We start from the raw sequence: 56044 nt of genomic DNA, 5'->3' as shown, positions 1-56044 counted from the left end.
CATTTTGAGCATAAAGTTGAATTTCGCCGCCAGGCTGCCGTTTTTTTAGGGATAACCTTAAGGCAAAGGTGCCATTTATCTTCCAGACTTATCCTTTTAATTCATAAGGATGTCACGCGATGAAACATTTACTGATGACGCTCTTTTCCAGCCCGGAATCCTTGTTGCAGGTCATGAGTCACCAGGAAATTATCGAAGCCGTAGAGGATGGCGACCGCATCATCATCGATCAGGATGGAAACGCCTCGGTTAACTACAAAAGCCACGAGGTGCGGCAGGACTTTCTGCGCCATGTCAACGCGCTGAAGAGGGCCTGAAATGGGAACGGCAATATTCATGGTATTGATGGTATGCGGGTACTGGTACACCAGCCGCGACCTCTCAACACGGTTTAAAATCAAGCGCTCCTTTGGCTGGGACGTCTATTTTCTTGTGGCGCTGTATGGCTGTATTTTTGTTCTTCAGGGAGTGATCGCCACCGGCCTGTTGTGGCTGCTGTTGTTCGCCCTCTCCGCCGCCGATAACACGTTCCATTTCACGTCTGCAAAATATGCCGACTGGCAAATTGATTTTATGAACTGGAGCTTCCTGGGGATTCAGGCCCCGGTGGTGGTAATGCTGACCTTCGCGATCCTGTTCTGTCTCTACCGCTCGAACTGGGCCGGGAGCGCGCGGCTGGACGGCGAAGGCCGAAAAAAGCTCTACAAGCGGCTGGCGCAATCGAGCGGGATTGAACAGCTGCTCTATCAGTGCATGGAGGAAGGTGAACTGGCGCACGTCACGCTGAAATCGCGGCGGATCTATATTGGGATGATCCATACCGCCACGCTGGAGTATGAAAAAACGGCCAATATCGTGCTTATTCCGATGCTGAGCGGCTACCGTGACGGGAAAAACATGCAGCTCTGTATCGAACATAACTACAGCAAATGGTATGCCGAGCATGACATTACGCTCGATTCAGAGCCCAAAAGCGCCATGGATTTTCGCAAAGTGATCATGCTGGATCAGATCGAGAGTATTTCGCTGTTCGATCCGGCAAGCGCCAGCGCGCTGGCAATGCGTGAATAAAAAAATGGCGCCTTATCGCAACAAGGCGCCAGGATTAACCAGGACGAACGCTAAACTTATGGCGTCACAATATTGAACCAGAAGTCAAATGTGTCCATGTAGCTCAGCATCTCTTCCAGCTTCGCCCCGTTTCCGCTCACCTTCACGTCACCCTTATCCATCGCCTGCTTCAGCGTCTCTTTCTTAAGGATGATGTTGTTCAGCGTGCTACGGTCCAGCGTGATGGTTGCGTCAGCATCCTTCGCCTGCGCGTTGGCGGTATGGTTCAGCACGCCGTTTTCCAGCTCCAGCTTGTATTTGCCGCCATCCTTACCGAGATCAACATTGAAGACCGCCTTCGCGTTACCGGCCCGCACCCCGTTGATGTGCACACCCAGGTAGTCGAAGAACATTTCCGGGGTCATCGCCCGCACGGTATCCGGGCTGGCGGTGTTCGGCGTCGGCAGCTTCTTCACGCCATTACGCAGTTCCTGCGCGCCGGTCAGGTAGAAGTTACGCCAGGTGCCCGCTTCCGCCTGGTAACCTAACTGCTCCAGCGCGTCGGCTTCCAGATTACGGGCAGCCTGGTTGTTAGGATCGGCAAAGACCACTTTGCTGACCACCTGAGCAACCCAACGGTAATTACCCTGCTGATAATCCGCTTTGGCTTTCTGTATGATGGCATCAGCGCCGCCCATGTACTGCACGAACTTCTTCGCAGCCAGTTCAGGCGGCAGCTCGTCGAGGGTTGCCGGGTTGCCGTCGAACCAGCCGAGATAAAACACGTAGGTGGCTTTGACGTCGTGGCTAACGGAGCCGTAGTAACCGCGGCTTGCCCACTGTTTTTCCAGCGATTCCGGCAGTTTAAACTCGGCGGCGATCTCGTCGCGGGTCAGCCCCTTGTTTGCCATACGAAGGGTCTGGTCGTTGATGTAGCGGTACATATCGCGCTGACCTTTCATCAGCTTGACGATATTCTCGTTACCCCAGGTCGGCCAGTGGTGCTGCGCAATAATCACTTCCGCGTCCGCGCCCCAGCGCTCAATGGCGGCGTTAATGTACTTAGACCAGGCCAGCGGGTCGCGGATTTTCGCGCCGCGCAGGGAGTAGGTGTTGTGCAGAGTATGGGTCACGTCCTCTGCGGCCTCGATCATTTTCTTCTCTTTGACATACCACAGCATCTCCGACGGAGCTTCTGAACCCGGCGCCATCATAAAGTCGTAGGTCAAACCGTCGATCACTTCTTCCTGACCGGTATGGGTAATGTAGTCGGTCGGCGGGATGAGGGTGACAGTACCCGCAGAGGTGGTGGTGCCAAGGCCTGCACCCACCTGGCCTTTTGCATTCGGCTTCAGCAGGTTGCCGTACATATAGCTCGCACGGCGGCTCATCGCGTTTCCGGCCATAATGTTTTCGGAAACCGCCTCTTTCATAAAGCCATCCGGCGCGTAGATTTTCACTTTGCCAGACTTGACGTCAGCTTCGTCAACCACGCCGCGCAGGCCGCCATAGTGGTCAACGTGGCTGTGGGTGATCACCACAGCGACGACCGGTTTCTTGCCGCGGTTTGCATAGTAGAGATCCAGCGCTTCTTTCGCCGGTTCAGCGCTTAACAGCGGGTCGATAACGGTAATGCCCTTCTCGCCCTCAATGATGGTCATGTTGGAGAGATCGAGATTACGGATCTGATACACGCCGTCGGTGACCTTAAACAGCCCGCCAATGTTGATCAACTGTGACTGACGCCACAGGCTCGGGTTTACCGTATCCGGGGCTTTCTCACCCTCTTTCACGAAATCATATTTCGCCGGGTTCCAGATAACGTTCCCCTGCTCGCCTTTAATCATGTTTTGTGGCAGCGGGGCGATAAAACCTTTATGGGCGTTCTCAAAGTCGGTTTTATCGGCAAACGGTAATTTGTTATACAGGGCGTTATTTACCTGCCGGGTCGTGGCAGTGGCATCCTGCGGCTGCACTTCCGCAAACGCGGAAAGCGACAGCGACGTCAACACACCGGCAAGCGCCAGATGTTTAGCAATTAGGGTTAATTTCATTGAATGGCCTCATAGATTAATTGCGCCGCCTGGATATTTACTGTTGGCGGATAATTTTAATGCGAACTCATTGACGACCATTCTAAACAGAATACCTTTCCATCATAGTCCCATATGGGACTCGTTATTTATGGGTTCGTAATTCGGGGCCTATTGCTGCTATACTCGCTACCACGGCAAACGTTGCGGGGAGAGGCTTAGCGTGAATTTTCAGGATATCCATACCTATTATCAGCAACTCAATATTGGGCAATTTTTTCCGCACATGCTTTGTAAAGGCGAGGCCTTAACCGTTGCCGCAAATAAAAAACTCACCGTCGAGCCTGGCTATATCTATTTTTGCACTGAAGGGTCGCTGACGATATTAATGCCTGATGATGGCCTTAATATTGGCAATACTATCGAGTATATGCCGATAGGGTTAATGGAAAGGTATTGTCCACTGGCGAAGTATGAATATCGCAGCAGTGCGAAGGTGAAGCTGGTGAGAATATCCTGGGTCGACTTCGACCAGATATTTTTCCAGGGCGGGCCTGAGCGCATGCAGGCGCTGGCCACCATACTGACCTACATGTCCATATTTACCATCGACCTGCACAATGAACGCAGGCAGGTCACCAGCTACCAGACCATCAAACCAATGCTGTACCGCTATCTCTATCGGCAGGAGACCCACACGGGAGAGAATGAGGGCCTGGCGCTGTTTATCATCAAGCGCACTAACCTGTCACGAACGCATGTCTTTCGCGTGCTGGCAGATCTTAAAGCCGGGGGATATATCACCATGAAGCGCGGAAAGCTGGTGTCGATTGACCGGCCCCTGCCGGATGCGTATTGAGCTCATTTTCACGCCTTGATCAACGTGCGGGAGCGAACAGCCTTATTTATCCCGGCCAGCCGACTTAGGCCGTAAATTCTCATCGAAGACCAGCCGTTTGCGTCCTGGCTCTTCTTCACGCAGCGGCTCCACCTGGTGCAGCGTCTGCTTACAACGGTCCACCAGCACCTGATACTCCCGCGTGCCCTGCTTTTTCCACTCTATTTCCTGCGCACTTAGCTCACGAATCGCTTTCGCCGGACTGCCAAGAATTAAGTGATTCGCAGGCATTTCCGCTTTGGCCTTCACAAACGCCGCCGCCCCAACGATGCTGTTTTCGCCGATCGTCGCCCCGTCCATCACGACCGCATTCATCCCCACCAGCGCATTACGGCGGATAATGCAGCCGTGCAGGATCGCGCTGTGGCCGATATGCCCGTCCTCTTCCACCACCGTGTCCTGCTCCGGAAAACCGTGCATCACGCAGTTATCCTGGATGTTCGCGCCGTCTTTCACCACGATCCGGCCAAAATCGCCGCGCAGGCTGGCGTTGGGCCCCACGTAAACGCCTTTGCCGAGGATCACGTCGCCAATCAGCACCGCGGTCGGGTGAACATAGCTCTCTTCAGGCACGACCGGCGTCAGACCATCAATTTGATAAACAGGCATACCCTCTCCTTATGTGATATTCAGACCACCAAAACGCTGGTGATAAAGCGTGCCGGGAGCGGGCAGCTCGCCCACAGAGGTTTCCCCCTTCTCACTGACAAACGCCAGGGCTCCCGCCGCCACGCGCTGGTAGATATTAATGCACAGCTGTCGCGCGCTCTGTCCCGCCCAGTGCGCAGGAAGTAACTCCTCCGGCAACAGCGGATCTTTCAGCACCACGCGACGATAAAAATGAATGAGTAACAGCTGGATCTGGAAGCAGCGTTCCGGGGTCAAATCCTCAGGCGGCGTTTCTTTCAGCAGCGGCAACAGCGGACGGAACGAGTTGATAAACGTTTCGTACATCGCGTTTTGTTCGGTCAACTGCCAGCACTCTTCCACGCGGGCTCGTAACGCCGCACGTGATAAGGCCAGCGGTGAATGGGCCTCAAAGAAAATGACGTTTTCCGCCACGCCCGCGTCATGCAGCAGAGACTGCACGTCCGCCAGGTTCTGCGACGGCGAGGCCATCAGGCTCGGCGCCAGCGTGCCGAACCCTTGCCAGATGAGCTGTTTTTTCACGTCCGCGAGGGTGGTTTTATCCAGCCCCTCGGAGAGCAGCAGCAGCCATTTACCATCCCACGCCGGCAGTTCCGCACGGTAGATTTTATTTTCCGCGCGGCGGGTCAAACGCAGCCCCTTGTCGCTGAGACGGTAAAAGCTGCGGCGGCCAATGCGGGACACGTCCAGCCAGCCCTCTTTGTTGAGGCGAAACAGCGCGGTGCGCACAAAACGCTCGCCAAATCCCATCCCTTCCAGCAGGGCCGCCAGGCTGCCGAGCCAGATCTCTCCGCCGCGGTGCGAAAGCGCGTCGCCATACAGTGAGGAGATAAGCGACGTTCCGCTGACGGGAACAGAGCTGACTGCATGCTGGATAAAGGCTTCAAGTTTATTCATGTGATTCATTCTGTTGTTATTTTTTTCCTGGATGAATCATAGCATACGAATCTGGGGTGTACCCTCACCCTAACCCTCTCCCAAAGGGAGAGGGAACTTAATACACCCTCTCCCTTTGGGAGAGGGCTGGGGTGAGGAGAATTCAACCGTTGGCTGCCACTTTACGCAAATCAAACACCCGGCAAGCTTTACCCTCGGAGCGCGGTATGCTGCCACAGTTAACGATCATCACGTCGGTCGAGATCCCCACCATCGATTTAATCCGATGACGCAGCTGATGGCAGACCTGACAGCGCTGCTCATGGGTCAGCGTTAAGCTGCTCTGTTTCAGCTCGACCTTCACCGAAAGTGAATCAAGATGCCCGCGGCGGTTCACCTCCAGCTGATAGTGTGGCGAAAGATGTTCGAACTTAACGATCTCCTCTTCCAGCTGTGACGGGAAGACGTTCACGCCGCGAATGATGAGCATGTCGTCGCTGCGCCCGCTGATGCGATCCATCCGGCGCATGGTGCGTGCAGTGCCCGGCAGCAGGCGCGTCAGGTCGCGGGTGCGGTAGCGGATCACCGGCAGCGCCTCTTTGGTCAGGGTGGTGAACAGCAGTTCGCCCTGCTCGCCGTCGGCCAGCGGCGTGCCGTCATTCGGGTTGACGATCTCCGGGTAGAAGTGATCTTCCCAGATGGTCGGGCCGTCAGCGGTTTCAAGACACTCCATCGCCACGCCCGGCCCCATCACTTCGGAGAGACCATAGATATCCAGCGCGGTAATGCCCAGCCGTTTTTCAATTTCGCGGCGCATCGCCTGCGTCCACGGCTCGGCGCCAAACACGCCGACGCGCAGGGAACAGGCGCTGGCGTCACCGCCCATCTGACGCTCCAGCTCTTCAATTAAATTCAGGCAGTATGAGGGCGTCACCATGATCATATCCGGCTGAAAATCGCGGATCAGCTGCGCCTGCTTCTCCGTCTGGCCGCCGGACATCGGGATCACCGTTGCACCCAGACGCTCGGCACCGTAGTGCGCCCCCAGCCCGCCGGTGAATAGCCCGTAGCCGTAGGCCACGTGAATTTTATCCTTCGCGCTGCCCCCGGCGGCGCGCAGGGAACGGGCGACGATATTGGCCCAGTTGTCGATATCATTCTGGGTATATCCCACCACGGTCGGCTTTCCGGTGGTGCCCGACGAGGCGTGGATGCGCACCACCTGCTCCATCGGCACCGCAAAGGTATCGAACGGGTAGTTGTCGCGCAGATCCTGCTTGGTGGTGCACGGGAATTTTTGCAGGTCCGCCAGCTCGTTAAAATCGTCAGGGTGAACGCCCGCGGCGTCAAACTTGCGTTTGTACATCGGAACGTTGTTGTAGGCGTGGTTCAGCGTCCACTTCAGGCGCGCGGTCTGCAACGCCTGCAATTCATCAATGGACGCGGTTTCGATCGGATCAAGCTTTGTTGTATTTATCATCGCAGGGTACTCACATTATTGTTCGCTCAAACACGCTCAAGGATCATGGCAATGCCCTGACCCACACCGATGCACATCGTACACAGCGCGTAGCGCCCGCCGCGTCGGTGCAATTCATTGCTCGCGGCCAGCGCCAGTCTGGCACCGCTCATTCCCAGCGGATGACCTAACGCGATCGCCCCGCCATTAGGGTTCACATGCTCCGCGTCATCCGGCAAACCCAGCTGACGCAGCACGCCCAGCGCCTGTGCGGCGAAGGCTTCGTTAAGCTCAATGACGTCCATATCGGTGATACTGAGTCCGGCACGTTCCAGCACCTTACGGGTGGCGGGAACCGGGCCTAATCCCATCAGGCGCGGCTCGACGCCCGCGGTCGCCATGGCCACAATGCGTGTGCGCGGGGTTAACCCCTGGGCAAGCGCCATCGGCTCGCTGGCGATAATCAGCGCCGCCGCCCCGTCGTTCACGCCGGAGGCGTTCCCCGCCGTCACCACACCGTTCTTGCGGAACGGAGCTTTCAGCGCGGCAAGCTGTTCAAGGGTGGTTTCGGCGCGCGGATGCTCGTCCACGCTCACTTCCGTTACGGCACCTTTTTTCCCCGCCACCTGTACCGGGATAATCTCCTGCGCCAGAACGCCATTCTGCTGCGCCCGCGCGGTGCGCTGTTGGCTGCGCAGGGCAAATGCATCCTGATCGGCACGGCTTATATTTAACAATTCCGCTACATTCTCTGCCGTTTCCGGCATGCTGTCAGTTCCGTATTGCTGATGCATGAGCGGATTCACAAATCGCCAGCCGATGGTGGTGTCGAAGATCTCCGCCTGACGCTGAAACGCCGCGGTGGCTTTGCCCATCACGAACGGCGCACGGGACATGGATTCGACGCCACCGGCGATCAGCAGATCGCCATCCCCGGCCTTAATGGCGCGTGCCGCAAAGCCAAGGGCATCCAGACCGGAGCCGCACAGGCGGTTAATGGTGGTACCGGAAACGGTCTGCGGCAGCCCGGCCAGCAGCGACGACATGCGCGCTACGTTGCGGTTATCCTCTCCGGCCTGATTTGCGCAGCCGAAGATCACATCATCTATGCGCTCCAGATCGAGCTGCGGGTAACGCGCCAGCAGCGCACGCAGCGGCACGGCCCCTAAGTCATCGGCACGCACGCTGGATAATCCTCCACCGTAGCGACCGACCGGGGTACGCACACCCTCACAAATAAATGCGTCACGCATCAGGCTTCTCCTGTCACACTGCCGCCGGTGCGGTGCGATTTCCCGCGAAAAAGAGCGACGGTTTTCTGGTGTTGGTTCTGAATTTCAATGTCGTATACGCCGGTCAGTTTGCCCTGATGCTTCACCCGCGCGGTAGCGGTCAGCTTATCGCCGGCAAAGCCCGGACGCAGAAAATCGATGGCGCAGCCTGAGGCCACCGCCGCCAGCCCCTGACTGTTGCAGGCGTAGGCAAAGGCGGTATCGGCCAGCGAGAACAGCTGTCCGCCGTGGCAGGTTTTATGCCCGTTGAGCATCTGCGGGGTGATGGTCATGGTCACCACCGCGTAGCCCTCGCCCATGTCGAGAATGTCCATCCCCATCGCCTGCGCGCAGGCGTCCCGTTCGTACATCGCGCGGGCGTTATGCCAGGCGTTATGACTCATAGCTACTCTCCAGAAGCGCACGCTGGCGCAGCAGTGAACAGGGGCGATAGCGTTCCTCGCCGTAGTGACGTTGCAGGTTCTCCAGCAGCGTTAACAGACGCTGCCAGCCAAGGCGCTCGCCCCAGGCGATGGGCCCGCAGGGATAGTTGACCCCTAAGCGCATGGCGGTATCGATGTCTTGCTCGCTGGCGACCCCTTTTTGCAGGGCGTCCAGCGCTTCGTTGGCAATCATCGCTACCGTGCGCCAGACCAGCAGGCCGGGGTAATCGGCAATCTGGACCACCCGTTTCTGCTGGTGCTGCAACCAGTAAATGGCTTTCTGCGTGGCGGCGTGCGGGTTGCCGGGTGCGGCGGCTATCACGGCCACATCCCGCTCGATGCGGTCGACCACCACCACCGGGCAGCCGTGGCGCAGCGCCAGCGACTGCGCGGTTTCACCCTGCGTTTCGATCAGCAACAGATCGTCAATTTCCGTGACACCGTCACTTCTTCGCTGTACGCGCATGGGGTTGAAGCTGTCGCTGACCGGGGCGAGCCAGCTGACGGTGGGTTTGTCCTCCAGCCAGCGGTAAACGCCCTGCCCGCTTTTCTTACCCAGACGCCCCGCCAGCACCAGCTCCTGCTGCACCAGCGACGGCAGAAAACGACGCTCCTGCCAGAAGGCATTAAACACGGAGCAGGTCACGGCAAAGTTGACGTCCTGACCAATCATGTCCGTCAGCTCAAGCGGCCCCATCGGGAAGCCTCCGCCGTCTCGCAGGGCGGCGTCAATCACCTCGGGCGTTGCCACCTGCTCTTCCAGCGCGCGCCAGGCTTCCGAGTAGAACGGGCGCGCCACGCGGTTGACGATAAACCCCGGCGTGGACTGGCAGCGTACCGGCTGCTTTCCCCAGCTCAGCGCCAGCTCGCACAGCGCATCGGCCACTTCTGGTGAGGTCGCCAGCCCGCTGACCACCTCCACCAGCTTCATCACCGGGGCAGGATTGAAGAAGTGCAGCCCGGCGACGCGTTCAGGGTGGTTTATCTCCGCCGCAATAGCGGTAACGGAAATGGACGAGGTATTGCTGGCGAGCAGCGTCTGCGGCGGACAAACCTCTGCCAGCTGGGTAAACAGCGCCTTTTTCACTTCAAGCCGCTCGGAGGCCGCCTCGATCACCAGATCGGCTTTCGCCAGAGCACTGATATTCGTCACCGGCGTCAGGCGGGCGAGGATCTGCTCCCCGGCGTCGGCAGAGAGTTTTCCACGCGCAACGCGTGAGGACAGCCGCTGGCGAATGCCGTCGACGGCGCGGGAAATCGCCGCTGCGTCAATGTCGTACACCAGAACCGGATGACCGTGGCTGGCTGCCACTTCGGCAATCCCGGCGCCCATGGTGCCGCTGCCAATGACGGCGACCGTATGGATATTCACCATCTTATTTCCCCGTAAAGTTCGGCGCGCGTTTTGCCAGGAACGCGCTGACGCCTTCCCGGTAGTCGTCGCTGCGTCCGGCCAGGCGTTGATAGTCGCGCTCCAGATCAAGCTGGGCGTCGAGGGTGTTGGTTTCGGCGGCATTGATCGCCTGCTTGATCAAGCCCAGGCCAAAGGTCGGCTGCGAGGCAAAATGCAGCGCCATCTGCTGTGCGGTGGCGGAGAGCTGCTCGTCGTCCACCACCTGCCAGATCATTCCCCAGGCCTGTGCCTGCTCGGCGCTGAGCTTATCGCCCAGCAATGCCAGCCCCATGGCGCGGGCGCGTCCGGCCACGCGCGGCAGCAGCCAGGTGCCGCCGCAGTCCGGGACGAGGCCGAGCTTGCTGAAGGCCATCACAAAACTGGCGGAGCGCGCCGCAATCACCATGTCGCAGCCGAGGGCCAGCGTCGCCCCCGCGCCCGCCGCCACGCCGTTAACCGCGCAAATCACCGGCTTCGGCAGTTTTGCCAGGCGGCGCACCAGCGGGTTGTAAAAAGTCTCAACGGACATGCCCAGATCGGGCGCCGGGCCGTTCGGGTCGACGTTACGGTCGTTGAGATCCTGCCCGGCGCAGAAACCGCGTCCTGCCCCGGTGATCAGCAGGCAGCGGATGGCGTCATCGCGCTCGGCCTGCTTCAGGCATTCGGAAAGCTGCTGGTGCATGACGTCGTTAAAGCTGTTCAGGCGCTCCGGGCGGTTCAGCGTAATGGTCATTACGCCCTGCTCAACATGGCTCAGAATAGATTCCACAATTAGCGTCCTTTAAAGTCTGGGGTGCGTTTTTGTAAAAAGGCGTTGATCCCTTCCCGGCGATCGTCGGTGGCCGCGAGCAGCGCAAACAGCTGACGCTCCTGCGCCAGCCCGGCCTGAAGCGGAACTTCCTGCGACTGGCGAAGCGCCTGCTTCGCCGCCTGTAGCGCCAGCGGCGAATGGCGCGCCATCAGCGCCGCCTGCTTCAGGGCGTACTCCAGCGTCAGCGAGGCCGGGTAGACGTCGCTGACCAGCCCGGCGCTGTGCGCCTGCACCGCCGTGATGCTTTCGCCCGTCAGCACCATTTTGCTGGCCAGCGATTTGCCTACGCTGCGGATCAGCCGCTGGGTGCCGCCTGCGCCCGGCATGATCCCGAGGGTGATTTCCGGCAGGCCAAAACGGGCGTTATCGCCAGCAATCACGACATCGCAGAGCAGCGCCAGCTCACAGCCTGCCCCCAGCGCGAAGCCGTTTACGGCGGCAATCAGCGGTTTGGTGAAGGCATTGATCCGCGCCCACAGCTGCGGACGGATATCGTTCAGGGTGGCGGGCAGGTCTTTCTCCGCCATTTCGTTGAGATCGGCCCCGGCGGCAAAGCAGCGTTCGTTGCCGTACATCACGCAGACGGCGATCTCAGCATCCGCGGCGGCGGCCTCAAGCTGCTCCGCGATTTGCAGGAGCAGCGCATTGTTGAGCGCGTTGCGCGCCGCCGGACGGTTAAGCGTTAGCTGCAACACGCGGCCATGACGGGTAACAATCAGTTCGCTCATGCCATCCCCTTCGCATCAAAATCGACGATAACGTCGGCGGTTAACGGCAGCGCCTGACAGCTCAGCACATAGCCTGCGGCCAGCTCGTCCGGCTCCAGGCTGTAGTTGGTCGCCATATCGACTTTCCCACGCAGCACTTTGCATTTGCAGGTGGCGCATACGCCGCCCTTGCAGGCGTAAGGCAGATCCGCCCCCTGACGCAGGGCCGCGTCAAGAATGCTTTCGTCGTCCGCCGTCAGGGTGATCTCCCTGTCGCGCCCGTCCTGACGGACGGTGACCTTCTGGCCATCGGCCTGCACGCTGGCTGTCCGTTTAACGGCGGTACCCGGCGTGTTAAAGCGCTCAAGATGGATCGCTTTTTCCGGCATACCCAGCGCTTGCAGCGCCGCTTCGGCCTCATCCATCATCGCCGACGGGCCGCAGATGAAGGCTTCATCGTACTGACGGAAATTCACCAGCGTTTTTGCCAGCGCCTGGAGCTTTTCCCCGTCAATGCGGCCATGGAGCAGATCGCTGTCGAGCGTCTCCTGGCTGAAGATGGCGATCAGCTGCAAACGCTGCGGGTATTTATCTTTCAGGTCTGCCAGCGCCCGGCGGAACATCATGCTCTGGCTGCTGCGGTTGCCGTAAATCAGGGTGAAGTGGCTGTGGGCTTCAGTGGCCAGCGTAGCGGACATAATCGCCAGCATCGGGGTGATCCCGGACCCGGCGGCAATCGCCAGATAATGGCCTTCGCGTTCGGCCTGCGGCTGGTAGCCAAAATGCCCCTGGGGCACCATCACCTCCAGCGCCATGCCCGGTTTGATCTCGTCCCGGGCATAGCGGGAAAAACGTCCGCCCTCGATGGCTTTGACCGCCACGCTGATCTCACCGCACGCGGTGCTCCGGCAGATGGAGTAGCAGCGGCGCAGTTCATCCCCGCCAGGGCTGGCTTTCAGGGTCAGATGCTGACCGGGACGGAAGCGGTACGCCTCCTGTAACGCCTGCGGCACCGCGAAGGTAATGGTCACCGCGTCGCGGGTTTCGGGTTCCACTTTTGCCACTGTTAATGAATGAAACGTTGTCATGGCAGCCTCAAATACATTTGAAATAGTCGAAGGGCTCACGGCAGGTATTGCAGCGGTAGAGCGCTTTGCAGGCCGTGGATCCAAATTCACTGATAAGCGAGGTATCGGTGCTCGCACAGCGCGGGCAGCTCACCTCCGCGGGAACGTGGGCATGGCAGCTATGGCCAACAGGCGGGCTGATGCCATATTCACGCAGGCGCCTGCGGGCATCGTCGGTCATCCAGTCGGTGGTCCAGGCGGGCTCCAGTTGCAGCACAATATGTACCGGGCTAAAGCCGTTTCCGGTCAGGGTTTCGCGGATCGCCCCCAGCAGATGCTCCGTTGCCGGACAGCCCGAATAGGTTGGCGTGAAGCCGATGACCCAGCCTTCCCCCTGTGCCTTCACGCTGCGCACCATGCCCAGGTCGGTGATGGTCAGCACCGGCACTTCCGGGTCGGGGATCTGGCTTAACAGCGCCCAAATCTGCGGGATTTGTGCAGGCGCGATGTCGACGAGGCGTTGCATGGCGTCCTCCTTTACCACTGCTGGCCGGGGTAAACGCGCTGGAGATACTGCATCTCTGCCAGCATCGGCCCGAGGTGTTCGGTATGTAGCCCCTTCTTACCGCCCGTGCGATACGCCACCTCTTCGGGCACGCGGAGGGTGGCTTCCGCCAGGCCAGCAAACACTTCGCGCTCCCACGGGTCCCGCAGGTCGCGCGGATCAACCGCCACGCCGTCATCAATTAGCGCCAGCTCGACCTCGTCAGCGTCGAACAGTTCAGCCGTAAAGCGCCACAGGCTATCCACCGCCTGCTGCATTTTTTGTGCGGAGGTTTCTGTTCCGTCCCCCAGCCGCACCAGCCAGCCGCGGCTAAAGCGCAGGTGATAGCGCGCCTCCTTAATGGCTTTTGCCGCGATGGCGGCAAGCTGACTGTCGCTGCTGTGGATCAGCCGCTCGTAGAGCGCCACGTTCCACGCATCCATCAGATACTGACGGGCAATGGTGTCGGCGAAGCTGCCGTTTGGCTGTTCCACCAGCAGCAAATTGCGGAACTGACGCTCATCGCGGCCATAGGCCAGGGTATCTTCATCACCCTTACCTTCCCGTTCAGCGGCGTAGGTCAGGAAATTGCGCGCCTGCCCGAGCAGATCAAGGCCGATATTGGCGAGCGCCAGGTCAATTTCCAGCTCCGGCGCGTGGCCGCACCAGGCGCCCAGACGCTGTGAGAGCACCAGACCGTTGTCGCCCAGACGCAGGGCATAAGCAGATACGTTGTTCATCCCCAACCTCACATATGCTCGATACCATCAGGGATGGTGTAAAACGTCGGATGGCGGTAGACCTTGCTTTCCGCCGGATCGAAAAACTCCCCGCTCTCTTCCGGCTGGGAAGCGACGATTTCACTCGCCTTCACCACCCAGATAGAACAGCCTTCGCTGCGGCGGGTATAGGCATCGCGCGCGTTTTCCAGCGCCATGCGGTCGTCGGCAGCGTGAAGGCTGCCTACATGCCGGTGCGACAGCCCCTGCTTCGAACGGACAAAAACTTCGTATAACGGCCAGTAAACGTTGCTCATGGTTGATTCCTCTTATGCGGCCTGGCGGGCGCGTTGTTTTTCCGCGTGGGCCAGAGCGGCTTCACGCACCCATGCGCCGTCGTCCCAGGCTTTACGTTTTGCGGCCAGACGTTCGTGGTTGCAGATCCCGCGCCCGTTGATCACCTCGTCAAATTCCTGCCAGTCGATTTCGCCGAAGCGGTAGTGACCGCTCTCTTCATCGAAACGCAGGTCGGGATCCGGCACGGTCATGCCGAGCATCTCCACCTGAGGCACCGTGTTGTCCACGAAGCGCTGGCGAAGCTCATCGTTGCCAAAGCGTTTGATCTTCCAGGCCAGACTGCGGGCGCTGTTTGGGGAGTTGTCGTCGTTGGGTCCGAACATCATCAGCGCGGGCCACCAGAAGCGGTTGATGGCGTCCTGCAACATCTGCCGCTGGGCTTCGCTACCCTGCGCCAGCGCCATGCAGGCCTCAAAACCCTGACGCTGGTGAAAGCTCTCTTCTTTACAAATCTTCACCATCGCCCGGGCATACGGGCCGTAAGATGTACGGCACAGCGCCACCTGGTTCACAATGGCCGCCCCGTCCACCAGCCAGCCAATGACCCCGATATCGGCCCAGCTCAGGGTTGGATAGTTGAAGATGGAGGAGTATTTCATCTTGCCGTCGAGCATCTTTTGATAGATGTCCTCCCGGGCGCAGCCCAGCGTTTCCGCCGCGCTGTAAAGGTACAGGCCATGTCCGGCTTCATCCTGCACCTTCGCCAGCAGAATGGCTTTCCGGCGCAGCGTCGGTGCGCGGGTGATCCAGTTCCCTTCCGGCAGCATGCCGACAATCTCAGAGTGGGCGTGCTGTCCAATCTGGCGGATCAGCGTCTTGCGGTAGGCATCCGGCATCCAGTCCTGCGGCTCGATGGCCGTCTCCTGTGCGATGCGTTGCTCAAAGCGTTGTTCTTGCGTCACATAACCACCTTTGTGATTCGTTAAATCACCACAAATAGCAAAATGGTGAATCATTTGGTTTCTTAAAAGTTACACAAAGGTTAAATATAACCCCAAGAAGCGTTTGTTTATTTTGTGACGACGCTCGCAAGCCTTTTCATGAAAGGCCGATGGCGCAAGGCTTTCTGTTGGTCAGGCCAAGCAATACAGATCACAACGTTAACAATTCATTAAAACTCAGCTTGATTTTTATGATTCGAGATCAAACTATTTATAGTGAAATCACGAAACATCTGGAGAGAAGAAATGCAGCAGTTAGCCAGCTTCTTGTCCGGCATCTGGCAATCAGGCCGGGGCCGCGAGCGCACCATCACCCACGCCATCAGCGGGGAAACGCTATATCAAGTCACCAGCGAAGGGCTGGATATGGCGGCCGCGCGCCGTTACGCCATTGAACACGGCGGAGAAGCGCTCCGCGCAATGAGCTTTATCGAGCGCGCCGCCATGCTGAAGGCGGTGGCCAAACATCTGCTGAGCCAGAAGGATCGGTTTTATGCCCTGTCAGCCCAGACCGGCGCGACGAAGGCTGACAGCTGGGTGGATATTGAAGGCGGTATCGGCACCCTCTTCACCTACGCAAGCCTCGGCAGCCGTGAGCTGCCGGACGATACCCTGTGGCCGGAGGATGAGCTGATCCCACTGTCGAAGGAAGGCGGCTTTGCGGCACGTCACGTGTTAACGTCGAAATCCGGCGTGGCGGTGCATATCAACGCGTTCAACTTCCCGTGCTGGGGGATGCTGGAAAAGCTCGCGCCCACCTGGCTTGCCGGGATGCCCGCCATCATCAAGCCCGCCACCGCCTCCGCGCAGGTGACTCAGGCGATGGTGAAAGCGATCGTGGAGAGCGGACTGGTGCCGGACGGCGCCATCAGCCTGATCTGCGGTGGCGCGGGCGATCTGCTGAACCACCTCGACAGCCAGGACGTGGTGACGTTTACCGGGTCGGCCAGCACCGGGCAGAGCCTGCGCGTCCACCCGAATATCGTCGCACATTCCATTCCGTTTACCATGGAAGCAGATTCTCTTAACTGCTGCGTGCTGGGTGAGGACGTGACGCCGGAACAGCCGGAGTTTACGCTGTTTATCCGCGAAGTGGTGCGCGAGATGACCGTCAAAGCCGGGCAAAAATGTACCGCCATCCGCCGCATCATCGTGCCTGAAGCGCAGGTTGAAGCCGTCAGCCAGGCGCTGATTGCGCGGCTGGTGAACGTGGTCGTCGGCGATCCGGCCCAGGAAGGGGTGAAGATGGGGGCTCTCGTCAACAGTGAGCAACGTGCTGACGTGCAGGAAAAAGTCGATCATCTGCTGGCCTCGGGCTGCCAGATCCGTCTGGGTGGTAAAGCTGATTTGCAGGCGCCTGGCGCATTCTTCCCACCCACCCTGCTGTTCTGCCCGCAGCCGGACGAAACCCCGGCCGTTCACGCCACCGAAGCCTTTGGCCCCGTCGCAACCCTGATGCCCTGCCGTAACACCGAGCACGCCATGCAGCTGGCGCGGGCGGGCGGCGGCAGCCTGGCGGGAACGCTGGTTACGGCAGATACCCGCGTGGCGCGGCAGTTTATTGCTGGTGCCGCGCGCGCCCACGGACGCATTCAGATCCTCAACCAGGAATCCTCGAAAGAATCTACCGGCCACGGTTCACCGTTGCCGCAGCTGGTGCACGGTGGTCCGGGACGTGCGGGCGGCGGCGAAGAGCTGGGCGGCCTGCGCGCTGTGAAGCACTATCTTCAGCGCACAGCCATTCAGGGCAGCCCGTCCATGCTCGCCGCGATCGGTAAACAGTGGGTCCGTGGCGCGGAGGTGCAGGAAGATCGCGTTCATCCGTTCCGTAAATACTTCGAGGAGTTACAGCCGGGCGACAGCCTGCTGACCCCGCGTCGTACCCTGACGGAAGCGGATATCGTGAATTTTGCCTGCCTGAGCGGGGATCATTTCTACGCCCATATGGACAAAATTGGCGCGGCGGAGTCGATTTTTGGTGAGCGCGTGGTACACGGTTATTTCCTGATTTCCGCCGCGGCGGGGCTGTTTGTCGATGCCGGGGTTGGGCCGGTTATTGCCAACTATGGCATGGAAAACCTGCGCTTTATCGAGCCGGTCAAGCCGGGTGATACCATTCAGGTGCGCCTGACCTGTAAACGTAAAACGCTGAAGAAACAGCGCACTGCCGAGGAAAAACCCACCGGCGTGGTGGAATGGGCTGTGGAGATCTTCAACCAGCACCAGCAGGCCGTGGCGCTCTACTCCATCCTGACGCTGGTGGCGCGCCAGCAGGGTGACTTCTGACACACCTCTTTCTTGCCGGGTGTCGCTCCGCTTACCCGGCCTACAACTACCTGACCGGGGGTGTGATGCACCCCCGCTCTTTTTTAACCTGGCAAGACTGACAAACAACCTGGCAGATGCAGGCAAACGCTTTTCGTGCGCGCCTGTCAGGATAACGCTGACACTACACAATAAACACAACAAGATGAGGTCTGCGATGGGAAGCAATTCTTCTTTTTCTGCCCGTAGAACGGCACTGGCCATGGCCGTTGCGCTCTGTTGCGCCTGGCAATCCCCTGTTTACGCTCACGGCAGCGAGGCGCATATGGTCCCGATGGACAAAACGCTTCAGGCGTTTGGCGCGGACGTGCAGTGGGATGATTACGCCCAGATGTTCACCATCGTCAAAGACGGTGCCTTTGTGAAGGTCAAACCCGGCGCAAATACCGCCATCGTTAACGGCAAACCGCTGACGCTCCAGGTGCCCGTGGTGATGAAGAACAATAAGGCGTATATCCCGGAGACCTTTATCAACGATGTCTTTCAGTCCGGTCTTGATCAGACATTCCAGGTTGGAAAAAGCCCCCACCCGTTAAACGCGCTGACGGCTGATGAAATCAACCAGGCCGTAGCAATCGTGAAAGCCTCAGCGGATTTTAAACCCAATACCCGCTTTACCCAGATTGCGCTGGCGGAGCCAGAAAAGGCCAAAGTCTGGGACTTTGTGCTTAACGGCACGGCGGTGGATGCGCCCCGTCAGGCCAATATCATCATGCTTGATGGTAAACACATCATCGAAAGCCGGGTGGATCTGAAGGAGAAAAAGATCCTCCGCTGGGAGCCGATAAAAGACGCGCACGGCATGGTGCTGCTGGATGACTTCAATACCGTGCAGCAGATCATCAATGAAAGCCCGGAATTTGCCGCCGTGCTGAAAAAGCGCGGCATTACCGACCCGAAGAAAGTGATCACCACCCCGCTTACCGTCGGCTTTTTTGACGGCAAGGATGGGCTGAAACAGGAAGACCGCCTGCTGAAAGTGATCAGCTATCTCGACGTGGGCGACGGTAACTACTGGGCGCACCCGATCGAAAACCTGGTTGCGGTGGTGGATCTCGAGCAGAAGAAAATCCAGAAGATTGAGGAAGGCCCGGTCGTGCCGGTGCCGCTCACGCCGCGCCCTTATGATGGCCGTGACCGCGTTGAAACGGTGAAAAAACCGCTGGAGATTATCGAGCCGGAAGGCAAGAACTACACCATCACTGGGGATAGGGTGCACTGGCAGAACTGGGATTTTCATCTGAGCCTGGACTCACGCGTCGGCCCGATAATCTCCACCGTGACCTATAACGACAACGGCAAAAAGCGACAGGTGATGTATCAGGGGTCGCTCGGCGGCATGATTGTGCCGTACGGCGACCCGGATATCGGCTGGTACTTTAAAGCCTACCTGGACTCCGGCGATTACGGCATGGGTACCCTGACCTCCCCGCTGGTGCGCGGCAAGGATGTTCCGTCTAACGCCGTGATGCTCAACGAAACCATCCCGGATTACACCGGCGCGCCAATGGAGATCCCCCGGGCGATCGCCATTTTCGAGCGTTACGCCGGGCCGGAATATAAGCATCAGGAATTAGGAAAACCCAACGTCAGCACCGAACGCCGCGAGCTGGTGGTGCGCTGGGTCAGCACCGTGGGTAACTATGATTACATCTTCGACTGGGTATTCCACGAAAACGGCACTATCGGCATTGATGCAGGGGCCACGGGCATTGAAGCGGTGAAAGGCGTGCAGACGAAAACCATGCATGATGCCACCGCGAAGGATGACACCCGATACGGAACGCTGATCGACCATAATATTGTCGGTACCACCCACCAGCACATCTACAACTTCCGTCTGGATATGGACGTGGACGGCATCAACAACAAGCTGGTGGCCATGGATCCCGACGTCAAACCGAACACCGCTGGCGGACCGCGCACCAGCACCATGCAGGTTAATCAGTATGATATTGATACCGAACAGCAGGCGGCGCAGAAGTTTGACCCGGGCACCATCCGCCTGCTGAGCAATACCAGCAAAGAGAACCGCATGGGCAACCCGGTCTCATATCAGATCATCCCTTACGCGGGCGGTACACACCCGGTAGCGTCCGGCGCGAAGTTTGCCCCGGACGAGTGGATTTATCACCGCCTGAGCTTTATGGATAAACAACTGTGGGTAACGCGTTACCATCCCGACGAGATGTACCCGGAGGGAAAATACCCGAACCGTTCCACGCACGATACCGGCCTCGGCCAGTACAGCAAAGATAACGAGTCGCTGAACGACCAGGATAACGTCATCTGGATGACCACCGGCACCACCCATGTCGCCCGTGCCGAGGAGTGGCCGATAATGCCGACGGAATGGGTGCACACGTTGCTCAAGCCGTGGAATTTCTTTGACGAGACGCCAACGCTCGGCAAGAAGAAAGCCGAGCAAAAATAAGCAAACGCCGGGCGCAATGCCCGGTTTTTTTGTGCAAACATTTGAGGAATAATCGAGCCTGCTTATAGTTAACACTACCTGGCTTTAGCGAGCTATCCACCGGACGGGAAGAAAACCATAATGGAAAAAAGACACAACGCAACGCCAGAACCCGCGACATGGCCTACCCGTAAATCAATGGTTGTTCACGGGCTGGCCGTGAACCTGCCGTGGCTCGCCTTTGTGAATGCCAGCTTTGCCCTTATGGTCCTGCTGCGCAATTCGCTGTTCGGCCATATCGATGCTCTCCTGCACATCAGCCCCCCTCTGCGGCAGATGATAGACGCCTCCATGCTTGGCGTGGTGATCCTTTCCGTGGCGCTGGTGATCATGGCCTGGCGCCACATCCGCGGCGTCAGCGCCGTTTTGTTTATGTGCAGTCTGCTGTGGTCGATAAGTTGTTACTGGTTTATCAACGTGTTACATCTTCCGCATCCCTGGCCTATATTCGTTACCCTGCTGATGGCCGGTATGACCGCGCTCTATTTTCACCCGGTGGCACTGCTCTGCTTCACCGTTCCGCTATGGATAAGCCTGCCCGTTGCCAGCATGCTGCTGAATCAGGAAATTAATTATCGCTTCGCCGGGCTGTGGGTGGTGTTCACCTTCATTCTCGTGTGCGGGCGCTATATCCTGTTGAGCTGGTTTGAAGAGGCGTGGCGTCGCAACCAGCAGAATCAGCGTTTAATTTCGCGGCTGGATGCGCTGGCCCATCAGGATCCGCTGACGAAAACGGCCAACCGGCGGGCGATGGAGCTGGTGCTGGAAAACGCCGTGGAGCAAGGCAAACGCTTCGCGGTGCTGATGCTGGATGTCGATTACTTCAAACTGTATAACGACACCTATGGTCACCAGGCGGGAGACGCGTGTCTCGCGCGGGTGGCAGAGGTGCTGAACACCTCGGTGCGCACGCCAGAGGATGTGGTTTCGCGCTACGGTGGTGAGGAGTTCGTCGTGATCCTCTTTGACTGTGAAGAAAGCGTTGCTGAGAAAGTCGCCGCGCGGATCCAGGCTGGCCTGCGCACCGCAGCCATTGCGCACAGCGCGTCGAAGGTGAGTGAATGTGTGACGGTGAGTATGGGCATTGCCGGCTATACCCCAGGACTGGCCGGCCCGGAAATCATCGCCCGCGCCGATGCGGCGCTGTACAGGGCGAAGGAGGCCGGGCGGGATCGGTGGTCGCTGTAAGTTACGCCGGTTGGCGGCTACGCCTTACCCGGCGTTTTATTAATACCGCACACACACCGACTTAGTTTCACACCAGCCATCCAGCCAGTCGGGGCCGAAATCGCGCCCGGTGCCAGACTGCTTCATGCCGCCGAACGGCAGGTTGGCGTCTATCAGCGTGTGGCTGTTCACCCACACGGTTCCGGCCTGTAACCTGTCGGTGTACGCCAGCGCTTTACTGATGTTCTGCGTCCAGACGCTGGCCGTTAAGCCATATTCAGTGTCGTTCGCCAGCTGAAGCGCCTCTTCCCCGTCGGCCACACGGACCAGGTTCACCACCGGCCCGAAGACCTCTTCACGCGTCAGTCGCAGATGATTATCCGGGTTGACCACCAGCGTTGGCGAAACGTAATAGCCTTTGCCGTCTGGCCCCCGGTTCCCGGCGATCAGCTCCGCATTGTGCGCCTTCGCCTCATCCAGGAACGCCTGAACCTTATCGCAATGGGCGCGCGACACCAGCGGGTTGATAAACGCATCCGGCGACATGCCCGGCCCGACGCTCAGAGATTTCACGGCCTGTTCAAAGCCGCTGACCAGCGTGTCGAACAGCGGAGCCTCAATATAAATACGCGAGCTGGCCGCGCAGACCTGCCCCTGATTCAGGAAGCTGCCGGTCATCAGCCCTTCAATTACCCACGCCGGATCGGCGTCTTTCAGCACGATGGCCGGGTTTTTGCCGCCCAGCTCCAGCGTCACGCCCGTTAGCGTATCCGCAGCCACGCGGGCAATCTGCTTGCCCGTCGCCGTCGAACCGGTAAAGCTTACTTTGGCAATGCGCGGGTGCGAGGTCAGCGCCGCGCCACAGACGGCGCCACTACCGGTCACCACGTTGAACACGCCATCCGGGATCCCCGCCTCGCTCGCCAGTTCCGCCACCCGTAACAGGGTGAGCGGCGTGGTTTCCGAGGGTTTGATCACGATGGAGCAACCTGCCGCCAGCGCGGGCATCACTTTCCACATGCCAATCATCAGCGGGAAGTTCCACGGCACAATCCCCGCCACGACTCCCACCGGCTCTTTACGCGTCCACGCCTGATAACGCGCGCCCTGCGGCAGTGGAATCGAGAGATCGAGGGTTTTACCGGCAATTTTGGTGGTCAGCCCTGCCGTGTAGCGCATCCAGTTCAGGGTGCATCCCACCTCGAAGGCGCGGGAGATGTTAATGGATTTCCCCTGCTCCAGGGTTTCGAGCTGTGCCAGCTCTTCGCCATGCTGTTCCACCAAATCGGCAAACCGCAGCAGGATGCGTTCCCGCTCTGCCGGCAGACGCCCTGCCCAGCTTCGGGCGACAAAGGCGCGCCAGCCAGACATCACCGCACGATCGACATCATCGACGCTGGCATCGGCGGTGGATGCAATAACCTCTCCGGTCGCCGGGTTGTAGACGTTCAGACGCTTTTCGCTGTCGGATGCCGCCTGACGCCCTTCGATCCACAGGCCGTGCTGGCGATCTAAAAACTGCTGCACGCCTGGCAGGATGGCGACGTGTGATTCGGACATAGGATACTCCTTCGTTATGCTTCGCAGGGTGTGTATGCAGTCTAAGAGGGGAATCGCATTCCTGCTTTTGTCTGTGTGACATTCGCTTTGTCAGCTGTGACAGGCTCCGCAAATCGTGATAATTCCCACTTATATCGCTGTAACCGTTGAGTGTTCTTTCCTATAGTCAGCCTCGTAGCCCTGACAAAATGCAACATAAATGCAACAATGCGAAAACAGTGACGGTGCAGCGAGAACATCAATGGCGTGTGCAAGCGAACAGGACAATTTTCAGCAGTGGCTGGCGCAAATTAACCAGGTTTGTGGGCGCTTTGCGGCACGTCCGTTAGAGGGGGCGTTTCTCGGCGAACTGGAAACCAGCTATACCCAAAGTCTGAAGCTGAGCACGGTGACCGCCGCAGGCGTTAAGCTTTTTCGCACCCGTCAGGAGATCAAAAACGGCAACGACGCCTGGTTCTACACCGTGTTTCAGCTGGAAGGCAGCGCCGGAATCGAACAGGACAACCAGCGCGCGATGCTGAAAGCCGGGGATATCACGCTGATTGACGCCTCCCGCCCGTGCTCCATTTACTGGCAGGAGCGTTCCCGCCAGATTTCGCTGCTGCTCCCGCGACAAATCATTGAGCAACACGCGCGTTTTCAGGAAGTGAGGTGCGCGCTGCCCCTCTCCCGCAGTCTGCCTACCGTACAGCTGAGCTACCGGCTGCTACAGGAGAGCATGGGCAATGCCGATCTCAGCGCCAGCGAAAGCGAAGCGGCGCTGGAGGCGATGGTGTGTCTGCTGCGTCCGGCCTTCCAGCAGCAACACGAGGTGCTGCCGCGCAAGGAGCGTCAGTTCCGCCACGTTCTGTCCCTGATTGATGATCATATTCAGTCGGAGGCGTTAAGACCGGAGTGGATAGCCTCAGAGAGCGGCATGTCCGTGCGGAGCTTGTACCGCATGTTTGCCGGGAAAGGGCTGGTGGTGGCGCAGTATATTAAGAACCGTCGCCTCGATTTATGCGCTCAGGCGCTGCGTTCCATCAGCGATGACGAAAAGCTCGCGGGCATTGGCTACAGCTGGGGCTTTACCGACCATAGCCATTTTTCCACCGCCTTTAAGCAGCGTTTCGGGGTTTCGCCGGGCGAATACCGTAAGCGTTACCGCTAGTTACTTTTTTAGCCACTTGCCGTTAATCCCCTTCACGTATTCACCCGGCTGGGCGCGCGCCACCAGCTTTTGTCCCGCCATTTTCGCCACCTCGTCGACGGGCAAATTATTGCTGTCAGCTAACTGCTGGTAACTTTCCGTGCGTGCGGCGTTGATACGGCTCACCAGCGCCAGGGTTTCAGCGTCGTGCTGAACGGGCGCAAGATAGCCGCTCAGGGTTTCCCCTACGCGCCCCTGGGCACGTGCATCGTTGAGCGTAAGCGTGGCGGCGTGAACGTTCATCCCCAGCGCCAGTAACATCAGAGCTAATCGTTTCATGGCATCCTCAGAACAGATCGCTGCGGGATTTCAGCAGGGCTTCAACGTCTTTATCCACCTTGATATGGATTTCATGCTCAATTTTCACGTTCATGTTGATAGTGATCGGCTCTTTGGGCGCCGCCACTTCAATGCGCGGCGTGCAGCCTGACAGCAGCGCGACGACGGCCACGGTGAGTACACCAGCCCTCTTTTTCATTGTTGTTCCTCACTTTCCTTGCCTGTCGAACCGCGGAGAAGGGGTATCGCCGCATGTTGCTCAAACCATGTTTGCAGATTGTCCCCAAAGCGCAGGCTGCGCCAGAGGGTAAAAATGTTCTCTTCATGGGTGTAATTCAGGTTTACGAAACTGCTTTTGCCCTCGACGCGGCTGGTGCCTTTAATGGCCGCCTGCATGGTTAACACACCCAGATTATCCACATTGAGTTTTGTCCACGACTGCGAAATTTCCATATAGCGGAGCCAGTTGATCGCCGCCCCGGCAACCACGTTGTCTTTCACAATGGCATCCGCCGTGTCCTGGTCGATGCGCAGCGTCATCGGCCCCGGGTTGGTCAGCCAGCCATCTTTAATGATCCATTTTTCATTGTCCAGCCAGAACGGCAGCGCGCCGCTCACCGGGCCGGACATGGCAAACTGCTTCGGATTCACCGCGCTTATCAGTTCGCTGGAGGAAATATTATCCACGCGTAGTAAAGCCGGATCGTGCTGCGGCATTCTCAACTGCTGCATGGTGATTTTCCCGCCGAGCGCTTCCACCTTCACGTTGGTGAGCAGGAGCGGGTTCGCTTCGGTCCAGGGATAATCGCCCTGGAGATCCGCGGTGATATTTCGGGCTGTGACCAGGTTTTTTACCTCGTCGATTCGTAACGTTACCGGCCCGCGCGTGCCCAGCGACCAGGTACCCTGGCTTAAGCGGAACGGCAGAACAAAATCAACGCCGTTGATTTCGTTATCCGGCATCCACGCGCTGCCCGCTTTCAGCACCCCGTGCCCCCCGGCCTCAAACCCCTGATCGGAGGCCGCTGAGAAAGCCACCTGTGCGTACATTTCGCCGCCGCGCAGGGTCAGTTTCCAGTCTGGCGGGATCAGCGGCTGGAACACCGTAAGAGACTGTTTTGGCCACCAGGCCTGACCGCGAAGGCGTTCGCCATCCCAGCGTCCATTCACCTGGACCGGGCCGATGTCGTCCGCATGCAGGTTCCCTTTAAACTGGAACACCGTCGGGTCTGTCCCGTCAACGCTGAAGGTCAAAACGGACGGCGGCAGCACGCTTCCGCCCGAGAAGCTTGTTTGCCCGGCATTGAGCGCGAGCGCGCCGCTAAAGGTGGGGTTATCCGGGTCCCGCGACCAGCGCACCGGGTGATCCAGCACCAGGCGCGGCTTGCTGACCAGCATCGTACCGTACTGCAATTTGTCGAACCCCGTGGAAAGATCGGTCAGTTCGATAACGTTGTCGCGCCACTCCCCGGTTCCCCGGACATCCCAGCGCGCATTCATCGGCGTGAAATTCCCTTTACCCCAGTAGCGCCACTGCCACAAACCGTTGTCCGGTAAAAAGTCGTTAGCCTGGCCGTCCAGATGCAGCTCAAAATCGCCCATCTCGTTTTCATGCGCCCGCAGAATGGCTTGCAGGCGGCCGTCCACGCCCTTCTGCGTGAGCTTCACGCCTGCCAGCGGCCAGCGGATCTCATCGATATCCAGCGAGTCGATGATGCGCCCGCGCGAGCGCAATAATGCGCCGGGTTCAAACGTAAGCTGCGGATCGTAAAGGCTGCCGGTCAGCTTCGCCGGGAGTCTGGCATACAGGATCAGATCGTTTTGCTTGGCTTCCCCGCTCAGGTGCAGCGGCATAGCGCTGTTTTCCATACTGAGCGAGCCGGGACCGATATTCAGCACCGCGTTGCCCTTCCCCGCATCCCCCTGGGTCAGCACATTGAGCCGCCCTGTGAAGGTGGCTTTCTCCAGCCCCTGCTGCCAGTTATCCACTTTCAGCCCGACGCGACCGCTCATCGGCATACCGGAGGCTGACCAGTTCCAGCGTCCGTCGCTGACGGTTAACTGCTGAGCGGTGATCTGCCACGGTAAATCGAGCAGTGGATCGGGGTTGTCCCGCGCCATGACCACCAGCTGGCCCTGATTGTCCTCCCAGTCCAGATCGGCATCGACCAGCGAGGATAACTGTGGCACGTTAAAGGTCGCGACCGTATGCCCTTTCACCGGCACGCCGTCCGGTACCAACGGCAGGGTAAATTCACCGATCAGCTTCACGGGCTGCGGCTGATCCGGCAGTTGCACATCGAACTGGCTGATGGAGAGCGTCTGGCCGTGCAACTGCCCCTTAATGCTCACCTGCTCGCCGTTATAAGTGATGTCCTGGCGGGCTGGCGTGAGTGAAGCATGCAGCTCACCCTCCCACTGCTGCCAGGGAGAAAGGGTAAAGCGGTGGATGGTCAGCCAGGTGTTGGGCAGGATGGCCTGCCACTGCGCCAGCGTTTTCGGCGCCACCGTTGAGGACGCTGACTGCGGTAATTTGCTCAGGCAGACAGAATTAAGTTCAAGTGCGCCAATATCCAGATCCCAACGGCTGGGGTGTGACAGGGTCACGTTTTCCACACGGGCAATTTCGCACTCTTCTACCAGATAGCGGAGATCGGGGATGATCAGGGCGTGGCGCGTGAGCCGTGGGCTTTCTTCAAACGCGATGCGCGTTCCAACAGGGAGCCAGATCCCGGCGAGCGTGGGTACCCACTGGGCGAGCGTCATCAGCAGCGTCAGCGGCACGAGTAATAGCAGCAGTAATAGCGCGATTGCGGCTTTGTATTTACCCTTCATGGGCAGTTAATATCCTGATTTTGCGAAAAAAATAAGCCGTTCTTGCCGCTCATTGTCGCATGTTTAGCCAGTCAGTTGAAGGTAATGCCATTTTTAAGAATAGATGCTCTACAATAATTCATAGAACTTATTGATTTCAATGAATTTTGAAAAATTGTAAGATGATTTTAAACATGCTAACGTGGTTCCAAAATCACTGGAGAAAGTCTTATGAAACTCGCGGTATATAGCACAAAGCAGTACGACAAAAAGTATCTGCAACATGTTAACGAGACGTACGGTTTCGATCTTGAATTTTTCGACTTTCTGCTGACTGAAAAGACGGCTAAAACCGCTCACGGCTGCGAAGGCGTGTGTATCTTCGTTAACGACGACGGTAGCCGACCGGTGCTGGAAGAGTTGAAAAAACAGGGCGTGAAATACATTGCCCTGCGCTGCGCGGGCTTTAACAACGTCGATCTCGATGCCGCCAAAGAGCTGGGTCTGAAGGTCGTTCGCGTCCCAGCCTATTCTCCGGAAGCCGTGGCTGAACATGCCGTCGGGATGATGATGTCGCTCAACCGTCGTATTCACCGTGCCTATCAGCGTACCCGTGATGCTAACTTCTCTCTGGAAGGGCTGACCGGCTTTACCATGTATGGTAAAACCGCAGGCGTGATCGGTACCGGCAAAATTGGTGTGGCCGCCCTACGCATCCTGAAAGGATTTGGCATGCGCCTGCTGGCGTTTGATCCGTACCCAAGCGCCGCTGCGCTGGAGCTGGGCGTGGAGTATGTCGATCTGAAAACGCTCTTCTCGCAGTCTGATGTTATCTCCCTGCACTGCCCGCTGACTCCTGAAAACTATCACCTGCTTAACCAGTCGGCGTTCGACCAGATGAAAGACGGCGTGATGATCATCAATACCAGCCGCGGCGGACTGATCGACTCTCAGGCGGCTATCGAAGCGCTGAAAACGCAAAAAATTGGCGCGTTGGGTATGGACGTGTATGAGAACGAACGCGACCTGTTCTTTGAGGATAAATCTAACGACGTGATTCAGGACGACGTGTTCCGTCGCCTGTCGGCCTGCCACAACGTGTTGTTCACCGGCCACCAGGCGTTTCTGACCGCCGAAGCGCTGATCAGTATATCGGAAACCACGCTGGGGAATTTACAGCAGCTTGATAAGGGCGAAGCGTGCCCTAACGCGATCGTTTAAGACCGTCAGGCCGGGCGGCTGTAACCTCTGCCCGGCCAATAACAAGCCCATCAGAAAAATAAGCACAGGTTAACTATTAAGATGGGTAACGTTCATCGTAAATATAACAATCAAGGATATGACTGTTCCGGTGTGACCATATCAGAATGAGACTCTGATGAAGGCTGCGTGATTTGCTGCACTATCGTAACCAGTTGTTCAAAAACAGCTCTCATTTGCGTCGGGTAGGTTAAAGACAACCAGGTTGCCAGCACTGCTCCAGCCAAAAAGCCCAACTTCATACACTATCCCTAATAAATTCAGCGAGATACAAGCTTTAACGTATGTGTGGTGCCGGGTGCCTCCCGGTGAGTCGTTGGTCAGCCACCTTGACCCGCTACTGATTGCCTAAGCTACACGTGCTGTTTAACCCCTCCGCACAGGGGGATTCACCACGCGAGAAAAATAACACAGTGCCCCGGCTGGTTTAGGGGATATTTCGTTTAAAAATAAATAATGACCATACAAATTTAATCTATAACTGTTTTCAGGAACCCTTCTACACTTTAAGCGGATATATCAGTAATAAGATTAATATAAGTCAGTTTTATTACGTCCCTAAATGCTGGGCTATTTACTTAGCCTTCACACGTTTTTGCCATTAGCAGAGGAGTCTGAAATATGGCATTCGTAACAACGAAAGATGGTGTCAGTATTTATTACAAAGACTGGGGTCCGAAGGATGCGCAGCCGATCGTTTTCCATCACGGCTGGCCGCTGAGCGCCGATGACTGGGATAACCAGATGCTCTTTTTCCTTGCAGAAGGCTTCCGCGTCATCGCCCTCGACCGTCGTGGTCATGGTCGTTCCGATCAGGTAAGTGAAGGTCATGATATGGATCATTATGCCTCCGACGCATCGGCCGTGGTCGAAAGCCTTGATTTGCGTAATGCAGTGCACGTCGGCCACTCCACCGGCGGGGGCCAGGTCGCCAGGTACGTTGCGAAGTACGGCCAGCCTCAGGGGCGAGTGGCCAAAGCGGTACTGGTCAGCGCCGTTCCTCCGCTGATGGTAAAATCAGACACGAACCCCGGCGGAACGCCCATTGAGGTGTTTGACGGCTTCCGCCAAGCGCTGGCCGCTAACCGCGCCCAGTTTTACCTCGACGTCGCCAGCGGTCCTTTCTATGGATTTAACCGAGACGGAGCAGAGGTTTCGCAGGGCACAATCCAGAACTGGTGGCGTCAGGGAATGATCGGTAGCGCCAAAGCCCACTATGAAGGCATTAAGGCGTTTTCAGAGACCGACCAGACGGACGATCTTAAAGCCATTACGGTTCCCGTCCTTGTGTTGCAGGGTGATGACGATCAGGTTGTCCCCTATAAAAATGCCGCCCTTCTACAGGATAAGCTGCTCGCAAACAGCGAACTCAAAATTTATCCAGGCTTCCCGCATGGGATGCATACCACGCATGCAGATACCATAAACGCCGATATACTGACATTTATTCGCTCATAAAGACGATGATTATCCATAATACAACCGGGCATCACGCCCGGTTCTCTTTTGCGGCAAGAATTGAGCGACCATTTCAGGAAGAAACGCTTACAGGAGTTTGATTTTTACTTCATACCCCTCGAGGCCCGTCATGGCCTCACGAGCGATAAACTCTATTTCAGAAACTTCCTGCCCTGTTTTTTTTCGTAACTCTGCAATTTTTTTGGCTATAAGCGCTGAAATCTCTTCCTCTGCCTTTTGTGTCAGTGCGTCAACTTTCATCTTTACCTCTTACGACCGTTAACTGTATCCATTCTCTAAATGGTTTTAACCATAACCCTTTGTAAAGCGTAGACTATCTGCGTTACGTATGCTGCATTAACCTTAAGATGAGCAGCATGATGGAGCCGTCACATTTAAACATGCATTTATGTTGCATTATTTGAACAAGCTGTTATTGTCCCAAAGCCTTAGAGCACATAAACATAAGAAAAGTTTTGACTTAAACTCGCCCCGCATCAGGGGCATTTTTTTGGCTGTCTGTAAACAAAAAACCCGCCAGAAGCGGGTTTTTGTGGTATTCGAGAAAATTATTTAAAGACTTCTGCGACGGCCTGGAAGTTAGGGCCATGCTCGCGGGCAGCGATAATGACGTAGTATTTCCCGCCCTTCTCGTCTGCCAGTTTTGAGAGTTTTTGATGAAGATCTGAAGGTGAAGAAATTTGTCCACCTGAAGCCCCTACAGATACATTACCAAGGTATTCAAGTTTGAAGTGGTGCGCTTCATCCTTGGAAATCATATCTGCCGCAGATGCGCCGAAGCTTGCTACTGTTAAAGCCAATACACTCCCTAATAGTGCTTTTTTCATATCATTCCTCCTGTTGATGAATCTATATATTTAACATTAGCACCAAATATGTAAATGATCCGTATCAATATTGTAGAAGAATTGAGCATCACGACCAGCCATCACTGACCTGAACGGCGGGTGCAGCAGTTTCATCTACTATACTGACCCTTGTAGTGAGCATTTATCTGTCCGGTTGCGCCTGAAGCAACCGAAACTTACCTGTACCATGACCATCAGGAGAACAATATGCACACGAGTAAAACCCTGAAAAGGCTGCTAGCCGTATCAGCAGTTGCAGCAATGTTCAGCACCGTTGGCGTACAAGCCCAGACGACAAGCGCCGCACAAACTCAAACTGCGGGCAAGGCTCAACCGGACGCCAGACTCAGCTCCGGCGACGAGAAAGCGTTGAAGGACATGGCGCAGGCCAATATCAACGAAGTCGCCGCCGCCAGGCTCGCCCTGGACAAGGCCCAAAGCAGTGAAGTGAAAACATTCGCTCAGAAAATGGTCGACGATCACGGCGCCGCGCTGACCAAAGTCCAGACCGTTGCCCAGAAAAAGGGCGTGGAGCTGCCGACCGAACCAGACGCCGCGCATAAAGCCCTGAACTCAAGGCTGGAAAACCAGCGTGGTGACGCTTTTGACAAAATGTATATGGAATATGCTGGCGTGAAGGACCACGAGAAGGTGCTGTCGAAGCTTAAGAGCGACGCCAGTAAAATCGACGATCCGGATGTGAAGGCTCTGGCCAACGAGCACACGCCCGTCGTTGAGCAGCATCTGAAGTCCGCCGAGCAGATGTCAACCCACTCCGGCGCATCAGCCGATAAATAACGCGTCGGTAAAACGACAATTGCAAAACAAAGTGGGGCCCGCAGGCCCCACGCTTATTTCCCCTTCCTGATGAATTATTCCGGCAAGGCGTAGACCACCACCTGATCGCCCACCTGATCCTTCAGGATCGTATTCCCGCCTGCCACGAAGGCCACATACTGGCGACCTTTATATTCATAGACTGACGGGTTCGCTACTGCCGGCGCTTCTGCCTGATCGGACCACAGCTCTTCACCGCTCTCGACCGAGTAGGCACGCACTTTGGCATCCATTGAAGCACCGATGAAGATCACGCCACCCGCCGTCACTGCCGGGCCACCAATGGTAGGTGAACCCCAGCTCTCCGGCATGAAGAAGCCATACTGCTGGGAGGCGCCAACCGGACGACGCCATTTCACATCGCCCGTATGCATGTCCAGCGCCACGATTTCGCCAAACGGCGGCTGCCAGCACGGCATGCCCAGCCAGTTGCTCGCCACCAGCAGACGCATACCGTACGGGGCGCCTTCCTGTGGGGCAAAGCCGCTTTCGTTACCGGAGTCTTTGTCTGCGTTATCGTAATCTTCGCGGCTGTAGAGCTTCACGTACTGGACGATATGCGAGGTGTTGACGATGGCGATCTGTTTTTGCGGATCGAACGCCACCCCACCCCACTGTACGCCGCCAGCGCTATCAGGATAGGTTAGCGTGCCTTCGCCCTTTGTGGTCGGCGGAGTATACATTCCCTCATAGGTCAGGTTATCCCACAGACGAGAGCACTGGCCGCCACCGACGATATCCGCCAGCTTCCAGATTTCCGGTTTTTTCGACTGGTCGAGCAGCGGTGCGGGTTTGGTCGGGAACGGCTGCGTGGGCGAGAGAACTTCACCCTGAACCGAACCATCACCCTGCGGAACCGGACGTTCTTCGATTGGCCATACGTCCTCCCCCGTCAGGCGGTTAACCACGAACAGGAAACCCTGCTTGGTGGCCTGAATCAGCGCCGGGATCTGCTTGCCGTCTACGGTGATGTCCATCAGCGTCGGGGCGGAGTTAATATCGTAATCCCAGACGTCGTGGTGTACCCATTGACGGGACCAGACCACTTTACCGGTGTTGATGTCCAGCGCGGTGGTCGAGGTACCAAGCGGAATAGCGTCCACGCGGTTGCCGCCCCAATAGTTGGGAGATGGCGATGAAACCGGGAGATAGACCAGCCCGTTGGCCTCATCGGCGGACATGTGCGTCCAGACGTTGGCGGTACCGGTACGCTTGCGAATCTCTGCCGGGATCGCCTCAAAGGTCCATTCAAGCTTACCGGTCTGGGCGTTGACTGAAAATACGGTGCCCGGAGGGGCTTCGGCATAGGCCCAGTCCTTCCCGGCCCAGCCCACCAGCAGATGGTTGCCGACAACGGTTGGCGGTTGCAGGACAGAGAGCGGATACTTCGCGTTAACGGTATTCCACTGGTTCAGATCCAACACGCCGTTATTCGCAAAGCCGCTGCAAGGTTTGCCTGAATCGGCGTCCAGCGCAAAGAGCTTGCCGTCAACGGTGCCCATATAAACCATCTTCTGGCATGCCTCTCCGCTCACCGGATTTTTGGCCTGCCAGTAGGAAACGCCGCGGTTTTTCAGCACTGGCTGGGTCAGCGCCTTGCGCGACGATTTCGTGTCATAATGCCACTTCTCTTTACCCGTACCCGGATCCAGCGCAATCAGGCGATCGAATGGCGTGCCAATGTAGAGCGTATCGTTGGCGAAAATGGGCGTTGCGGACCAGACGGTAGCTGGCGTATCGCCTTTACCATCCGAGACGTCGCCGGTATGGAATTCCCAGACTTTCGTTAATTTCCCGACATTATCCGCCGTAATTTGGGTCAGGGGGCTGTATTTCTGCGCGTTAAGCTGGCCGTGGAAGCTGTCCCAGGTGGGCGTGCCGGGCACCAGCGGCGTCGCGGGCTGGCTGGCCGAGGCGACTTTCTTTCCGTCACCGCTGCCAGTTGAGGCATCGTCGGTGGTTTTTGTGGTTCCGGGTGCCTGCTGATCGGCGGCATCAATGTTAAGCGATTCCTGGGTCCCCTGAGAGGCCTCAGTGGCCTTATCCTGCGCCTGTAGCGCGAGCGGAGCGACCAGCAGCGCCAGCGCCGTCATGCTGACTTTTATGAAGGGATAATGCTTATCGTTGTGCACGGGCGGCTCCTCAGCTTCTGACGCGATGGTTGTAACGGGCGGAATGGCTGCTCAGCATAATCAGACCTATCAGGCCGACCACCATGGCTGCCGTTATGATGTACTGGTGCAGCAGCGCGGCGGCAAAACCAATACCCGCCAACACCACCAGGGTGACAATAATCAGGAAAACGCGCGCCCCGCGACGCGATGCCGCGCGTAGCATAACGGTCAGGATCGCCAGCACTACGCTGGCAATGACCACGCCCAGTGCGCCAATGGTGCCAGTGACGCCGGTAAGCGGCGTCCACCAGGCGTATAGCGCCACCGCGAAGGCTATTATCGCGGTCAGCAGCAGCAACATGCTACCGACCCGCGAGGATTGAGAATGCAACATACCAGGAATCCCCCTCTAAAAATGCAAAATTGACCATTATTAAGGCGTTTTCGTGGATATATGCCCCTGCTGCCCGCTGCTATTAAGGCAACGCGACGTGTGGAGCGGCGGCATATTTCACTAAACGTAACTGAGTATAGAAGAGGATTTTTTTATGGGGCGTTTAATAGCAGGCATACGACGCCTTGTGCCCCTTCGCCACCATAAAGATAGCGTTATGTTACAAGACAGCTCGAAAGCTACGAGCAGGTTACGTGATTGTCTATACCCTGTTTTTTAATTTAAGGCATGACGGGATAATTTCCCGCCCAATAAAATAATTAAATAAGCCCCCCTTCAATATGATGGCGCCTTATGGTACTTAATAAAACAGGGTATTTATTCTTTAATTAACAGACGTGCAGGCAGGGAAAGTCAGTCGTTATTTGTTCGTTAATTTAACAAATCCCCTTCTTAATTAACCGCCTGTTAAAGCATCGTCAAAGAATAACGATAGTTATTGCAGGCATACACATAAGGTTTACGGTATGCGAAATCAAACCCCTCCCACCCGTGGTGTAATGGCGCAGCAACGACTACAGGCAGATAAAAACTAAATAAGTCGTCGCTCCTCTAACAACGCGGTAAAATATGATGAATAAAGCCACTACTCTCTCAGCTAATATTACAACACGCTCTAACTGGCACTGGCAGGATAACATCTGGACGCTGGGCCTCTACGGTACAGCCGTCGGGGCGGGAACGCTGTTCCTGCCCGTGGAAATCGGCACCCGTGGTCCGGTTATTTTCCTGGTCATGCTCCTGCTGGGGCTGCCGTTATCCCTGATCCCCCATTTACTCCTTTGTCGTGTGTATATGCGAGAAGAGAAGAATGAAAACGGCACGTTGCCGATCTTCGGCTCCTTCTTCAGCGGACGGGGTGAAAAGCTGATCACCCTGTTCTATTGTGTGACCTTCTTCCCGGTAACCCTGGTTTACGGGGTGGCGCTGATTAATGCGCTGAGTAATTTACTGGTGGAGCATCTGCATATTACCGCCCTCAGCCGTGGGCCATTGTCGTTTATCGTGGTTGCCGCACTTTATGTGGTGCTTAGCAAGGGCCGGGACAGAGTCGTGGCCATTATGAGCGCGCTGGCGCTGCCGTTCGCGGCATCTGTACTGCTGATCGCCGTATCACTTATCCCGGGATGGCATCTGTCTAACCTGACCGATACGGCCGCTGAAATGAACGCCACGCCGCTGCCGGTAACGCTGAAAAATATCTGGCTGACGCTGCCGCTTATTACCTTCTCGTTTTGCTGTGCGCCTATGGTCTCCCCGCTGAGCTCTTACTACCGGGAGAGGAAAGCGGAGGGCGAGAAAAAGGCACTGTTCGTGATCCGCATCGCCTATTTAGCCATCTTCGCCAGTATCCTCTTTTTCGTGCTGAGCTGCGTGCTGGGGATCCCGCATGACAACTTTGTACGGGCGAAGGCGGAAAACCTGAATGTGCTGTCCGTGATGAAAGGAAACGGTGATTTCAGCCTGATTTACCACATTGCCCCGCTCATCGCTATCATCGGTATGACGAAATCCTTTCTCGGCGTAGGCCTGTCGGTCGCACAAACGTTTGGTCAGCTGGCTGCCAGCGTATCCGGCAAAAAGGCCAGCGCCAGCAAGCGGCTGGCCTCTCTGGCGCTGTTCCTGCTGACCTATGGCATTGTTTATGCCAATCCGGATGTGCTCAGCCTGATTGAAATGTTCTGCGGACCACTGATCGCGGTGATCCTGTTCCTTATCCCTGCGTACCTCATATACACCCGCCCCTCGCTGGCGGAGCTTCGCGGCGTGACGGTGTTTCTGGTTGTTCTGGGCGGACTGGCAACGCTGTCTGCATTGCTCTGGACAATGCTTTAGCCTGAACGCCGTTTGACTGTACCCATATACAGTAGTATTTTACGTTCAGGCTGAATCACATGCGTAATATCCATAAGGTAAACAATCATGTTTGTGGAACTGGTTTATGACAAGCGAAACGTACAGGGGCTGGAGGGAGCCAGGGAAATCATCCTGACCGAGCTGACAAAACGCGTGCACCGGATTTTTCCTGATGCCAGCGTGACGGTTAAGCCAATGCAAGCGAACGGCCTGAACAGCGACGCCAGCAAAAGCGACCGTGAAAAGCTTAACCGCATGCTCGAGGAGATGTTCGAAGAGTCGGATATGTGGTTGATACAAGAGTAACCGGGCGCAAAGCCCGGCTCTGTTTTCAACTAACAATACCCCTGTGTATTCAGGCCGCGATTTTCCAGCATCGGTTCAATCTCAGAAGCATGCCCGCGCGACTTTTTCTCCCTGCCCTATACTTTCAGTCTGACTGACTGGAGGTTTCTATGTGTGGACGTTTTGCACAAGCCCAAACCCGTGAAGAATATCTGGCTTACCTGGCCGACGAAGGCGAACGCGATATCGCATATGACCCTGAACCCATTGGCCGCTACAACGTTGCGCCCGGTACCAAAGTGCTGCTGTTAAGCGAACGTGACGAACAACTGCACCTCGATCCGGTATTCTGGGGCTACGCGCCTGGATGGTGGGACAAAGCACCACTGATTAACGCGCGTGTAGAAACCGCAGCCACCAGCAGAATGTTTAAACCTCTTTGGCAGCATGGCCGGGCGATCTGCTTTGCCGATGGGTGGTTCGAATGGAAAAAGGAAGGCGACAAGAAACAGCCGTATTTTATTCATCGGGCCGACGGGCAGCCGATATTCATGGCGGCGATCGGCAGTACGCCGTTTGAGCGCGGCGATGAAGCCGAGGGATTTCTCATAGTGACCTCTGCTGCGGATAAAGGCCTCATTGATATACACGATCGACGGCCGCTGGTTCTGTCGCCAGAAGCAGCAAGAGAATGGATGCGACAGGATGTTGGCGGGAAAAAAGCGGAAGAGATCATTGCCGACGGTACAGTACCCGCCGACGAGTTTATTTGGCATGCTGTAACTCGCGCCGTGGGGAACGTGAAGAATCAGGGGGCGGAGTTAATCGAGGTGGCTCATAAAATGGAAAAATGAGCTGCATACCCATTATGACCAGGAAGCAATGCCGCTCGGCGTTAATCCTGGAGAATCGTTCATTCCCTTTCTTCAATCCAGTTCATAAGCTCCGCAAACTGAGTTTCTGAAAATACCGCAATACCATGCTCGGAGAGTAATGACGCTGCCACTCCCATACCCGATTTACGCTGATTACTGAAAGAACCGTTGTAGATAAACTGAGTTCCGCACGTTGGACTACCATCAGTTAACAAAGCAGCAGTACATCCTGCTTCTTGTGCTGCTCGCAGAGCCAGCCAGGCTGCAAGTTGATAATGCCCGGTAACATCTGTTCCGGTGTTTTCAATTATTCTGGCTTGTCCACGCATTACGTCTTTACCCTCAGCAGACATAATCTCAGCGGGTGGTCTCGGAACAGGTAGCCCCGCAGCCAACTCAGGGCAGTGGATCACCAGGCGCTGCTCCTGTTGCCAGCGAGCAAGTTGATGAGTCATCTGCGCTTTCTCTTTCCCGTTATAACGGACTTTAAGGCCCATCAGGCAGGCACTGACCAGTATTTTATTTATCATTATTTAATAGTATTAAGATCCAAAACGCCTACGATTTTAACACCTTAACCCTTCTCATGAATTAAAGAATTTGACGTGGCAGCGTCTTTAGCTGGTACATAGCTGACGCTATGATCGGTGCCCTGTCCCGTGGAACTTTTTGAATAATGCCGGGTGATAATACGAAGGTGGCTGTCCTGTGACACGGCGGAACATCGTTGCGAAGGATGATGCATTATCGTATCCAAGAGTCAAGGCTACTTCATTTACGGGTTTTCCCGTTATCAACAATGCCAGCGCGCTAACCACGCATGCTCGTTGGCGCCAGACAGAAAATGACATGCCCATTTGCTTAAGGAAATGGCGACGAAAGGTGCTGTCGCTCATGAACAGCGCATTTGCCCAGCGCTCTGCTGGATCATGGATTGAGGGATTGAGTAAAAACGCCTGACAAAGAGCCAGTAGGGCCGGATGTCGCGGCAGCGGAATATCGAATTCGCGAACCGGCATAGCCGCCAGCTCCAATATCATCAGATTTATCAGTGCACGGTCACGCGTGCTTTCATACAGTGGCGGTAAATCCACTGACTCAAGCAATAGCTGACGTAATAATGGCGATACGCTAATAACTTCACAACGAGGATATTTTAAGAAGGCATTCACGAAATCTGGTTCTATATACAGACTGCGAGTAGTCACGCCAACAAATTTGACGGCGTGCATAGTTTCGGGTGGGATCCAAACAGCATGTTGTGGAGGAACAATCCACTCTCCATCCTGGGTTATGACATGCATTAATCCGGTCGCGCCATATAGCAGCTGCGCGCGGCGATGTTTGTGCTGTGGCAGCATAAATCCCTGCACATAGTCATTGCCTATCGCTACCACTTCACGATCTAGCTGCTCGACCTCTTCAATCTTTACGTTGCGCACACCCGTCTCCTTATGACCGATTTACAAAGGTAATTGAGCGCGGCGCGAATGGGAAGCAGGACGCTACCGGTATAAGCTGCGAAATCATTTTCAGGTCGAGGGTATGATTTTGAATGATATCGCAATCATTGCGCTGGCAGGCTTTACTACCGGTATTACCACCGTGCTTTTTGGCTTTGGCGGCGGCTTTGTCGTAGTACCATTCGTTTATCAACTAATGCTACGGCAGACCGAACTGGCACTAAACGCCATGCATATCGCGGTTGCTACCTCTACATCGGTGATGATATTTAACGCGGGCTGGGTCACCTATCGAAACTGGCGAGCTTGCGAGCTTTCATCGCAAATGTTATTCCCGTTACTATGGTTTATAGCCATTGGGGCTATCATGGGTTCCTGTCTGGCAGGAATATTTAGTGAGAGTGTTGTTCGCGCGCTGTTCATTTTCTACATGCTGGCAACAATCAGCGATTGTTTGTTGCGTAAGGGTTTTCTCGGAGGAAGTTCTCTGCGTCGCTTGTCATTTCCTGTAGTAACGGGCGGCGGAGTGACCATTGGTATGATAGCCGCATTGCTTGGCGTGGGCGGAAGCGTAATGACGGTACCCCTGTTACGGCGCCATGGTTATGCGATGCGTGAATGCATTAGTGCTTCTAATCCGCTTTCCCTGCCCGTCGCGCTATGTGGTGCCGTGACGTATGCAGTTATTGGCTGGCAAACTATTCCTGTGAATGGATTTCTCGGTTTTATCAACCTGAAAATTTTAGGTATGTTGGTACTAACAGGCTGGGCAGGAATAGTTTTTAGCCGTCGGGTTATACCTGCTGTACCTGATATTTGGCACGCACGAATCTATGTCATGCTGCTGTTCCTGGTGTTACTGGCGATGCTATTTCAGTAACCCTCTTTTATCGCAGCGACTAATGGCCCGTAATTATACCTGTCTCAATGTACCTTTCAGACACAAAGCGGACCAAAGCGTACAAAAAACCGGGCCTCGCGCCCGGTTCTGTTTACACACTAAAAAAGCCTTACGCACTCAATCCGCGATTCTCCAGCATCGGTTCGATCTTCGGATCGTGCCCGCGCCAGTTCCGGTAAAGTTCAGCTAGATCAGTGCTGTTGCCGCGGGACAAAATCGCCTCGCGGAATGTCTGTCCGTTTTCGCGGGTCAAACCACCCTGCTCGACAAACCACTGATAGCCATCGTCCGCCAGCATTTGCGTCCACAGGTAAGCGTAATACCCCGCCGCGTACCCGCCGCCGAAGATATGGGCGAAATAGCTGCTGCGATAGCGCGGCGGTACGGCTGGAAGATCCAACCCCTCTTTTTTCAACGCGGCGGCTTCAAAGGCTTCCACGTCTTCAACGGGCTCCTGAATGCCGTGCCAGTTCATATCCAGCAGCGCGGCGCTCAATAGCTCCGTCATGTCATAACCCTTGTTAAACTGGGTCGCATTGAGCATTTTTTCCCGCAGCGCATCCGGCATCGGTTCGCCGGTTTGATAATGACGAGCAAAGTGCGCAAACACCTGCGGATGGCTGGCCCAGTGTTCATTGATCTGCGACGGAAATTCAACGAAATCACGCGGCGTGTTGGTGCCTGAAAGCGTGGCATAGCGCTGGCTGGCAAACAGACCATGCAGGGTATGGCCAAACTCGTGGAACAGGGTAATCACATCATCCCAGGAGATCAGCGCGGTTTGCCCGTTCGCCGGTTTTTGATAGTTGCAGACGTTATAAATCACCGGACGCGCAGCAAACTCGTAAGACTGCTCAACAAAATTCCCCATCCACGCACCGCCCGCTTTGGAATCACGCGCGAAAAAGTCGCCATAGAACAGCGCCATGCCTTCACCCGTGTGGTCGAAAATTTCCCACACGCGAACATCCGGGTGATAAACCGGAATATCGAAACGCTCGACAAAACGGATACCGAACAGCTGCGTGGCGGTCCAGAATACGCCATCTTCAAGCACGGTATTGAGCGCGAAATAGGGTTTGATCTGCGACTCATCCAGCGCGTATTTCGCTGAGCGCACGCGTTCGGCATAAAACGCCCAGTCCCAGGCCTGCACTGTAAAACCGCCCTGCTCGTCGTCGATGACTTTCTGAATATCCGCCTGCTCCAGCGCAGCCCTGCCGCGCGCCGCAGGCACTATTCCGCGCATGAATTCGAGCGCGGCTTCCGGCGTTTTCGCCATTTGATCGGCAATGCTCCAGCTAGCATAGTTGTCAAAGCCGAGCAGCTGCGCCTGTCTTGCCCGTAACGCGGTAAGCCGACGGATCAGCTCGCGCGTATCGTTTTCGTCGCCTTTCTGAGTGCGTTCCCAGCCCGCGCTGAACAACTTTTTACGGGTCTCACGCAACGCCAGCGCCGCCAGCGCGGGCTGTTGCGTGGTATTCAAAAGCGGGATCAGCCAGCGCTCCTTCAGCCCTTTTTCTGCGGCAGCGTGAGCCGCGGCAGCCATCTCCTCCGCACTGAGCCCGTCAAGCTGGCGAACATCGTCCACCACCAGCCCTCCCGCCTTATTCGCCGCGAGCAGGCGCTGGTTGAACTGGCTGGTCAGGGTGGCGGCTTCGGTATTCAGAGATTTCAGCTCGGCTTTTTCATCGGCGTTCAGACGCGCGCCCGCAAGAACAAAGTGCTGATACGTCTCCTCCGTCAGTCGGCGGGATTCGGCATCCAGCGCCTCGCGATCCTGCCAGACGGCTTCCACGCGGGCGAAAAGCGTATCGTTTAGCCAGATATCGTTCGCCAGCCCGGCCAGTTCGGTGGAGAACTGCTCGTCCAGCGCCTGAAGATCATCGTTAGTGTGTGCGGACGTCATGGCGAAGAACACGCTGCTGACGCGCGACAGCATGGCCCCGCTCTTTTCCAGCGCCAGCACGGTGTTATCGAAGTCCGGCGCGGCGCGCTGCGCGATAATCGCGTCAATGTCTGCACGCTTCAGGCGCATTGCTTCATCAAACGCCGGGCGATAATGGCTGTCGTTGATCGCATCAAAACGTGGCGCCTGATAAGGCAACAGGCTAATTTCAAAAAAAGGATTGTTGACCGACATCGTTTACTCCTGTGCACGGTATTTCTCCCCAGAGTAGGCCAGCCTGCGCCAGCCTGCAATGGCGTCATACAAATGTTGCCTTAACGACGTGCCGGAGAGCGTGCTATGTTAGTACAACACAAAAAGCGTTGAGGAACAGTGAGATGATTATTTTAGTTACCGGGGCGACAGCGGGTTTTGGTGAAAGCATCACGCGTCGCTTCGTCGCCAACGGACACAAAGTGATTGCAACGGGGCGTCGTCAGGAGCGTTTGCAGGAGCTAAAAGACGAGCTGGGTGACAGCATTCTGACCGCACAGCTGGACGTCCGCAACCGCGCCGTCATTGAAGAGATGATTGCCAACCTGCCTGCCGAATGGCGTGAAATTGACGTGCTGGTCAATAACGCTGGCCTGGCGCTGGGTATGGAGCCTGCCCACAAAGCCAGCGTGGAAGACTGGGAGAACATGATCGACACCAACAACAAAGGCCTGGTGTACATGACCCGCGCCGTGCTGCCGGGCATGGTTGAACGTAACCGTGGTCATATCATTAACATCGGTTCCACCGCCGGAAGCTGGCCTTACGCGGGCGGCAACGTCTATGGCGCGACCAAAGCCTTTGTCCGCCAGTTCAGTCTGAACCTGCGCACCGACCTGCACGGAACTGCGATCCGCGTGACCGATGTTGAGCCGGGTCTGGTAGGCGGAACCGAATTCTCCAACGTGCGTTTCAAAGGCGATGACGCGAAAGCGGATAAAACCTATGAAAACGCGAATGCGCTGACGCCGGAAGATATCACCGAAACCGTCTGGTGGGTCGCGAATTTGCCGAAGCATGTCAACATCAACACGGTTGAGATGATGCCCGTCAGCCAGACCTATGCCGGACTCAGCGTGCATCGCGGGTAATTCACCCTTCCCGGCCTGCGGGCCGGGTATGTGATGGCAGGGAAAAGAATGGTAGTATGTTCAGGTTAACTCTCTGAGAAATCACAACCCATGGCCGCTGAATCGCAACTTAATCCTACCCAGCCCGTTAATCAGCAAATATATCGCATCTTACGCCGTGATATTGTTCGCTGCCTGATCCCACCAGGAACGCCACTCTCAGAAAAAGAGGTTTCGGTACGTTTTGACGTTTCCCGTCAGCCCGTGCGCGAGGCGTTTATTAAACTCGCAGAAAACGGACTTATTCAGATCCGCCCACAGCGCGGCAGCTATGTAAATAAAATTTCGCTTTCGCAGGTACGGAATGGCTGTTTTGTTCGCCAGGCCATCGAGTGCGCCGTGGTGCGTCGCGCCGCGTCGCTCATCAACGATAACCAGTGCTACCTGCTGGAGCAAAACCTGCATCAGCAACGAATCGCCATCGACCGCAAACAGTTAAACGACTTTTTCCAGCTGGACGACGAGTTTCACCAGAAACTGGCGCAGATCGCCGAGTGCCAGCTCGCGTGGGATACCGTTGAAAACATCAAAGCGACCATCGACCGCGTGCGCTACATGAGCCTCGACCATGTTTCTCCGCCAGAGATGTTGCTGCGCCAGCATCATGATATTTTCAGCGCGCTGGAAAAACGCGACGTGGAAGCCGTAGATAAAGCGATGACGCTTCACCTTCAGGAAATTAGTGAGTCAGTTCAGTTAATTCGTCAGGAAAACCGCGAGTGGTTCAGCGAAGAATAAAACCTCGCCGCCCCCTTTCGGTTGCGGCGAAGTAATTAGCGGACCACTAATACTGGAATAGTGGCGTAGCGCAGGATAGTTTCAGCATTTGAACCCAGCAGATGGGTTGTCATGCTCGGGTTTCTTGATCCAATAACAATAACGTCATATTTCCCCTCTTTGCTGAGCTTGATGATTTCATCCCGTACGTTGCCGAAGCGAACTTCACAATCAATATTTTCCGGGGACATATCAAAGAGCCGTTTCAGCGCCTTCATCTTCTTATCAGACTCGGCGGTCATACACTCTTCGAACTTCTTAATATCGGCATTGAACCCCCGCAGTAACGAACGGCTGCTGTTAGGGAGAATGTTGACCAGGGTGATCGTCGCGCCTTCCGCCTTCGCGAGGTTGACCGCATGGCGTACCGCTTTATCGCTCAAATCCATTTCAAACACGTCAACAGGCATCAAAATTTTCTTATACATAAGCCTGACTCCTTTTCCGATGAAGGGTTATTTTCTGTCTCCAGAATGACATTGTGGATATAAACAAAGCCTAAACACTTGCATCCGGAAACTATCAATTAAGGAAAATAACTGTCCGCTTTGTAAAGTGGTGTCCTGAACCGTCAACGCCTGCATGAAATAAGAAAAAAGTGTGAGCTTGATCAAAAGCAAATAATTTCGTTAAAGAGAGGCGTATTAATAGTGCCCCGTGAACGGCAGCCGTCGAATTAGCGCCGTAGCGGATAAGTACGAGAGGAGAAAATACCATGATGACATACGACCGTAACCGAAATGCAATCACCACTGGCAGCCGCGTCATGATTAGCGGCACAGGTCAGTTCGGCGTGATTAAAGCGATCCACAGCGACGGCCTTAATGCCGAGCAGGTGCGTCGTGGTAAAACGGTTGAAGTGGAAGGATGCGAAGGTAAGTTCGAACCGATTGAGCTGATTCGCCTGGGGATGCACTAAGCTGCGCCCCGACATGCCGCCGCGGACGGCGGCATGTCATAGCGTTAAAGCCGGGTGGCGTACTCAGCAACCGTGGCCTTCGCGCCTTTTTGCAGCAACGTCTGATAAGCCTGCATGACCGACGCCACAAACACCGCGTCCTTCGGCAGCTCGTTACCGAAAATAGCCTCAATGCCCAACAGCGCATTAACGCGGCTTTCGCCTTCAGCGCTACCGTTTACCGCCGCCTGAATCACCGCCAGCTGCGGGTCACTCACCTCAATCGGGTTACCCTGCTCATCCACACCGCCGACATAACGCATCCAGCCCGCCACACCGAGGGCCAGCAGCGGGAAGGGTTTCTGGTGGACCAGGTGCCAGCGCACGGAATCGAGCATCCGCTGCGGCAATTTCTGGCTACCGTCCATGGCGATTTGCCAGGTGCGGTGACGCAGGGCCGGATTGCTGTAGCGCGCGATCAACAGGTCAGCATAGTGAGCTAAATCCACCCCCTTTACTTTCAGAGTCGGCGCCTGCTCTTTCAGCATCAGCGCATGCGCGGCTGCGCGATAATGTTCATCTTCCATGCAGTCGTTAATGTGCTGATAACCGGCAAGGTAGCCGAGATAGGCCAGGAACGAGTGGCTGCCGTTAAGCATTCGCAGCTTCATCTCTTCAAACGGAATGACATCAGAAACCAGTTCCGCACCGGCCTTTTCCCACTTTGGACGTCCGGCGACGAAATTATCTTCCACCACCCACTGGCGGAACGGCTCGCAGGCGACACCTGCCGGATCGCGTACGCCGGTCAGCTGTTCGATTTTATCCAGCGTGTCAGCCGTGACGGCGGGCACAATACGGTCCACCATGGTTGACGGGAAGGTGACGTTCGCTTCAATCCAGTCGGCCAGTTCGCCGTCAACAGCGCGCGCGTAGGCGCAGGTGACATTGCGCATCACGTGGCCGTTCTCCGGCATGTTATCGCATGACATCACGCTGAATGCTGGCAGCCCCGCCGCCTTACGCCGCGCCAACGCTTCAACCACGACGCCCGGCGCAGATTTCGGCTGATGGGGGTTTTGCAGGTCGGCAACGATTAACGGATGATCGAACATCAGTTGTCCTGTTGCCGGGGAATGGCAATACCCTTTCTCGGTGATGGTCAGGGAAACAATGGCGACCTGTGGCTCGCACAGCGCCGCCAACACGGTTTCCAGCCCGTCGACCTGCGCATGCAGCGCGTTTTTGACGACGCCGACCACGCGCGCTGTCCACGCATCGGCAGACATCTCTGCCACGGTATAAAGGTTATCCTGTGCCTTCAGATCGGCGACCTGCTGTTCGCCGCCAATCAGGTTAACTTCGCAGTAACCCCAGTCGCTGCCCTGTTCTGCGGCGAGTATATCGGTGTACACCGCCTGGTGCGCGCGGTGGAACGCGCCAAACCCTAAATGAACAATGCGTGCCTTGAGGCTGTCGCGATCGTACTGAGGACGCGTTGCCTTCGCCTGTAATAACTGGTTTTCCATGATTGAGACTCGTTAATTAATGAACGCTGTGATCCGCTGCCGCTTCCTTTTCAGAGCGGCAGCGCCTGCTGACTACACCAACTAGAATGGCAGTAGGAGTCAAAAAACGCTGCCATTAACCATACTGATACGTCGTTTTCAGATCTTGATTTACATTAACTTTTCGCCATGTGGTGTGACATCAGTAAAAAGTTGTGTGACAGGTAACACAAGATGTAAACCACTAGCGGCGTGAAGAGAGCGCGCCGTAGGCTACCGCTTCTTTATGCGGCGCTTCGGCTGCATCTTCGGCTTCACTCAGATCGCGGTCGCGCACTTCCGGCATCAGCAAAGCGGAGACCAGCCCAATCAGCGAGTACGCCACCAGCATCGCCACAATTGGCCACCAGGACCCGGTCATATTGCAGAAGATCCCCGCCAGCACCGGACCAAAGCCTACGGCCACCAGCCCTCCCGCCTCTTTCGAGATTGCCATGCGGGTAAAGCGGTTCCGCGAACCAAACATCTCTGCCATGGTGATGTTTTCCAGCGCAAACAGCCCGAGGACCGCAAAGTTATGAATAACGATGATAGAGAGCATAATCACGCCCGGCGCGTAACTCTTATCAACAATAATCGACAGCATCGGGTAAGCCAGAATAATGGCTGAAATGTTAAGGATGATATACGGCAGACGGCGCCCCACTTTATCGGACAGCCAGCCCAGCAGCGGAATGGTGAGGAAGCCGAGAATCGAACTGATCATCAGCGCATCGGTTGGGATCGCCTTATCAAATAACAGCGTCTGCACCAGATACCCGGCAAGGAAGGTCTGGATAAGCCCAGAGTTACCGGCCTGGCCAAAGCGCAGCCCCGTCGCCAGCCAGAACGATTTGCTCTTAAACATCGCGCCTAATGAGGTATCCTGCGCCGCCGCTGGCGCAACGGTTTCGGCGTCGTTAACCTTCTCAAACACCGGGCTCTCTTTAAGGTTCATACGCAGCCAGATGGCGAAGATCATCACCACCACGCTGGCGAGGAATGGCACGCGCCAGCCCCAGGCAATAAGTTCTTCACGATCGAGGGCAAAGAACATCACGGCCCAGATCGCCGTGGCGCTCAGCGTTCCGCAGTTGGTGCCCATGGCCACCAGCGAGGAGATGATGCCGCGTTTACCCTTCGGCGCGTACTCCGCCAGCATGGTGCCCGCACCGGAGATTTCTGCCCCCGCGCCAAGCCCCTGAATAATACGCAGCGTCACCAGCAGCACCGGTGCGAAAATCCCGATCTGCGCGTAGGTCGGCAGCACGCCGATTAAGGTGGTACAGATCCCCATCATGGTGATGGTGATAAACAGCACTTTTTTACGGCCAATTCTGTCGCCCATTCTGCCGAAGATAAATGCCCCGACGATACGCGCGATGTAGCCTGCGCCGTAGGTGCCCATCGCCAGGATCAGCGCCATGGCCGCCGATTGCTCAGGGAAGAAAATTTCATGAAACACCAGCGCGGCGCCAAGGGAGTAGAGCTGGAAATCCATAAATTCCAGGGCGGTGCCCAGCCAGCCAGATACGGCGGCTTTCACCAAATCTGACGTACTTCTTTGAGGTTGTGCTTGAGTCATAATGGCTATCTCTGAAAGGTAAGATGCGTACCACTTAGAGCCTGTCTTCGCAGGCTCTTAACCGCGTGAATTATTATTGGTCGAACGTGAGCAAGACTTTGCAGCACTGCCGCTGGTCTTTTTCAAACAGTTCGATGGCGTCTGTAACGTGGTGATAGTCAAATGTATGGGTGACCAGTTTTTCAGGGTCGATCAGCCCTTTTTCCAGCCAGTCAATGACCACCGGGAATTTGTTGGCATTCAGGCGCGAAGAGAAGATCGACAGCTCTTTGCCGGTGATCCCCTGCTGCACGATCTGGCTCGGGTCGCTGGAAAATCCCATCAGCACGATGCGCGCCGCCGGAGACGCCAGCGTAATCGCTTCCTGCAAAATGGACGGATGACAGGCAGCATCGATGATTAATGTCGGCTTGATGCCTTTTTCATCCAGCGCAGTCTGTAACGACTGCTCGCCGTTGTTGAAGACCCAGTCTGCGCCGCTGCGTTGCGCCATCTCCAGCCGCTCATCAATGCGGTCTACCACGATGACCTGCTTCACCTTGTAAACGCCCTTCAGCGCCTGCACGGTGACCAGCCCCATCGGGCCTGCGCCGTAGATCAGCGCCACGTCCTGTTCGGTGGGTTTCGCCTGCCCCGTCACGTTGGCGGCAATGGTGAATGGCTCAACCATCACCGCGTGTTTGTCAGGGATCGCATCCGGAATGTGCCAGGCATTTTTCGCCGGCACGACGGCGTATTCGCTGAAACCACCGTCGCGATGGACGCCCAGCACCACCAGCGAGGTGCAAACGTTCGGTTTACCAACGGAACAGGGGTAGCAGTGCCCGCAGCTGATCACCGGATCCACCGAAACGCGCTGACCCAGTCGGGTGCCCTCCACGCCTTCGCCAACCGCGTCTATTTCGCCAAAGAATTCGTGACCGATTACCCGCGGATATTTTGCAAACGGGTTATGCCCGCGATAGATATGGCTGTCTGAACCGCAGATACCGGCGAGTTTAATTTTGACGCGGACGTCGCCTGCCCCCGGCAACGGGAGAGGACGCTCCTCAATCACTAGCGCATTCGGCTGTTGGATCACTACGCTTTTCATCATTCGCTCCTCGTTTACCAGTTCCAGAGAGTGCCGTCTTCCAGACGGGCCACCGGCAGATAAGCCGGATCGTACGGGTATTTCGCTGCCAGCTTCTCATCAAACTCAATGCCCAGCCCTGGCTTGTCGCCCGGGTGCATATAGCCGTTATCGAAGCGCCAGCTGTGCGGGAACACTTCCAGCATCTGCTCTGAATAACCCATATACTCCTGCACACCAAAGTTCGGTACCCACAGGTCAAAATGCAGCGCCGCGGCGTGGCAAATCGGCGACAGATCCGACGGGCCGTGTGAGCCGGTACGCACCTGGTAGAGTGAGGCAAAGTCCGCAATGCGACGCATCCCGGTGATGCCGCCCGCATGGGTTATGGTGGCGCGGATATAGTCAATGAGCTGCTCTTCAATCAGCTGCTTGCAGTCCCAGATGCTGTTGAACACTTCCCCCACCGCAATTGGCGTGACGGTGTGCTGGCGGATCAGGCGGAAACACTCCTGGTTTTCAGCGGGAGTCGGATCTTCCATCCAGAACAGGCGGTAATCTTCAATACTTTTGCCGAACCGCGCCGCTTCGATGGGCGTCAGACGGTGGTGCATGTCGTGAAGGAGATGTTCACTGAAACCGAACTGGCTGCGCACTGCGTCGAACAGTTTGGGCGTGAAGTCGAGGTATTTCTCGGTGGACCACAGCTGCTCTTCCGGCCAGGCGCCCTTGGTCGCAGGTTCATACGCCAGCCCTTTGCCTTTGGCCATGCCGTAGGTGGTTTTCATTCCCGGCACGCCGCACTGCACGCGAATTGCCTTGAAGCCCATCTCTTTATGACGGGCATAATCTTCCAGCACGTCGTCAATGGTGTGCCCGGTGGTGTGACAATAAACCATCACCCCTTCCCGGGAAGCCCCGCCCAGAAGCTGATAGAGCGGCATGTTCGCGGCTTTCGCCTTAATGTCCCATAGCGCCATATCCACGGCAGAAATCGCTGACATGGTGACCGGACCACGACGCCAGTAAGCGCCTTTATAGAAGAACTGCCAGATATCTTCGATGCGGTGCGCATCGCGGCCAATCAGCTGAGGGCACAGGTGATCTTTCAGGTAAGAGGCAACGGAAAGTTCGCGTCCGTTCAGCGTGGCATCACCCAGGCCGACAATGCCTTCATCGGTCGTAATTTTAAGGGTGACAAAGTTACGCCCCGGGCAGGTGACAAATACTTCAGCCCCGACAATCTTCATAATCCATTTCCTTACATCGCTCGTTGTGATGGAGGAAATTTACGCAACTACACTACTACCATACAAGTATAATGATCGTAAAATCAGCGGGTGATCACACTATAAGGACGCTTATGCGCGTCCCCAACCGGCCACGATGATCAACATGCCGCACAGGGCAATCAGCGCGCCTGCCCAGTCATACAGGCTTAGCCTGACGCCATCGACAACGCGCAGCCACAGCAGCGCGGTACAGACATACACTCCGCCGTAGGCCGCATATACCCTCCCGCTGGCGGCCGGATGCAGGGTGAGCAGCCAGACAAAAAGGGCCAGGGACACACCCGCCGGGATCAGCAGCAGCGCGGAAGCGCCCCGCTTTAGCCAGAGCCACGGCAAAAAGCATCCGATGATTTCGCACAGCGCGGTCGCGAAAAAAAGCAGCGTCGTTTTGAACATTTTTCTCGTTTCGTGAGGATTGATTTAGACATCATACGCGATAATGTTCACATCGTTCCCATACCTGCCGCGCGGGTATGACACCCTTTCGGATTGGTGTAGAATCCAACGGGGTAATCCGATTGTCTGCACCCGTTTAAAGGAAACGCTATGACTACATTAAGCAAACGCCTTTGTCTGACAGCCGCACTGGCACTGTCCTCGTTCGCCTTCGCCGCAACGGCATCAGCCGAAACCAGCAAACTCATCATTGAGTCTGGTGACAGCGCGCAAAGCCGCCAGAATGCTGCCATGGACAAAGAACAATGGAATGACACCCGCAGCCTGCGTCAGAAAGTGAATAAGCGCGTGGAGAAAGAGTGGGATAAAGAAGACGTCGCGTTTGATGCCCGCGACAAATGCCAGCAAAGTGCCAACGTCAACGCTTACTGGGAGCCTAACACCCTGCGCTGTCTCGATCGTCGCACTGGCCGCACGGTAGCACCGTAATGTCGACGCCGTGTGACGTTAAGCTCCGTCCGCTGGAGCGCGAAGATTTACGCTTTGTTCACCAGCTCGACAACAATGCCAGCGTGATGCGCTACTGGTTTGAAGAGCCTTATGAGGCGTTTGTCGAGCTGTCCGATCTCTACGATAAGCATATCCACGATCAGAGTGAACGCCGGTTTGTGGTGGAGTGCGAAGGTGAAAAAGCCGGGCTGGTTGAACTGGTTGAGATCAACCACGTTCACCGTCGGGCGGAATTTCAGATCATTATTTCACCGGAGCACCAGGGGAAAGGTCTTGCGTCGCGAGCGGCAAAGCTGGCGATGGATTACGGGTTTAACGTCCTGAATCTCTACAAGCTTTACCTTATCGTCGACAAAGAGAACGAAAAAGCGATTCATATCTACCGTAAGCTGGGCTTTATGGTGGAAGGTGAACTGATCCATGAGTTCTTTATTAACGGCGAATACCGTAACACCATACGCATGTGCATTTTCCAGCATCAGCATCTGGCCGGGCATAAGTCCTCCTCCGCCAGCCTGCTTAAACCTACCGCGCAGTAACCTGCGCGGTTTTATTCTCAATAATATTCAATGCTGTTTTTGATGGTGTACTTGCGCTCAACGGCAGGTTTGACGCTGTCATCTGTGATCACCAGCTCACAGTTCACCGGGTTGTTGTGGCGATCGTAATCACAGCTCTGCTTTACATTGCCCATCGGTTTATCGTTCAACAGGCTTACCGCCGTATAATCCATGCGCTTGCGCAGATCTTTCGAAGGCACCGACTTGACCGATAAACGCTGGTCGCCGGAAACCGTAGTTTTACCCAGCGGATAGCCGTCGGCGTCATACTGGTACTTCACTTCCATCTCTTTACTGTGCGCTGCAACCACAAACCCGTTATCGTCGGTGTCCCACGTCAGGCCGGCAGACGGCAGTTCCGCCAGCTGGCATTTCCCCTGCAACTTTACCTTCTGCTGCTGGGTTTCCGCATCGACGTAGTAGTTAGCATCCAGCACCAGCGCAACGCCCGTATTCGCTTCGAGATCGTGCAGTTCAAGCGTATCGAAACACCCTTCCGTTGACATCGTGCCGGTCACACGTTTAGAGACTTCACCCTTATCGTTGAATAGCGTCTGGGTAAAATCCTTCACCGGCCCGCGCAGAGGATCAAAGTCAAACTCGTTCGAAAAGCTCGCCATCTCTGGCGTAAATGACAGCGGCGCGGTGTTGTTGTCGCATCCCACCAGTACCGTTGCCAGTAGCGTTATCGCTGCGTATTTGTTCACATCATTTACCGTTCAGAGAGAGATACAATCATATTAGCAAATACAGCAACTTACATAACAGCACTTCATTTGACTCTTCGCGCTGTATAAATCCGTCGTTTGCATTGACGAGACCTGCCAAAGTGGCTACTTTGGGCGCGGAAGATTCCACACTATTATAAAATTAGATTCTTAAATTTTCGGGTTAACATCATGATTTACGACTGTTTTTTATACTATGACGAAGATATGTTGCTCGACATCAGATTACATACTCTCGCTGATGTTGTTGACCGTTTTGTCATTGTAGAAGCAACACACTCTTTTACGGGCATACCGCGAGAATTGCATTTCGATATTACGAAGTTTGCCAAATTCAAAGACAAAATCATTTACGTGCCTTTTGACGCGCAGCCTATTTTAAACCGGGCGGATAATAACCAGGTTGATGCATGGGCAAATGAAGCAGCGCTTCGCAACTCCATTATGAACGGGTTAAAAGACGCGGCAGACGACGATCTGATTCTGGTGTCAGACGTTGACGAAATCTTCTCTCCCGACACGGTCAGGGCCATTAATCCGCGCGCGCTCTGCACGACTATTCATCAAAACGTATTCAACTATCAGTTTAATCTCCAGGTTCACAACACGGATGGTACGCCGAGAAAATGTACCTTGCCGCGCGCGACGTCCTATTACAACCTTAAGCATTTCTTCCACGGTGAGCCTGAATCTTTCCGAAACTGGAAGCGTGCGCGCAAAGATAAAAACTGGTCATGGTTTAAATGGAACTGGCTAAAAATCAATAATAAGATTGTGAAAGATGGCGGCTGGCATTTCTCCTGGGTAATGACCCCAGAAAGAATTTCCGAAAAAATGTCTACCATTTCTCATACCGAATACGATCTGCCGGAATTCAATAACCCGGAACATATTATGAAGGTTATCACCAACGCCGAAGATATATGGGGACGAGACCGAAAACTGGTCAGGCAAGAGGTATCAAAACGCACCCTGCCTTCTTATCTGGTAGACAATCAGCACCATTATTCGCAATTTATTTTATGACGCAGGCAGGGCTCCAGGACAATTCAGAAAGACAGACCCAAAAACAAAAGCTTACCCTAGCCCTGCTATGCTTACAGTCTACACAGTGAAAAGGAGCTACAGATGAAACGGTTACCCTGGATTACCGCCCTGCTGTTAATGAGTGCTTCACCCGCTCTTCTTGCGGCCCCGGATTCCTGCGAGCGCGTGAAAAGCGACATTCAGCAGAAGATTATCAACAACGGCGTACCGGAGTCTGGCTTTACCCTGAACATCGTCCCGAACGATCAGGCCGATCAGCCGGATGCGCAGGTCGTTGGGCATTGTGCCAACGATACTTTCAAAATTTTGTACACCCGCACCAGTAGCGGCAACTACCCGGTGAGCGGCGCAGGTACGCAGGAGAATGCGCCCGCTGAGCCGCAATGATTTCCCCACTCAATTCCCCTGATTTGACGAGGATTAATATTTAATACCTCTAAATAAGTAACACTCCCCCCATCATTAGCCCGGTTGTAGTCACGGGTGAAAATAATTATTAACAATGATGGGGTGAGTCATGTCCGAAGTTGAACATCACGGCGGGATAAGCCGTCGAACTCTGGTTAAATCTACTGCCATAGGATCTCTGGCGCTTGCCGCCGGTGGGATCGCATTACCTTTTGGTCTGAAAAGCGCCGCCGCCGCTGTGCAGTCCGCTATTCAGCCCGCAGAAGATAAAGTCGTCTGGGGCGCCTGCTCGGTAAACTGCGGTAGCCGCTGCGCGCTGCGTCTGCACGTTCGCGATGACGAAGTCTATTGGGTTGAAACGGATAATACCGGCGAGGATGTTTACGGCAACCATCAGGTTCGCGCCTGCCTGCGAGGCCGTTCAATTCGCCGTCGCATCAATCACCCAGACCGTCTGAACTATCCGATGAAACGCGTGGGCAAACGCGGAGAAGGCAAGTTTGAGCGTATCACCTGGGAAGAAGCGCTGGACACCATCGCCGCGAGTCTGAAAAGCGTGGTCGAAAAATACGGCAACGAAGCGGTCTACATTAACTACTCCTCCGGAATTGTAGGCGGCAACATCACCCGTTCCTCCCCTTACGCCTCGCTGGTCGCGCGCCTGATGAACTGCTACGGCGGCTTCCTCAGCCACTACGGCACCTACAGCACCGCGCAGATCGCCTGCGCAATGCCCTACACCTACGGCAGCAACGACGGCAACAGCACATCGGATATCGAAAACACCAAACTGGTGGTGATGTTCGGCAATAATCCGGCGGAAACGCGCATGAGCGGCGGCGGGATCACATACTACCTTGAGCAGGCGCGCGAACGGTCAAACGCGCGGATGATCGTTATCGATCCGCGTTATACCGACACTGCCGCAGGGCGTGAAGACGAGTGGATCCCGATTCGTCCGGGTACCGATGCCGCACTGGTGGCAGGTATTGCGTGGGTGCTGATTAATGAAAACCTCGTCGATCAACCTTTCCTCGATAAATACTGCGTGGGTTATGACGAAAAAACCCTGCCGGAAGGCGCACCGGCTAATGGTCATTACAAAGCCTATATTCTCGGCCAGGGTGATGACAAAACCGCGAAAACTCCGGATTGGGCGTCTCGCATAACGGGCATCCCTGCCGAACGCATCATTAAGCTGGCCCGTGAAATCGGTTCGGCGAAACCGGCCTACATTTGCCAGGGCTGGGGCCCGCAGCGTCAGGCAAACGGGGAGCAAACGTCCCGCGCCATCGCCATGCTGCCGATCCTGACCGGCAACGTCGGCATTAACGGCGGTAACAGCGGCGCACGCGAATCGACCTACACCATCACCATCGAACGCATGCCGCTGCCGGAAAATCCGGTGAAAACGCAAATCTCCTGCTTCAGCTGGACGGATGCCATCGTGCGTGGACCGGAGATGACCGCCCTGCGCGACGGCGTACGCGGCAAAGATAAGCTCGATGTGCCGATCAAGTTCATCTGGAACTACGCGGGTAATACCATCATCAACCAGCACTCCGATATCAACAAAACTCACGACATTTTGCAGGATGAGAGCAAGTGCGAAACGATCGTCGTCATTGATAACTTCATGACCTCGTCTGCGAAGTATGCCGATATTGTTCTGCCGGATCTGATGACCGTCGAGCAGGAAGATATCATCCCCAACGATTACGCCGGCAACATGGGATACCTGATTTTCCTCCAGCCGGTTACCGCCCCGAAGTTCGAGCGCAAGCCCATTAACTGGATCATGAGCGAAGTGGCGAAACGCCTCGGACCGGATATCCATCAGAAATTCACCGAAGGCCGTACGCAGGAGCAGTGGCTGCGCTACCTGTACGCCAAAATGGTCGCCAAAGATCCGCTGCTGCCGTCCTACGACGCGCTGAAAAAAATGGGTATTTATAAGCGCAAAGATCCAAATGGACATTTTGTGGCCTATAAAAAATTCCGTGACGATCCGGATGCCAATCCGCTGAAAACCCCGTCGGGCAAAATCGAGATCTACTCCAGCAAGCTGGCGGATATTGCGGCAACCTGGGAACTGCAAAAAGACGAAACCATCACCCCGCTGCCGGTCTATACCTCAACCTTTGAAGGCTGGGACGCGCCCGAGCGCAGCAAATTCCCGCTGCAACTGTTCGGTTTCCACTTTAAAGCCCGTACCCACTCCAGTTACGGCAACGTAGATGTGCTCCAGGCCGCCTGTCGCCAGGAGGTGTGGCTTAACCCTGTGGATGCAGAGCAACGAGGTATCAAAAATGGGGATATGGTGCGCGTCTTCAACGACCGCGGCGAAGTGCGCATTGCTGCGAAAGTCACCCCGCGCATCATGCCCGGCGTAAGCGCGATGGGCCAGGGCGCCTGGCATGACGCCAACATGAACGGCGATCGTGTCGATCACGGCTCCTGCATCAATACCCTGACCACGCACCGCCCGTCACCGCTGGCGAAAGGCAACCCGCAGCACACGAACCTGGTGCAGATCGAGAAGGCATAAGGATTAACCGATGACAACCCAGTATGGATTTTTTATTGATTCCAGCCGCTGCACCGGGTGCAAAACCTGCGAGCTGGCCTGCAAGGATTACAAAGACCTGACCCCGGACGTTAGCTTCCGTCGTATTTATGAATATGCGGGCGGCGACTGGCAGGAGGATAACGGCGTCTGGCATCAGAATGTCTTCGCCTATTACCTGTCGATTGC

At 56.0% G+C, this 56044-nt stretch carries 55 protein-coding genes; 23 read left to right on the top strand and 32 right to left on the bottom strand.

Translation table 11 applies throughout. The annotated features are described in order from the left end of the window. Window positions 1-119 precede the first annotated feature (119 nt). Together ACOTZD_RS13680 and ACOTZD_RS13675 are read left to right on the top strand one after the other, a co-directional pair. Window positions 120-317: a hypothetical protein gene (locus ACOTZD_RS13680; RefSeq protein WP_003857318.1), complete on the top strand. Its 198-nt coding sequence runs from the start codon at window positions 120-122 to the stop codon at window positions 315-317. A 1-nt stretch (window position 318) separates the two neighbouring features. Further along, the gene (locus tag ACOTZD_RS13675; RefSeq protein WP_022651152.1) at window positions 319-1071 is read left to right on the top strand and encodes a hypothetical protein; all 753 of its coding nucleotides are present in this window, start codon (window positions 319-321) and stop codon (window positions 1069-1071) included. Window positions 1072-1127: 56 nt separating this feature from the next. Here the strand turns inward: ACOTZD_RS13675 and ACOTZD_RS13670 are convergent, their stop codons facing one another. Next, window positions 1128-3104: an alkyl/aryl-sulfatase gene (locus ACOTZD_RS13670; RefSeq protein ID WP_174402343.1), complete on the bottom strand. Its 1977-nt coding sequence runs from the start codon at window positions 3102-3104 to the stop codon at window positions 1128-1130. A 202-nt stretch (window positions 3105-3306) separates the two neighbouring features. Here ACOTZD_RS13670 and ACOTZD_RS13665 point away from each other — a divergent pair, with 202 nt between their 5' ends. Next, the gene (locus ACOTZD_RS13665) at window positions 3307-3942 is read left to right on the top strand and encodes a helix-turn-helix domain-containing protein (protein ID WP_003857323.1); all 636 of its coding nucleotides are present in this window, start codon (window positions 3307-3309) and stop codon (window positions 3940-3942) included. Window positions 3943-3984: 42 nt separating this feature from the next. Here ACOTZD_RS13665 and paaY read toward each other — a convergent pair whose 3' ends face one another. The 13 genes from paaY to paaA form a co-directional block, all read right to left on the bottom strand. Continuing rightward, the gene (gene paaY, locus ACOTZD_RS13660; RefSeq protein WP_006810541.1) at window positions 3985-4590 is read right to left on the bottom strand and encodes a phenylacetic acid degradation protein PaaY; all 606 of its coding nucleotides are present in this window, start codon (window positions 4588-4590) and stop codon (window positions 3985-3987) included. A gap of 9 nt (window positions 4591-4599) precedes the next feature. Further along, window positions 4600-5535 (bottom strand): phenylacetic acid degradation operon negative regulatory protein PaaX, encoded by a 936-nt coding sequence (paaX, locus tag ACOTZD_RS13655; protein WP_048240857.1) that lies wholly within the window; start codon window positions 5533-5535, stop codon window positions 4600-4602. 133 nt (window positions 5536-5668) lie between these two features. Next, window positions 5669-6985: a phenylacetate--CoA ligase PaaK gene (gene paaK, locus ACOTZD_RS13650; protein ID WP_022648028.1), complete on the bottom strand. Its 1317-nt coding sequence runs from the start codon at window positions 6983-6985 to the stop codon at window positions 5669-5671. A gap of 26 nt (window positions 6986-7011) precedes the next feature. Beyond that, window positions 7012-8217 carry a 3-oxoadipyl-CoA thiolase gene (gene pcaF, locus ACOTZD_RS13645; RefSeq protein WP_058659960.1) on the bottom strand — a complete coding sequence of 402 codons (1206 nt, stop codon included), beginning with the start codon at window positions 8215-8217 and terminating at the stop codon, window positions 7012-7014. Beyond that, a complete protein-coding gene (paaI, locus tag ACOTZD_RS13640; protein ID WP_045342864.1) occupies window positions 8217-8639 on the bottom strand; it encodes a hydroxyphenylacetyl-CoA thioesterase PaaI in 423 nt (140 codons plus the stop codon). The genes pcaF and paaI overlap by 1 nt, the downstream gene beginning before the upstream one ends. Next, window positions 8629-10053, bottom strand: coding sequence for a 3-hydroxyacyl-CoA dehydrogenase PaaH (gene paaH / locus ACOTZD_RS13635; protein ID WP_127675283.1), 1425 nt, complete (start codon window positions 10051-10053; stop codon window positions 8629-8631). Before paaH ends, paaI begins: the two co-directional genes overlap by 11 nt. 1 nt (window position 10054) lies before the next feature. Then, on the bottom strand, window positions 10055-10843 hold the full coding sequence (gene paaG / locus ACOTZD_RS13630; RefSeq protein WP_026080707.1) for a 2-(1,2-epoxy-1,2-dihydrophenyl)acetyl-CoA isomerase PaaG: 789 nt from the start codon (window positions 10841-10843) through the stop codon (window positions 10055-10057). Then, complete coding sequence (gene paaF, locus ACOTZD_RS13625; RefSeq protein ID WP_003857343.1) at window positions 10843-11610, bottom strand: 2,3-dehydroadipyl-CoA hydratase PaaF; 768 nt, start codon at window positions 11608-11610, stop codon at window positions 10843-10845. The genes paaG and paaF overlap by 1 nt, the downstream gene beginning before the upstream one ends. Then, window positions 11607-12677: a 1,2-phenylacetyl-CoA epoxidase subunit PaaE gene (gene paaE, locus ACOTZD_RS13620; RefSeq protein ID WP_003857345.1), complete on the bottom strand. Its 1071-nt coding sequence runs from the start codon at window positions 12675-12677 to the stop codon at window positions 11607-11609. Before paaE ends, paaF begins: the two co-directional genes overlap by 4 nt. 7 nt (window positions 12678-12684) lie before the next feature. Then, the gene (gene paaD, locus ACOTZD_RS13615) at window positions 12685-13182 is read right to left on the bottom strand and encodes a 1,2-phenylacetyl-CoA epoxidase subunit PaaD (protein WP_003857347.1); all 498 of its coding nucleotides are present in this window, start codon (window positions 13180-13182) and stop codon (window positions 12685-12687) included. Window positions 13183-13193: 11 nt separating this feature from the next. Then, a complete protein-coding gene (gene paaC, locus ACOTZD_RS13610) occupies window positions 13194-13940 on the bottom strand; it encodes a 1,2-phenylacetyl-CoA epoxidase subunit PaaC (RefSeq protein WP_023314089.1) in 747 nt (248 codons plus the stop codon). 8 nt (window positions 13941-13948) lie between these two features. Beyond that, the gene (paaB, locus tag ACOTZD_RS13605) at window positions 13949-14236 is read right to left on the bottom strand and encodes a 1,2-phenylacetyl-CoA epoxidase subunit PaaB (RefSeq protein ID WP_003857353.1); all 288 of its coding nucleotides are present in this window, start codon (window positions 14234-14236) and stop codon (window positions 13949-13951) included. Between the two features lie 12 nt (window positions 14237-14248). Next, entirely contained in the window at window positions 14249-15178 is a 930-nt protein-coding gene (paaA, locus tag ACOTZD_RS13600) for a 1,2-phenylacetyl-CoA epoxidase subunit PaaA (RefSeq protein ID WP_003857355.1), read from the bottom strand. Between the two features lie 285 nt (window positions 15179-15463). Here paaA and paaZ point away from each other — a divergent pair, with 285 nt between their 5' ends. From paaZ to ACOTZD_RS13585, 3 genes are all read left to right on the top strand, one after another. Further along, a complete protein-coding gene (gene paaZ / locus ACOTZD_RS13595) occupies window positions 15464-17503 on the top strand; it encodes a phenylacetic acid degradation bifunctional protein PaaZ (RefSeq protein ID WP_112017990.1) in 2040 nt (679 codons plus the stop codon). Window positions 17504-17699: 196 nt separating this feature from the next. Next, window positions 17700-19976: a primary-amine oxidase gene (tynA, locus tag ACOTZD_RS13590; protein WP_174402341.1), complete on the top strand. Its 2277-nt coding sequence runs from the start codon at window positions 17700-17702 to the stop codon at window positions 19974-19976. Between the two features lie 120 nt (window positions 19977-20096). After that, on the top strand, window positions 20097-21203 hold the full coding sequence (locus ACOTZD_RS13585; RefSeq protein WP_174402340.1) for a GGDEF domain-containing protein: 1107 nt from the start codon (window positions 20097-20099) through the stop codon (window positions 21201-21203). Between the two features lie 39 nt (window positions 21204-21242). On the opposite strand, the gene ACOTZD_RS13580 is transcribed toward ACOTZD_RS13585, so the two are convergent. Further along, window positions 21243-22742 carry an aldehyde dehydrogenase family protein gene (locus ACOTZD_RS13580; RefSeq protein ID WP_003857364.1) on the bottom strand — a complete coding sequence of 500 codons (1500 nt, stop codon included), beginning with the start codon at window positions 22740-22742 and terminating at the stop codon, window positions 21243-21245. A 241-nt stretch (window positions 22743-22983) separates the two neighbouring features. On the opposite strand from ACOTZD_RS13580, the gene feaR reads away from it, so the two are divergent. After that, the gene (feaR, locus tag ACOTZD_RS13575) at window positions 22984-23892 is read left to right on the top strand and encodes a transcriptional regulator FeaR (protein ID WP_174402339.1); all 909 of its coding nucleotides are present in this window, start codon (window positions 22984-22986) and stop codon (window positions 23890-23892) included. Here the strand turns inward: feaR and ACOTZD_RS13570 are convergent, their stop codons facing one another. Genes ACOTZD_RS13570 through ACOTZD_RS13560 form a run of 3 tightly spaced genes read right to left on the bottom strand, consistent with a single transcriptional unit; the run spans window position 23893 to window position 27045 of the window. Then, complete coding sequence (locus ACOTZD_RS13570; RefSeq protein WP_022651144.1) at window positions 23893-24210, bottom strand: YdbL family protein; 318 nt, start codon at window positions 24208-24210, stop codon at window positions 23893-23895. Between the two features lie 7 nt (window positions 24211-24217). After that, entirely contained in the window at window positions 24218-24409 is a 192-nt protein-coding gene (locus ACOTZD_RS13565) for a YnbE family lipoprotein (protein WP_003857369.1), read from the bottom strand. Continuing rightward, window positions 24406-27045, bottom strand: a complete 2640-nt coding sequence (locus ACOTZD_RS13560) for a YdbH family protein (protein WP_421636311.1) — start codon at window positions 27043-27045, stop codon at window positions 24406-24408. The genes ACOTZD_RS13565 and ACOTZD_RS13560 overlap by 4 nt, the downstream gene beginning before the upstream one ends. A 210-nt stretch (window positions 27046-27255) precedes the next feature. On the opposite strand from ACOTZD_RS13560, the gene ACOTZD_RS13555 reads away from it, so the two are divergent. Next, the gene (locus ACOTZD_RS13555; protein ID WP_003857375.1) at window positions 27256-28245 is read left to right on the top strand and encodes a 2-hydroxyacid dehydrogenase; all 990 of its coding nucleotides are present in this window, start codon (window positions 27256-27258) and stop codon (window positions 28243-28245) included. 660 nt (window positions 28246-28905) lie between these two features. Beyond that, complete coding sequence (locus ACOTZD_RS13550) at window positions 28906-29742, top strand: alpha/beta fold hydrolase (protein ID WP_003857377.1); 837 nt, start codon at window positions 28906-28908, stop codon at window positions 29740-29742. 87 nt (window positions 29743-29829) lie between these two features. On the opposite strand, the gene ACOTZD_RS13545 is transcribed toward ACOTZD_RS13550, so the two are convergent. Together ACOTZD_RS13545 and ACOTZD_RS13540 are read right to left on the bottom strand one after the other, a co-directional pair. Then, window positions 29830-30003 carry a GnsA/GnsB family addiction module toxin gene (locus ACOTZD_RS13545; protein ID WP_003857379.1) on the bottom strand — a complete coding sequence of 58 codons (174 nt, stop codon included), beginning with the start codon at window positions 30001-30003 and terminating at the stop codon, window positions 29830-29832. A gap of 308 nt (window positions 30004-30311) precedes the next feature. Beyond that, on the bottom strand, window positions 30312-30590 hold the full coding sequence (locus tag ACOTZD_RS13540; protein WP_003857380.1) for a DUF1471 domain-containing protein: 279 nt from the start codon (window positions 30588-30590) through the stop codon (window positions 30312-30314). 228 nt (window positions 30591-30818) lie between these two features. Between ACOTZD_RS13540 and ACOTZD_RS13535 the strand changes: the two genes are divergently transcribed. After that, a complete protein-coding gene (locus ACOTZD_RS13535) occupies window positions 30819-31409 on the top strand; it encodes a DUF4142 domain-containing protein (protein WP_003857383.1) in 591 nt (196 codons plus the stop codon). Window positions 31410-31483: 74 nt separating this feature from the next. Here the strand turns inward: ACOTZD_RS13535 and ACOTZD_RS13530 are convergent, their stop codons facing one another. Then, window positions 31484-33580 carry a pyrroloquinoline quinone-dependent dehydrogenase gene (locus tag ACOTZD_RS13530; protein WP_023314079.1) on the bottom strand — a complete coding sequence of 699 codons (2097 nt, stop codon included), beginning with the start codon at window positions 33578-33580 and terminating at the stop codon, window positions 31484-31486. Between the two features lie 10 nt (window positions 33581-33590). Then, complete coding sequence (locus ACOTZD_RS13525) at window positions 33591-33956, bottom strand: hypothetical protein (RefSeq protein ID WP_022651139.1); 366 nt, start codon at window positions 33954-33956, stop codon at window positions 33591-33593. A 633-nt stretch (window positions 33957-34589) separates the two neighbouring features. Between ACOTZD_RS13525 and ACOTZD_RS13520 the strand changes: the two genes are divergently transcribed. From ACOTZD_RS13520 to ACOTZD_RS13510, 3 genes are all read left to right on the top strand, one after another. Continuing rightward, window positions 34590-35852, top strand: a complete 1263-nt coding sequence (locus ACOTZD_RS13520) for an amino acid permease (protein ID WP_080336822.1) — start codon at window positions 34590-34592, stop codon at window positions 35850-35852. An 87-nt stretch (window positions 35853-35939) separates the two neighbouring features. Continuing rightward, entirely contained in the window at window positions 35940-36179 is a 240-nt protein-coding gene (locus tag ACOTZD_RS13515; RefSeq protein WP_045342839.1) for a DinI family protein, read from the top strand. A gap of 149 nt (window positions 36180-36328) precedes the next feature. Continuing rightward, on the top strand, window positions 36329-37012 hold the full coding sequence (locus ACOTZD_RS13510; RefSeq protein ID WP_023324586.1) for an SOS response-associated peptidase: 684 nt from the start codon (window positions 36329-36331) through the stop codon (window positions 37010-37012). A gap of 59 nt (window positions 37013-37071) precedes the next feature. Here ACOTZD_RS13510 and ACOTZD_RS13505 read toward each other — a convergent pair whose 3' ends face one another. After that, a complete protein-coding gene (locus ACOTZD_RS13505) occupies window positions 37072-37563 on the bottom strand; it encodes a DUF523 domain-containing protein (protein ID WP_048240875.1) in 492 nt (163 codons plus the stop codon). Between the two features lie 108 nt (window positions 37564-37671). Then, complete coding sequence (locus ACOTZD_RS13500) at window positions 37672-38475, bottom strand: AraC family transcriptional regulator (protein ID WP_039268873.1); 804 nt, start codon at window positions 38473-38475, stop codon at window positions 37672-37674. A gap of 109 nt (window positions 38476-38584) precedes the next feature. Here ACOTZD_RS13500 and ACOTZD_RS13495 point away from each other — a divergent pair, with 109 nt between their 5' ends. Continuing rightward, the gene (locus ACOTZD_RS13495; RefSeq protein WP_032645704.1) at window positions 38585-39376 is read left to right on the top strand and encodes a sulfite exporter TauE/SafE family protein; all 792 of its coding nucleotides are present in this window, start codon (window positions 38585-38587) and stop codon (window positions 39374-39376) included. 130 nt (window positions 39377-39506) lie between these two features. Here ACOTZD_RS13495 and dcp read toward each other — a convergent pair whose 3' ends face one another. Next, complete coding sequence (gene dcp, locus ACOTZD_RS13490; protein WP_023314075.1) at window positions 39507-41540, bottom strand: peptidyl-dipeptidase Dcp; 2034 nt, start codon at window positions 41538-41540, stop codon at window positions 39507-39509. 143 nt (window positions 41541-41683) lie between these two features. Between dcp and ydfG the strand changes: the two genes are divergently transcribed. Together ydfG and ACOTZD_RS13480 are read left to right on the top strand one after the other, a co-directional pair. Next, entirely contained in the window at window positions 41684-42430 is a 747-nt protein-coding gene (gene ydfG, locus ACOTZD_RS13485) for a bifunctional NADP-dependent 3-hydroxy acid dehydrogenase/3-hydroxypropionate dehydrogenase YdfG (protein WP_003857402.1), read from the top strand. Between the two features lie 90 nt (window positions 42431-42520). Next, window positions 42521-43207, top strand: coding sequence for a GntR family transcriptional regulator (locus ACOTZD_RS13480; protein ID WP_003857403.1), 687 nt, complete (start codon window positions 42521-42523; stop codon window positions 43205-43207). Between the two features lie 35 nt (window positions 43208-43242). Here ACOTZD_RS13480 and ACOTZD_RS13475 read toward each other — a convergent pair whose 3' ends face one another. Continuing rightward, complete coding sequence (locus ACOTZD_RS13475) at window positions 43243-43674, bottom strand: universal stress protein (RefSeq protein WP_174402338.1); 432 nt, start codon at window positions 43672-43674, stop codon at window positions 43243-43245. Window positions 43675-43961: 287 nt separating this feature from the next. Between ACOTZD_RS13475 and ydfZ the strand changes: the two genes are divergently transcribed. Then, window positions 43962-44165 carry a putative selenium delivery protein YdfZ gene (gene ydfZ, locus ACOTZD_RS13470; RefSeq protein ID WP_003857405.1) on the top strand — a complete coding sequence of 68 codons (204 nt, stop codon included), beginning with the start codon at window positions 43962-43964 and terminating at the stop codon, window positions 44163-44165. 44 nt (window positions 44166-44209) lie between these two features. Here the strand turns inward: ydfZ and ACOTZD_RS13465 are convergent, their stop codons facing one another. The 5 genes from ACOTZD_RS13465 to ACOTZD_RS13445 all read right to left on the bottom strand — a co-directional run bounded on the left by ACOTZD_RS13465 (window position 44210) and on the right by ACOTZD_RS13445 (window position 50036). Continuing rightward, window positions 44210-45673 carry a mannitol dehydrogenase family protein gene (locus ACOTZD_RS13465; protein ID WP_174402337.1) on the bottom strand — a complete coding sequence of 488 codons (1464 nt, stop codon included), beginning with the start codon at window positions 45671-45673 and terminating at the stop codon, window positions 44210-44212. Window positions 45674-45896: 223 nt separating this feature from the next. After that, entirely contained in the window at window positions 45897-47276 is a 1380-nt protein-coding gene (locus tag ACOTZD_RS13460; RefSeq protein WP_023314073.1) for an MFS transporter, read from the bottom strand. Between the two features lie 73 nt (window positions 47277-47349). Further along, window positions 47350-48369 carry a Zn-dependent oxidoreductase gene (locus ACOTZD_RS13455; RefSeq protein ID WP_032658316.1) on the bottom strand — a complete coding sequence of 340 codons (1020 nt, stop codon included), beginning with the start codon at window positions 48367-48369 and terminating at the stop codon, window positions 47350-47352. A 14-nt stretch (window positions 48370-48383) separates the two neighbouring features. Then, window positions 48384-49598, bottom strand: coding sequence for a D-mannonate dehydratase ManD (manD, locus tag ACOTZD_RS13450; protein WP_023314071.1), 1215 nt, complete (start codon window positions 49596-49598; stop codon window positions 48384-48386). 111 nt (window positions 49599-49709) lie between these two features. Next, window positions 49710-50036: a YnfA family protein gene (locus ACOTZD_RS13445; protein ID WP_003857412.1), complete on the bottom strand. Its 327-nt coding sequence runs from the start codon at window positions 50034-50036 to the stop codon at window positions 49710-49712. A gap of 150 nt (window positions 50037-50186) precedes the next feature. Between ACOTZD_RS13445 and ACOTZD_RS13440 the strand changes: the two genes are divergently transcribed. Both ACOTZD_RS13440 and speG read left to right on the top strand, forming a co-directional pair. Continuing rightward, complete coding sequence (locus ACOTZD_RS13440; protein ID WP_023300007.1) at window positions 50187-50525, top strand: DUF1283 family protein; 339 nt, start codon at window positions 50187-50189, stop codon at window positions 50523-50525. After that, a complete protein-coding gene (speG, locus tag ACOTZD_RS13435; protein WP_003857416.1) occupies window positions 50525-51085 on the top strand; it encodes a spermidine N1-acetyltransferase in 561 nt (186 codons plus the stop codon). Before ACOTZD_RS13440 ends, speG begins: the two co-directional genes overlap by 1 nt. 17 nt (window positions 51086-51102) lie before the next feature. On the opposite strand, the gene ACOTZD_RS13430 is transcribed toward speG, so the two are convergent. Further along, entirely contained in the window at window positions 51103-51813 is a 711-nt protein-coding gene (locus ACOTZD_RS13430) for a YnfC family lipoprotein (RefSeq protein ID WP_003857419.1), read from the bottom strand. 192 nt (window positions 51814-52005) lie between these two features. On the opposite strand from ACOTZD_RS13430, the gene ACOTZD_RS13425 reads away from it, so the two are divergent. From ACOTZD_RS13425 to ACOTZD_RS13410, 4 genes are all read left to right on the top strand, one after another. Then, the gene (locus ACOTZD_RS13425) at window positions 52006-52860 is read left to right on the top strand and encodes a benzoate transporter (RefSeq protein WP_003857421.1); all 855 of its coding nucleotides are present in this window, start codon (window positions 52006-52008) and stop codon (window positions 52858-52860) included. 102 nt (window positions 52861-52962) lie between these two features. Next, window positions 52963-53268 (top strand): DUF1161 domain-containing protein, encoded by a 306-nt coding sequence (locus tag ACOTZD_RS13420; protein ID WP_003857424.1) that lies wholly within the window; start codon window positions 52963-52965, stop codon window positions 53266-53268. 130 nt (window positions 53269-53398) lie between these two features. Continuing rightward, the gene (gene ynfE, locus ACOTZD_RS13415; protein ID WP_421636310.1) at window positions 53399-55837 is read left to right on the top strand and encodes a selenate/tellurate reductase subunit YnfE; all 2439 of its coding nucleotides are present in this window, start codon (window positions 53399-53401) and stop codon (window positions 55835-55837) included. Window positions 55838-55847: 10 nt separating this feature from the next. Next, the coding region (locus ACOTZD_RS13410; RefSeq protein ID WP_165824037.1) for a 4Fe-4S binding protein at window positions 55848-56044 on the top strand (197 nt) is incomplete at its 3' end.

This window comes from Enterobacter cloacae complex sp. SHL022 (genome assembly GCF_049237785.1).
Classification (GTDB): domain Bacteria; phylum Pseudomonadota; class Gammaproteobacteria; order Enterobacterales; family Enterobacteriaceae; genus Enterobacter; species Enterobacter hormaechei_C.
The sequence above is the reverse complement of the archived record's forward strand: the minus strand, read 5'-3'. Positions and strand labels throughout refer to the sequence as shown.

What these genes read in the sequence shown, in the direction of transcription:
- ACOTZD_RS13680 (WP_003857318.1), top strand. Translation starts at nt 120, where the DNA reads ATGAAACATTTACTGATGACGCTCTTTTCCAGCCCGGAATCCTTGTTG.
- ACOTZD_RS13675 (WP_022651152.1), top strand. Translation starts at nt 319, where the DNA reads ATGGGAACGGCAATATTCATGGTATTGATGGTATGCGGGTACTGGTAC.
- ACOTZD_RS13670 (WP_174402343.1), bottom strand. Translation starts at nt 3,104, where the DNA reads ATGAAATTAACCCTAATTGCTAAACATCTGGCGCTTGCCGGTGTGTTG.
- paaY (WP_006810541.1), bottom strand. Translation starts at nt 4,590, where the DNA reads ATGCCTGTTTATCAAATTGATGGTCTGACGCCGGTCGTGCCTGAAGAG.
- paaX (WP_048240857.1), bottom strand. Translation starts at nt 5,535, where the DNA reads ATGAATCACATGAATAAACTTGAAGCCTTTATCCAGCATGCAGTCAGC.
- paaK (WP_022648028.1), bottom strand. Translation starts at nt 6,985, where the DNA reads ATGATAAATACAACAAAGCTTGATCCGATCGAAACCGCGTCCATTGAT.
- pcaF (WP_058659960.1), bottom strand. Translation starts at nt 8,217, where the DNA reads ATGCGTGACGCATTTATTTGTGAGGGTGTGCGTACCCCGGTCGGTCGC.
- paaI (WP_045342864.1), bottom strand. Translation starts at nt 8,639, where the DNA reads ATGAGTCATAACGCCTGGCATAACGCCCGCGCGATGTACGAACGGGAC.
- paaH (WP_127675283.1), bottom strand. Translation starts at nt 10,053, where the DNA reads ATGGTGAATATCCATACGGTCGCCGTCATTGGCAGCGGCACCATGGGC.
- paaF (WP_003857343.1), bottom strand. Translation starts at nt 11,610, where the DNA reads ATGAGCGAACTGATTGTTACCCGTCATGGCCGCGTGTTGCAGCTAACG.
- paaE (WP_003857345.1), bottom strand. Translation starts at nt 12,677, where the DNA reads ATGACAACGTTTCATTCATTAACAGTGGCAAAAGTGGAACCCGAAACC.
- paaD (WP_003857347.1), bottom strand. Translation starts at nt 13,182, where the DNA reads ATGCAACGCCTCGTCGACATCGCGCCTGCACAAATCCCGCAGATTTGG.
- paaC (WP_023314089.1), bottom strand. Translation starts at nt 13,940, where the DNA reads ATGAACAACGTATCTGCTTATGCCCTGCGTCTGGGCGACAACGGTCTG.
- paaB (WP_003857353.1), bottom strand. Translation starts at nt 14,236, where the DNA reads ATGAGCAACGTTTACTGGCCGTTATACGAAGTTTTTGTCCGTTCGAAG.
- paaZ (WP_112017990.1), top strand. Translation starts at nt 15,464, where the DNA reads ATGCAGCAGTTAGCCAGCTTCTTGTCCGGCATCTGGCAATCAGGCCGG.
- tynA (WP_174402341.1), top strand. Translation starts at nt 17,700, where the DNA reads ATGGGAAGCAATTCTTCTTTTTCTGCCCGTAGAACGGCACTGGCCATG.
- ACOTZD_RS13585 (WP_174402340.1), top strand. Translation starts at nt 20,097, where the DNA reads ATGGAAAAAAGACACAACGCAACGCCAGAACCCGCGACATGGCCTACC.
- ACOTZD_RS13580 (WP_003857364.1), bottom strand. Translation starts at nt 22,742, where the DNA reads ATGTCCGAATCACACGTCGCCATCCTGCCAGGCGTGCAGCAGTTTTTA.
- feaR (WP_174402339.1), top strand. Translation starts at nt 22,984, where the DNA reads ATGGCGTGTGCAAGCGAACAGGACAATTTTCAGCAGTGGCTGGCGCAA.
- ACOTZD_RS13570 (WP_022651144.1), bottom strand. Translation starts at nt 24,210, where the DNA reads ATGAAACGATTAGCTCTGATGTTACTGGCGCTGGGGATGAACGTTCAC.
- ACOTZD_RS13565 (WP_003857369.1), bottom strand. Translation starts at nt 24,409, where the DNA reads ATGAAAAAGAGGGCTGGTGTACTCACCGTGGCCGTCGTCGCGCTGCTG.
- ACOTZD_RS13560 (WP_421636311.1), bottom strand. Translation starts at nt 27,045, where the DNA reads ATGAAGGGTAAATACAAAGCCGCAATCGCGCTATTACTGCTGCTATTA.
- ACOTZD_RS13555 (WP_003857375.1), top strand. Translation starts at nt 27,256, where the DNA reads ATGAAACTCGCGGTATATAGCACAAAGCAGTACGACAAAAAGTATCTG.
- ACOTZD_RS13550 (WP_003857377.1), top strand. Translation starts at nt 28,906, where the DNA reads ATGGCATTCGTAACAACGAAAGATGGTGTCAGTATTTATTACAAAGAC.
- ACOTZD_RS13545 (WP_003857379.1), bottom strand. Translation starts at nt 30,003, where the DNA reads ATGAAAGTTGACGCACTGACACAAAAGGCAGAGGAAGAGATTTCAGCG.
- ACOTZD_RS13540 (WP_003857380.1), bottom strand. Translation starts at nt 30,590, where the DNA reads ATGAAAAAAGCACTATTAGGGAGTGTATTGGCTTTAACAGTAGCAAGC.
- ACOTZD_RS13535 (WP_003857383.1), top strand. Translation starts at nt 30,819, where the DNA reads ATGCACACGAGTAAAACCCTGAAAAGGCTGCTAGCCGTATCAGCAGTT.
- ACOTZD_RS13525 (WP_022651139.1), bottom strand. Translation starts at nt 33,956, where the DNA reads ATGTTGCATTCTCAATCCTCGCGGGTCGGTAGCATGTTGCTGCTGCTG.
- ACOTZD_RS13520 (WP_080336822.1), top strand. Translation starts at nt 34,590, where the DNA reads ATGAATAAAGCCACTACTCTCTCAGCTAATATTACAACACGCTCTAAC.
- ACOTZD_RS13515 (WP_045342839.1), top strand. Translation starts at nt 35,940, where the DNA reads ATGTTTGTGGAACTGGTTTATGACAAGCGAAACGTACAGGGGCTGGAG.
- ACOTZD_RS13510 (WP_023324586.1), top strand. Translation starts at nt 36,329, where the DNA reads ATGTGTGGACGTTTTGCACAAGCCCAAACCCGTGAAGAATATCTGGCT.
- ACOTZD_RS13505 (WP_048240875.1), bottom strand. Translation starts at nt 37,563, where the DNA reads ATGATAAATAAAATACTGGTCAGTGCCTGCCTGATGGGCCTTAAAGTC.
- dcp (WP_023314075.1), bottom strand. Translation starts at nt 41,540, where the DNA reads ATGTCGGTCAACAATCCTTTTTTTGAAATTAGCCTGTTGCCTTATCAG.
- ydfG (WP_003857402.1), top strand. Translation starts at nt 41,684, where the DNA reads ATGATTATTTTAGTTACCGGGGCGACAGCGGGTTTTGGTGAAAGCATC.
- ACOTZD_RS13480 (WP_003857403.1), top strand. Translation starts at nt 42,521, where the DNA reads ATGGCCGCTGAATCGCAACTTAATCCTACCCAGCCCGTTAATCAGCAA.
- ACOTZD_RS13475 (WP_174402338.1), bottom strand. Translation starts at nt 43,674, where the DNA reads ATGTATAAGAAAATTTTGATGCCTGTTGACGTGTTTGAAATGGATTTG.
- ydfZ (WP_003857405.1), top strand. Translation starts at nt 43,962, where the DNA reads ATGATGACATACGACCGTAACCGAAATGCAATCACCACTGGCAGCCGC.
- ACOTZD_RS13465 (WP_174402337.1), bottom strand. Translation starts at nt 45,673, where the DNA reads ATGGAAAACCAGTTATTACAGGCGAAGGCAACGCGTCCTCAGTACGAT.
- ACOTZD_RS13460 (WP_023314073.1), bottom strand. Translation starts at nt 47,276, where the DNA reads ATGACTCAAGCACAACCTCAAAGAAGTACGTCAGATTTGGTGAAAGCC.
- ACOTZD_RS13455 (WP_032658316.1), bottom strand. Translation starts at nt 48,369, where the DNA reads ATGAAAAGCGTAGTGATCCAACAGCCGAATGCGCTAGTGATTGAGGAG.
- manD (WP_023314071.1), bottom strand. Translation starts at nt 49,598, where the DNA reads ATGAAGATTGTCGGGGCTGAAGTATTTGTCACCTGCCCGGGGCGTAAC.
- ACOTZD_RS13445 (WP_003857412.1), bottom strand. Translation starts at nt 50,036, where the DNA reads ATGTTCAAAACGACGCTGCTTTTTTTCGCGACCGCGCTGTGCGAAATC.
- ACOTZD_RS13440 (WP_023300007.1), top strand. Translation starts at nt 50,187, where the DNA reads ATGACTACATTAAGCAAACGCCTTTGTCTGACAGCCGCACTGGCACTG.
- speG (WP_003857416.1), top strand. Translation starts at nt 50,525, where the DNA reads ATGTCGACGCCGTGTGACGTTAAGCTCCGTCCGCTGGAGCGCGAAGAT.
- ACOTZD_RS13425 (WP_003857421.1), top strand. Translation starts at nt 52,006, where the DNA reads ATGATTTACGACTGTTTTTTATACTATGACGAAGATATGTTGCTCGAC.
- ACOTZD_RS13420 (WP_003857424.1), top strand. Translation starts at nt 52,963, where the DNA reads ATGAAACGGTTACCCTGGATTACCGCCCTGCTGTTAATGAGTGCTTCA.
- ynfE (WP_421636310.1), top strand. Translation starts at nt 53,399, where the DNA reads ATGTCCGAAGTTGAACATCACGGCGGGATAAGCCGTCGAACTCTGGTT.